Annotated in this window: 52 protein-coding genes, 5 tRNA genes and 1 other annotated feature (1 of these 58 cut by a window edge); of the genes, 12 read left to right on the top strand and 45 right to left on the bottom strand. The window is 53.4% G+C overall.

The annotated features are described in order from the left end of the window. Positions 1-550: 550 nt before the first annotated feature. From clpB to rluD, 3 genes are all read right to left on the bottom strand, one after another. On the bottom strand, positions 551-3,124 hold the full coding sequence (clpB, locus tag CTZ24_RS13225; protein WP_208723750.1) for an ATP-dependent chaperone ClpB: 2,574 nt from the start codon (positions 3,122-3,124) through the stop codon (positions 551-553). A 125-nt stretch (positions 3,125-3,249) separates the two neighbouring features. Next, positions 3,250-3,978, bottom strand: a complete 729-nt coding sequence (gene yfiH / locus CTZ24_RS13220; RefSeq protein ID WP_208723749.1) for a purine nucleoside phosphorylase YfiH — start codon at positions 3,976-3,978, stop codon at positions 3,250-3,252. Further along, positions 3,975-4,955 carry a 23S rRNA pseudouridine(1911/1915/1917) synthase RluD gene (gene rluD, locus CTZ24_RS13215; RefSeq protein WP_021184452.1) on the bottom strand — a complete coding sequence of 327 codons (981 nt, stop codon included), beginning with the start codon at positions 4,953-4,955 and terminating at the stop codon, positions 3,975-3,977. Before rluD ends, yfiH begins: the two co-directional genes overlap by 4 nt. 130 nt (positions 4,956-5,085) lie before the next feature. Here rluD and bamD point away from each other — a divergent pair, with 130 nt between their 5' ends. The 4 genes from bamD (at position 5,086) to pheA (ending at position 7,821) form a co-directional block, all read left to right on the top strand. Then, complete coding sequence (bamD, locus tag CTZ24_RS13210; RefSeq protein ID WP_021184453.1) at positions 5,086-5,817, top strand: outer membrane protein assembly factor BamD; 732 nt, start codon at positions 5,086-5,088, stop codon at positions 5,815-5,817. A 268-nt stretch (positions 5,818-6,085) separates the two neighbouring features. Beyond that, positions 6,086-6,412 carry a ribosome-associated translation inhibitor RaiA gene (raiA, locus tag CTZ24_RS13205; RefSeq protein ID WP_013510195.1) on the top strand — a complete coding sequence of 109 codons (327 nt, stop codon included), beginning with the start codon at positions 6,086-6,088 and terminating at the stop codon, positions 6,410-6,412. A 98-nt stretch (positions 6,413-6,510) separates the two neighbouring features. Then, positions 6,511-6,635 (top strand) — a sequence feature (Phe leader region). After that, complete coding sequence (gene pheL, locus CTZ24_RS13200) at positions 6,512-6,559, top strand: pheA operon leader peptide PheL (RefSeq protein WP_100703679.1); 48 nt, start codon at positions 6,512-6,514, stop codon at positions 6,557-6,559. It overlaps the preceding feature by 48 nt. Positions 6,636-6,657: 22 nt before the next feature. Next, entirely contained in the window at positions 6,658-7,821 is a 1,164-nt protein-coding gene (gene pheA / locus CTZ24_RS13195) for a bifunctional chorismate mutase/prephenate dehydratase (RefSeq protein ID WP_021184455.1), read from the top strand. A gap of 33 nt (positions 7,822-7,854) precedes the next feature. Here pheA and tyrA read toward each other — a convergent pair whose 3' ends face one another. Both tyrA and CTZ24_RS13185 read right to left on the bottom strand, forming a co-directional pair. Further along, positions 7,855-8,976, bottom strand: a complete 1,122-nt coding sequence (tyrA, locus tag CTZ24_RS13190; RefSeq protein WP_021184456.1) for a bifunctional chorismate mutase/prephenate dehydrogenase — start codon at positions 8,974-8,976, stop codon at positions 7,855-7,857. 6 nt (positions 8,977-8,982) lie between these two features. Further along, positions 8,983-10,062: a 3-deoxy-7-phosphoheptulonate synthase gene (locus CTZ24_RS13185; protein WP_021184457.1), complete on the bottom strand. Its 1,080-nt coding sequence runs from the start codon at positions 10,060-10,062 to the stop codon at positions 8,983-8,985. 300 nt (positions 10,063-10,362) lie between these two features. On the opposite strand from CTZ24_RS13185, the gene CTZ24_RS13180 reads away from it, so the two are divergent. Next, positions 10,363-10,884 carry a GNAT family N-acetyltransferase gene (locus tag CTZ24_RS13180; RefSeq protein ID WP_208723748.1) on the top strand — a complete coding sequence of 174 codons (522 nt, stop codon included), beginning with the start codon at positions 10,363-10,365 and terminating at the stop codon, positions 10,882-10,884. Positions 10,885-10,951: 67 nt separating this feature from the next. Here CTZ24_RS13180 and rplS read toward each other — a convergent pair whose 3' ends face one another. From rplS to ffh, 5 genes are all read right to left on the bottom strand, one after another. Next, complete coding sequence (rplS, locus tag CTZ24_RS13175) at positions 10,952-11,299, bottom strand: 50S ribosomal protein L19 (protein WP_013510201.1); 348 nt, start codon at positions 11,297-11,299, stop codon at positions 10,952-10,954. A 42-nt stretch (positions 11,300-11,341) separates the two neighbouring features. Beyond that, complete coding sequence (gene trmD / locus CTZ24_RS13170) at positions 11,342-12,106, bottom strand: tRNA (guanosine(37)-N1)-methyltransferase TrmD (RefSeq protein WP_021184497.1); 765 nt, start codon at positions 12,104-12,106, stop codon at positions 11,342-11,344. Between the two features lie 35 nt (positions 12,107-12,141). Then, the gene (gene rimM / locus CTZ24_RS13165) at positions 12,142-12,690 is read right to left on the bottom strand and encodes a ribosome maturation factor RimM (protein WP_021184498.1); all 549 of its coding nucleotides are present in this window, start codon (positions 12,688-12,690) and stop codon (positions 12,142-12,144) included. 18 nt (positions 12,691-12,708) lie between these two features. Continuing rightward, positions 12,709-12,957, bottom strand: a complete 249-nt coding sequence (gene rpsP / locus CTZ24_RS13160; protein ID WP_013510204.1) for a 30S ribosomal protein S16 — start codon at positions 12,955-12,957, stop codon at positions 12,709-12,711. 142 nt (positions 12,958-13,099) lie between these two features. Next, positions 13,100-14,461: a signal recognition particle protein gene (gene ffh / locus CTZ24_RS13155; RefSeq protein ID WP_208723747.1), complete on the bottom strand. Its 1,362-nt coding sequence runs from the start codon at positions 14,459-14,461 to the stop codon at positions 13,100-13,102. 166 nt (positions 14,462-14,627) lie between these two features. On the opposite strand from ffh, the gene CTZ24_RS13150 reads away from it, so the two are divergent. Beyond that, positions 14,628-15,428, top strand: coding sequence for a cytochrome C assembly family protein (locus CTZ24_RS13150; protein ID WP_013510206.1), 801 nt, complete (start codon positions 14,628-14,630; stop codon positions 15,426-15,428). Between the two features lie 13 nt (positions 15,429-15,441). Continuing rightward, positions 15,442-16,728, top strand: a complete 1,287-nt coding sequence (locus CTZ24_RS13145; protein ID WP_208723746.1) for an HlyC/CorC family transporter — start codon at positions 15,442-15,444, stop codon at positions 16,726-16,728. Positions 16,729-16,779: 51 nt separating this feature from the next. On the opposite strand, the gene luxS is transcribed toward CTZ24_RS13145, so the two are convergent. The 15 genes from luxS to tam all read right to left on the bottom strand — a co-directional run bounded on the left by luxS (position 16,780) and on the right by tam (position 27,513). After that, positions 16,780-17,295: an S-ribosylhomocysteine lyase gene (gene luxS, locus CTZ24_RS13140; RefSeq protein WP_036626543.1), complete on the bottom strand. Its 516-nt coding sequence runs from the start codon at positions 17,293-17,295 to the stop codon at positions 16,780-16,782. 149 nt (positions 17,296-17,444) lie between these two features. Beyond that, positions 17,445-19,049: a glutamate--cysteine ligase gene (gene gshA, locus CTZ24_RS13135; RefSeq protein ID WP_208723745.1), complete on the bottom strand. Its 1,605-nt coding sequence runs from the start codon at positions 19,047-19,049 to the stop codon at positions 17,445-17,447. A 31-nt stretch (positions 19,050-19,080) separates the two neighbouring features. Beyond that, a complete protein-coding gene (locus tag CTZ24_RS13130) occupies positions 19,081-19,509 on the bottom strand; it encodes a YqaA family protein (RefSeq protein ID WP_013510210.1) in 429 nt (142 codons plus the stop codon). Further along, positions 19,506-20,072, bottom strand: a complete 567-nt coding sequence (yqaB, locus tag CTZ24_RS13125) for a fructose-1-phosphate/6-phosphogluconate phosphatase (protein ID WP_208723744.1) — start codon at positions 20,070-20,072, stop codon at positions 19,506-19,508. The genes CTZ24_RS13130 and yqaB overlap by 4 nt, the downstream gene beginning before the upstream one ends. A gap of 195 nt (positions 20,073-20,267) precedes the next feature. Continuing rightward, a tRNA-Arg gene (locus CTZ24_RS13120) sits at positions 20,268-20,344 on the bottom strand. 53 nt (positions 20,345-20,397) lie between these two features. Continuing rightward, a tRNA-Arg gene (locus tag CTZ24_RS13115) sits at positions 20,398-20,474 on the bottom strand. 58 nt (positions 20,475-20,532) lie between these two features. Then, positions 20,533-20,609: transfer RNA gene (locus CTZ24_RS13110), tRNA-Arg, on the bottom strand. Positions 20,610-20,696: 87 nt separating this feature from the next. Continuing rightward, positions 20,697-20,773, bottom strand: a tRNA-Arg gene (locus CTZ24_RS13105). A gap of 9 nt (positions 20,774-20,782) precedes the next feature. Further along, positions 20,783-20,875: transfer RNA gene (locus CTZ24_RS13100), tRNA-Ser, on the bottom strand. A gap of 284 nt (positions 20,876-21,159) precedes the next feature. Next, positions 21,160-21,345, bottom strand: a complete 186-nt coding sequence (csrA, locus tag CTZ24_RS13095; RefSeq protein WP_013510212.1) for a carbon storage regulator CsrA — start codon at positions 21,343-21,345, stop codon at positions 21,160-21,162. 249 nt (positions 21,346-21,594) lie between these two features. Continuing rightward, positions 21,595-24,222 carry an alanine--tRNA ligase gene (gene alaS / locus CTZ24_RS13090; protein ID WP_208723743.1) on the bottom strand — a complete coding sequence of 876 codons (2,628 nt, stop codon included), beginning with the start codon at positions 24,220-24,222 and terminating at the stop codon, positions 21,595-21,597. A gap of 136 nt (positions 24,223-24,358) precedes the next feature. Then, on the bottom strand, positions 24,359-24,868 hold the full coding sequence (locus tag CTZ24_RS13085; RefSeq protein WP_021184506.1) for a regulatory protein RecX: 510 nt from the start codon (positions 24,866-24,868) through the stop codon (positions 24,359-24,361). 106 nt (positions 24,869-24,974) lie between these two features. After that, the gene (gene recA, locus CTZ24_RS13080; RefSeq protein WP_021184507.1) at positions 24,975-26,045 is read right to left on the bottom strand and encodes a recombinase RecA; all 1,071 of its coding nucleotides are present in this window, start codon (positions 26,043-26,045) and stop codon (positions 24,975-24,977) included. A gap of 96 nt (positions 26,046-26,141) precedes the next feature. Then, complete coding sequence (gene pncC, locus CTZ24_RS13075; RefSeq protein ID WP_208723742.1) at positions 26,142-26,636, bottom strand: nicotinamide-nucleotide amidase; 495 nt, start codon at positions 26,634-26,636, stop codon at positions 26,142-26,144. A gap of 100 nt (positions 26,637-26,736) precedes the next feature. Continuing rightward, on the bottom strand, positions 26,737-27,513 hold the full coding sequence (gene tam / locus CTZ24_RS13070; RefSeq protein WP_208723741.1) for a trans-aconitate 2-methyltransferase: 777 nt from the start codon (positions 27,511-27,513) through the stop codon (positions 26,737-26,739). Positions 27,514-27,680: 167 nt separating this feature from the next. Here tam and CTZ24_RS13065 point away from each other — a divergent pair, with 167 nt between their 5' ends. Then, the gene (locus CTZ24_RS13065; RefSeq protein WP_208723740.1) at positions 27,681-28,568 is read left to right on the top strand and encodes a dihydrodipicolinate synthase family protein; all 888 of its coding nucleotides are present in this window, start codon (positions 27,681-27,683) and stop codon (positions 28,566-28,568) included. 34 nt (positions 28,569-28,602) lie between these two features. On the opposite strand, the gene CTZ24_RS13060 is transcribed toward CTZ24_RS13065, so the two are convergent. After that, positions 28,603-28,941, bottom strand: coding sequence for a zinc ribbon domain-containing protein YjdM (locus tag CTZ24_RS13060; RefSeq protein WP_208723739.1), 339 nt, complete (start codon positions 28,939-28,941; stop codon positions 28,603-28,605). An 86-nt stretch (positions 28,942-29,027) separates the two neighbouring features. After that, a complete protein-coding gene (mltB, locus tag CTZ24_RS13055; protein ID WP_021184513.1) occupies positions 29,028-30,110 on the bottom strand; it encodes a lytic murein transglycosylase B in 1,083 nt (360 codons plus the stop codon). Between the two features lie 345 nt (positions 30,111-30,455). Here mltB and mutS point away from each other — a divergent pair, with 345 nt between their 5' ends. Next, complete coding sequence (gene mutS, locus CTZ24_RS13050; protein ID WP_415175588.1) at positions 30,456-33,017, top strand: DNA mismatch repair protein MutS; 2,562 nt, start codon at positions 30,456-30,458, stop codon at positions 33,015-33,017. A 166-nt stretch (positions 33,018-33,183) separates the two neighbouring features. On the opposite strand, the gene rpoS is transcribed toward mutS, so the two are convergent. The 13 genes from rpoS to cysG form a co-directional block, all read right to left on the bottom strand. Next, a complete protein-coding gene (gene rpoS / locus CTZ24_RS13045) occupies positions 33,184-34,176 on the bottom strand; it encodes an RNA polymerase sigma factor RpoS (RefSeq protein ID WP_013510222.1) in 993 nt (330 codons plus the stop codon). 50 nt (positions 34,177-34,226) lie between these two features. Beyond that, on the bottom strand, positions 34,227-35,315 hold the full coding sequence (gene nlpD / locus CTZ24_RS13040; protein ID WP_208723738.1) for a murein hydrolase activator NlpD: 1,089 nt from the start codon (positions 35,313-35,315) through the stop codon (positions 34,227-34,229). 160 nt (positions 35,316-35,475) lie between these two features. Beyond that, positions 35,476-36,102 (bottom strand): protein-L-isoaspartate(D-aspartate) O-methyltransferase, encoded by a 627-nt coding sequence (locus tag CTZ24_RS13035; RefSeq protein WP_021184516.1) that lies wholly within the window; start codon positions 36,100-36,102, stop codon positions 35,476-35,478. Further along, positions 36,096-36,857, bottom strand: coding sequence for a 5'/3'-nucleotidase SurE (surE, locus tag CTZ24_RS13030; protein ID WP_036626555.1), 762 nt, complete (start codon positions 36,855-36,857; stop codon positions 36,096-36,098). The genes CTZ24_RS13035 and surE overlap by 7 nt, the downstream gene beginning before the upstream one ends. Then, a complete protein-coding gene (gene truD / locus CTZ24_RS13025; protein ID WP_208723737.1) occupies positions 36,838-37,881 on the bottom strand; it encodes a tRNA pseudouridine(13) synthase TruD in 1,044 nt (347 codons plus the stop codon). The genes surE and truD overlap by 20 nt, the downstream gene beginning before the upstream one ends. Then, on the bottom strand, positions 37,878-38,360 hold the full coding sequence (gene ispF, locus CTZ24_RS13020) for a 2-C-methyl-D-erythritol 2,4-cyclodiphosphate synthase (protein ID WP_302474912.1): 483 nt from the start codon (positions 38,358-38,360) through the stop codon (positions 37,878-37,880). Before ispF ends, truD begins: the two co-directional genes overlap by 4 nt. Beyond that, the gene (gene ispD / locus CTZ24_RS13015; protein WP_021184520.1) at positions 38,360-39,076 is read right to left on the bottom strand and encodes a 2-C-methyl-D-erythritol 4-phosphate cytidylyltransferase; all 717 of its coding nucleotides are present in this window, start codon (positions 39,074-39,076) and stop codon (positions 38,360-38,362) included. The genes ispF and ispD overlap by 1 nt, the downstream gene beginning before the upstream one ends. Positions 39,077-39,079: 3 nt before the next feature. Beyond that, positions 39,080-39,397: a cell division protein FtsB gene (gene ftsB / locus CTZ24_RS13010; protein WP_036626556.1), complete on the bottom strand. Its 318-nt coding sequence runs from the start codon at positions 39,395-39,397 to the stop codon at positions 39,080-39,082. Between the two features lie 171 nt (positions 39,398-39,568). Further along, positions 39,569-39,889 carry a DUF3561 family protein gene (locus CTZ24_RS13005; RefSeq protein ID WP_021184523.1) on the bottom strand — a complete coding sequence of 107 codons (321 nt, stop codon included), beginning with the start codon at positions 39,887-39,889 and terminating at the stop codon, positions 39,569-39,571. Positions 39,890-39,943: 54 nt separating this feature from the next. After that, complete coding sequence (gene cysC / locus CTZ24_RS13000; RefSeq protein ID WP_021184524.1) at positions 39,944-40,549, bottom strand: adenylyl-sulfate kinase; 606 nt, start codon at positions 40,547-40,549, stop codon at positions 39,944-39,946. Next, the gene (cysN, locus tag CTZ24_RS12995; protein ID WP_208723735.1) at positions 40,549-41,976 is read right to left on the bottom strand and encodes a sulfate adenylyltransferase subunit CysN; all 1,428 of its coding nucleotides are present in this window, start codon (positions 41,974-41,976) and stop codon (positions 40,549-40,551) included. Before cysN ends, cysC begins: the two co-directional genes overlap by 1 nt. A 10-nt stretch (positions 41,977-41,986) precedes the next feature. After that, entirely contained in the window at positions 41,987-42,895 is a 909-nt protein-coding gene (cysD, locus tag CTZ24_RS12990) for a sulfate adenylyltransferase subunit CysD (protein ID WP_021184526.1), read from the bottom strand. A 9-nt stretch (positions 42,896-42,904) separates the two neighbouring features. Continuing rightward, positions 42,905-44,320 (bottom strand): siroheme synthase CysG, encoded by a 1,416-nt coding sequence (gene cysG / locus CTZ24_RS12985; protein ID WP_208723734.1) that lies wholly within the window; start codon positions 44,318-44,320, stop codon positions 42,905-42,907. Positions 44,321-44,566: 246 nt separating this feature from the next. On the opposite strand from cysG, the gene CTZ24_RS12980 reads away from it, so the two are divergent. Together CTZ24_RS12980 and CTZ24_RS12975 are read left to right on the top strand one after the other, a co-directional pair. Then, positions 44,567-45,586: an aminopeptidase gene (locus CTZ24_RS12980; protein WP_208723733.1), complete on the top strand. Its 1,020-nt coding sequence runs from the start codon at positions 44,567-44,569 to the stop codon at positions 45,584-45,586. 9 nt (positions 45,587-45,595) lie between these two features. Continuing rightward, positions 45,596-45,880 (top strand): YciI family protein, encoded by a 285-nt coding sequence (locus tag CTZ24_RS12975; protein ID WP_208723732.1) that lies wholly within the window; start codon positions 45,596-45,598, stop codon positions 45,878-45,880. A gap of 78 nt (positions 45,881-45,958) precedes the next feature. Here CTZ24_RS12975 and CTZ24_RS12970 read toward each other — a convergent pair whose 3' ends face one another. The 3 genes from CTZ24_RS12970 to cysJ are packed head-to-tail and all read right to left on the bottom strand — an operon-like array spanning position 45,959 to position 50,219. After that, complete coding sequence (locus CTZ24_RS12970; RefSeq protein WP_021184530.1) at positions 45,959-46,693, bottom strand: phosphoadenylyl-sulfate reductase; 735 nt, start codon at positions 46,691-46,693, stop codon at positions 45,959-45,961. Beyond that, positions 46,690-48,414, bottom strand: a complete 1,725-nt coding sequence (gene cysI, locus CTZ24_RS12965) for an assimilatory sulfite reductase (NADPH) hemoprotein subunit (RefSeq protein WP_208723731.1) — start codon at positions 48,412-48,414, stop codon at positions 46,690-46,692. The genes CTZ24_RS12970 and cysI overlap by 4 nt, the downstream gene beginning before the upstream one ends. Then, on the bottom strand, positions 48,414-50,219 hold the full coding sequence (gene cysJ / locus CTZ24_RS12960) for an NADPH-dependent assimilatory sulfite reductase flavoprotein subunit (protein ID WP_208723730.1): 1,806 nt from the start codon (positions 50,217-50,219) through the stop codon (positions 48,414-48,416). The genes cysI and cysJ overlap by 1 nt, the downstream gene beginning before the upstream one ends. Before the next feature lie 292 nt (positions 50,220-50,511). On the opposite strand from cysJ, the gene queD reads away from it, so the two are divergent. Then, a complete protein-coding gene (gene queD, locus CTZ24_RS12955; RefSeq protein WP_190274667.1) occupies positions 50,512-50,874 on the top strand; it encodes a 6-carboxytetrahydropterin synthase QueD in 363 nt (120 codons plus the stop codon). A gap of 85 nt (positions 50,875-50,959) precedes the next feature. On the opposite strand, the gene queE is transcribed toward queD, so the two are convergent. Both queE and eno read right to left on the bottom strand, forming a co-directional pair. Beyond that, positions 50,960-51,631 (bottom strand): 7-carboxy-7-deazaguanine synthase QueE, encoded by a 672-nt coding sequence (gene queE / locus CTZ24_RS12950; RefSeq protein ID WP_208723729.1) that lies wholly within the window; start codon positions 51,629-51,631, stop codon positions 50,960-50,962. A gap of 147 nt (positions 51,632-51,778) precedes the next feature. Then, a protein-coding gene (eno, locus tag CTZ24_RS12945; protein ID WP_013510243.1) for a phosphopyruvate hydratase crosses the window boundary here: on the bottom strand, positions 51,779-51,919 show its 3' portion. The gene runs 1,158 nt beyond the window's last position; 141 of the gene's 1,299 nt are visible here — the last part of the coding sequence; its start codon lies off the right edge, out of view; it ends in the stop codon at positions 51,779-51,781.

The raw sequence follows: 51,919 nt of genomic DNA, 5'->3' as shown, positions 1-51,919 counted from the left end.
CACTCGTCACCCAAGGAGCAAGCTCCTCTGTGCTACCGTTCGACTTGCATGTGTTAGGCCTGCCGCCAGCGTTCAATCTGAGCCATGATCAAACTCTTCAATTTAAAGTTTGATGCTCAAAGAATTAAACTTCGTAATGAATTACGTGTTCACTCTTGAGACTTGATATTTTTTAAGTCCGTAGACTTTTGATATCAATCCTGCGAGTGCCCACACAGATTGTCTGATAAATTGTTAAAGAGCAGTGCGANCAGCGGGTTAACCGTCTGTCGCGAGGTGGCGTATATTACGCTTTCCTCCTTCAGAGTCAATCTCTTTTTCGAGATTTTTCTCTGGCGGGATGAATCACTTCGTCCCTCGCTGACCGCCTGCGTTGCCGCTTTGCCGTGTCAGTGGAGGCGCATTATAGGGAGATAATTCTGACTGACAAGCGCTAATTTAAACTTTTTGCGCGACCGCTCACTTTCCAGGCAAGGCGTTGCAAAATGCAGCAAAATCCTGTGCGAAAGGCATAAAAAACGGGCCCGCAGGCCCGTTATCGTCATTTTATCTATTGATGCGCGACAATCGCATCATCTTTCACATCCATCTCGATGGTTTTACCCGGGACCAGCGCACCAGAAAGAATCTGTTGTGCCAGTGGGTTTTCAATCTGCTGTTGGATAGCACGTTTCAGCGGTCGTGCACCGTAAACCGGATCGTAACCATTTTCTCCCAACAAGCGAATTGCTTCGTCCGAAATATGTAGCTGATAGCCACGCTCCTCCAGACGTTTATACAACCGCTGCAACTGAATCTGCGCGATAGATGCAATGTGTTTTTCACCCAACGGATGGAAGACCACCACTTCATCAATACGGTTAATAAACTCCGGACGGAAATGATGACCAACAACCGACATCACCAGATCCTTCATTTCAGGATAATCCAGCGCACCAAACCGTTCCTGAATCAAATCCGATCCCAGGTTCGAAGTCATGATTACTACCGTGTTACGGAAATCGACCGTGCGACCCTGCCCATCGGTTAAGCGGCCATCATCCAGCACCTGCAGCAAAATGTTGAACACATCCGGATGCGCTTTCTCTACCTCATCCAGCAAAATCACTGAATAGGGACGACGACGCACCGCTTCAGTCAGATAACCGCCCTCTTCATAGCCGACATATCCCGGAGGAGCCCCCACCAAACGCGATACCGAATGTTTTTCCATAAATTCGGACATGTCGATACGCACCATGGCGTCGTCGCTGTCGAACAGGAAGTTTGCCAGCGCTTTGCACAGCTCAGTTTTACCCACCCCGGTAGGCCCCAGGAACAGGAAGGAACCAATCGGACGATTCGGATCGGACAACCCTGCACGACTGCGTCGAATGGCATTCGACACCGCTTCAACCGCTTCATCCTGTCCGATAACACGCGCATGCAGCTCCTGCTCCATCCGCAGCAATTTATCGCGCTCCCCTTCCATCATGCGGGCCACCGGAATACCGGTCCAGCGCGCCAGCACATCGGCAATTTCCACATCCGTTACGCGGTTACGTAACAGTTTCATGGTTTTGCCTTCTGACTGGGTTGCCGCTGCCAGTTGTTTCTCCAGCGCCGGGATTTTGCCGTACTGCAATTCAGACATCTGCCCCAAATCACCCACACGACGCGCCTGCTCCAGCGACAATCGCGCCTGCTCCAGTTCAGCCTTGATATTCTGCATCCCGGTCAGAGACGCTTTTTCTGCTTTCCACTCTTCTTCCAGCTCGGCGTATTCACGCTCTTTCTGGTCGAGTTCTGTTTCCAGCATCTCCAGACGTTTAACACTGGCATCATCAGACTCTTTCTTCAGAGCCTGCTGCTCCAGTTTAAGCTGGATAATACGGCGGTCGAGTCGATCCAGCGGTTCGGGTTTCGAATCAATTTGCAGACGAATGCTGGACGCGGCCTCATCGATCAAGTCGATGGCTTTATCCGGCAATTGACGGTCTGCAATATAACGATGCGAAAGCGTTGCCGCTGCCACAATCGCCGGGTCAGTAATCTGCACATGGTGATGCAGTTCATAACGCTCTTTCAGGCCACGCAAAATAGCGATGGTGTCTTCAACACTCGGCTCAGCAACAAAGACTTTCTGGAAACGACGCTCCAGCGCAGCGTCTTTTTCAATGTATTGACGATATTCATCCAGCGTCGTGGCACCGACACAATGAAGCTCACCGCGCGCCAGCGCAGGTTTCAGCATATTACCGGCATCCATGGCGCCATCGGCTTTACCGGCACCCACCATGGTATGCAGCTCATCAATAAACAGGATGACGTTGCCTTCCTGCTTCGCCAGGTCGTTCAACACCCCTTTCAGGCGCTCTTCAAATTCACCACGATATTTCGCGCCAGCCACCAGCGCACCCATGTCGAGTGCCAGTACCCGACGACCTTTCAGCCCTTCCGGTACTTCACCATTGATGATGCGCTGTGCCAGCCCCTCAACGATCGCGGTTTTACCCACCCCTGGCTCACCAATCAGTACCGGGTTATTTTTGGTACGGCGTTGCAACACCTGAATGGTACGACGTATTTCTTCGTCACGACCGATCACCGGATCGAGTTTGCCCATTTCGGCACGCTCGGTCAGATCGATGGTGTATTTTTTTAATGCCTGACGCTGATCTTCAGCCCCCTGGTCGTTCACGTTCTCTCCCCCTCGCAATTGCTCGATGGCCTTAGCGAGTTTTTCTGAGGTTGCGCCGGCAGATTTAAGTAAATCCGCCAACGAACCGCGTGAATCCAGGGCCGCCAGAACAAATAATTCAGATGAAATAAAGTTATCGTTGCGCTTTTGCGCCAGTTTGTCGCACAGGTTGAGCACACGCACCAAATCGGCGGACGGCTGTACATCGCCATCCGTGCCTTCAACTTGTGGTAATCGATTAATAGCCTGATCAATGCCGGTACGTAGGCCAGCCACATCGGCACCCGCGGCACTGAGCAACGGACGCACCGATCCGCCTTCCTGATTGAGCAATGCGCTCATCACATGAAGGGGTTCAATGAATTGATTATCGTGTCCCAGAGCAAGGGACTGTGCATCGGCCAGGGCCAACTGGAATTTGTTGGTAAGACGATCCAGACGCATGATTCCTCCCGTTACAGGTCAAAATGCTACTGGAGATTAAATGAGGTCATCCCTCAAATTTTTCAAGGTTAATGACCTGAGTTGTGAGCAAAAAATACGCTACTGGATCGTCTTGTGGCGTAAGGTTATCTCAGCCAAATCAAAGTTGCCATACGCCCGGTGATACGATCGCGTCGGAAGGAGAAAAAATCGTCGTTTTCATGCCAGGTACAGCGCGATGATCCACTGATGGAGTGCACACCTGCCGCCTGTAGACGCTGACGCGCCAACAGCCAGATGTCGGCAAAATATTTTTCCCCGACCGGACGAAATGCCGCATCGGCACGAATATCATGCGCCATAAATGCCGCTCGAACTTCGGCACCCACTTCAAAAGCCTGTGGGCCAATGGCCGGCCCCAGCCACGCATAAATCTCATTGGGGGGACAGTGAAATTGCGCCAGTGTCTGTTCCAGCACACCATTACACAAGCCACGCCACCCCGCATGGGCTGCGGCGACCTCACTGCCATCACGGGCGCAAAATAACACTGGCAAACAATCCGCCGTCATCACAGCACAAACCACACCTGCTTCACGGGTGATCGCCGCATCCGCATCAGGAATCAAGTTATCATGGGGCAGACGCACCACATCCTGACCGTGCACCTGATTGAGCCATTGTGGCATAGCGGGCAATTGTGCCCGCTCAACCAGACGCTGACGATTAAGCATCACATGATCTTCACTGTCGCCGACATGACCGCCGAGATTCAGTGAGTTCCAGGGCGCCAGGCTCACTCCGCCGTGACGCGTTGTGGAACATGCCCGAACCCGAGCCGGTGCAGGCCAGTCCGGGATGATCAGGTCACTCATAACCAGTCCAGCTGATCGCGGAACATATCGGTGTCGGCTTTCAGGGCGTCGATCAAATCAACCATATCCTGCGGCAGCGGCGCGTGCCACTCCATCTCAATACCTGTGATCGGATGGTAGAGACGCAGCATAGTCGCGTGCAACGCCTGGCGATCGAAGCCACGTAACGTCGCGATAAACTCGTCGGAAGCACCTTTCGGAGGACGAGGACGACCACCATAAAGCGGATCGCCTACCAGCGGATGGTTGATATGGGCCATATGCACACGAATCTGGTGGGTACGCCCCGTTTCCAGCCGCAGACGCAAACGGGTGTGCGCACGGAAATGTTCCATGATGCGATAATGCGTGGTCGCTGGTTTGCCCATCGGATGCACCGCCATATGGGTACGTTTGGTCGAGTGACGCGCCATCGGCTCATTTACCGTACCACCCGCCGTCATGGTGCCAATCGCTACCGCTTCGTACTCACGGGTAATTTCGCGCAGTTGCAGGGTTTCAACCAGATGGGTTTGTGCCGGAACGGTTTTTGCCACCACCATCAACCCGGTGGTGTCTTTATCCAGACGATGGACAATACCCGCACGCGGTACATCAGCGATCGGCGGATAATGGTAAAGCAGCGCATTCAGCACCGTCCCATCCGGATTGCCTGCACCAGGGTGCACCACCAAGTCGCGGGGTTTATTAATGACGATGATATCGTCGTCTTCATAGACGATATTCAACGGGATATTTTGCGCTTCCCAGCGTTGTTCTTCTTCGATTTCAGCGCTGATCGACACCTGCTCGCCGCCCAGAACCTTTTCTTTCGGTTTGTCGACCACGGTGCCATTGACGCTGACGCGACGCTCGAGGATCCATTCTTTTATGCGAGAACGTGAATAATCAGGGAACAATTCCGCCAAAGTCTGATCTAAGCGTTGTCCAAGTTGTGCTTCGGACACCGTTGCGGTGAGTTGAACTTGTTGTGCCATATACAGCTTCTTCGTTAACGTTGGGTTTTCACGGCGATGCCGTTTAATATAATGTGCTATCGTACCTGGTCATTACCGGGAGCTACACGGACAGCTTCCGCCATAACACTTTGAGGATAATCATTTCGTCATGACGCGTATGAAACATCTGGTGGCTGCTGCCACACTGAGCCTGGCACTGGTGGGTTGCTCCGGTTCTAAGGACACAGTACCGGACAGCCCGCCGTCTGAGATTTACGCCACAGCTCAGCAAAAACTGCAGGACGGTAACTTTAAAGCGGCGATTAAGCAACTGGAAGCGTTGGATAACCGCTATCCGTTTGGCCCGTATTCTCAGCAGGTACAGCTGGATTTGATCTACGCGTATTATAAAAATGCCGATCTGCCGCTGGCGCAAGCCGCTATCGCACGCTTTATGCGTCTCAACCCGACTCATCCGAACATCGACTACGTCATTTACATGAAAGGTCTGACGGATATGGCGCTGGATGATTCCGCACTACAGGGCTTCTTCGGTATTGATCGTTCCGATCGCGATCCGACCCATGCCCGTGATGCATTCCGCGACTTCTCCCAGCTGCTGCGCGGTTACCCGAACAGCCAATATGCCGCAGATGCACAGAAACGCCTGGTGTTCCTGAAAGAGCGCCTGGCGAAGTATGAACTTTCAGTGGCGCAATTCTATACCAAGCGCGGTGCTTATGTCGCTGTTGTTAACCGTGTAGAAGGGATGATGAGAGATTATCCGGACGCGCAAGCCACTCATGAGGCGCTGCCGCTGATGGAAAATGCCTATCGCCAGCTCCAACTGACTGCTGAGGCCGATAAAGTGGCGAAAATTATCGCCGCCAATAACGCCTGATTCGCAGCCAACAAAAAAGCAGCCTTCATTGGCTGCTTTTTTTTGGTGAAAAATCAGACAAAAATCGGATTTATCGCCCCGGTTAACTCGTCAATCTTGCCCCGTTCATCCCCGCGCTTCAAGCTTTTTCCGCCACTTTCCCGGCCTTTCTCACAATTTGTTGGCATTGACAAAAAGTGACATTTTTACGTGATCTTGATCACACATTTTCCGTGTTTCCGCGGTATGCTGGACCTACCCAGACGGAAATGACAGAGAGGTTTGAATGATGATTCTGAACATTACCAGTAAACAAATGGAAATCACTGCGGCTATCCGCAACCATGTCGAAGACCGTCTCGCCAAGCTGGAAAAATGGCAAACTCACCTGATAAATCCGCACATTGTGTTATCGAAAGAGCCGAAAGAATTTGTGGCCGACGCCACGATTAACACACCAAACGGCACGCTGGTCGCCAGCGCGAAACATGATGATATGTACACCGCAATCAACGACCTGATTGCCAAGCTGGAGCGACAGCTCAATAAAGCGCAACACAAACCTGAAGCGCGTCGCGCCACCACGAGTGTTAAAGATTTTACTCCGGCGGGATAAACCCCGATTCTCTCAGCAACGCGCCTACGGGCGCGTTTTTTATTGACAGCCTTAAATCAGTGCGGTTAATCTCGGGTCACTTTATTTATGGAAACTACCATGAAACATCTGCCGTTCTTCTTCGCATTCTTTTTTACCTTCCCCTGATTGGGAGGCGATTCGTCATGTGAAAATGAATGCGAAGACGAACAACAAAGCCTCCCAACCGGGAGGCTTTTTTATTGGACAGCTTACAGGTGAGCCTTATGAACCCCGATAATCCACTGCTGGCATTACGCGACAAAATCAGCGCTGTTGATGAGAAGCTACTGACGTTACTGGCTGAGCGCCGCAGCCTGGCAGTTGAAGTGGCGCAAGCCAAACTGGCAACCCATCGCCCGATCCGCGATGTCGAACGTGAACGTGCCCTGCTGGAAAACCTGATTACTCTTGGGAAGAAACACCAGCTTGATGCACACTACATCACACGTCTTTTCCAACTGGTGATTGAGGATTCTGTGCTGACCCAGCAGGCGTTGCTGCAAAAGAATCTCAACCATCCGCATGCTCATGCCCCGCGTATTGCGTTTCTCGGTCCGAAAGGCTCCTATTCACACCTTGCGGCACGCAAATACGCCGCCCGTCACTTCGATTCGATGGTGGAAAGTGGTTGTCTTAAGTTTCAGGATATCATTCAGCAAGTGGAAAGCGGCCAGGCTGACTATGCGGTGATGCCGATTGAGAACACCTCTTCTGGTTCCATCAATGACGTTTATGACCTGCTGCAACAAACCTCGCTGTCGATTGTGGGTGAGCTGACCATTCCTATCGAACATTGCGTGTTAGTCAGTGGCAACACCGATTTACAGCAGATTGAAACCGTCTACAGCCATCCCCAACCGTTCCAACAGTGTAGCCAATTCATCAACCGTTTCCCGCAATGGAAAATTGAGTACACCGAAAGCACTGCCGCCGCGATGGAAAAAGTGGCTGCGATGAATTCACCAAAAGTCGCCGCACTCGGCAGCGAAGCCGGTGGCGAGTTGTATCAATTACAGGTGCTGGAACGTGATCTGGCTAATCAGCAGCAGAACCATACACGTTTTATTGTGCTGGCACGTAAGCCGATTGATGTCTCCGACCAGGTTCCGGCAAAGACAACGTTGATTATGGCGACGGGCCAACAGGCGGGCGCGCTGGTTGAAGCGCTGCTGGTTCTGCGTCAGCACAACCTGATCATGAGCAAGCTGGAATCGCGCCCGATTAACGGCAACCCGTGGGAAGAGATGTTTTACATTGATGTGCAAGGCAATCTGCAATCTGACAGCATGCAGCGCGCGCTGGAAGAGTTACGCGGTCTGACGCGTTCGTTGAAAGTGCTCGGCTGTTACCCGGGTGAGAATGTGGTGCCGGTAGAGCCGCGCATCTAAGCAAAAGGGCATCCTTGCGGATGCCCTTTTCTTTTATTGTCGGCTGTCGTTGGCTGAACGCAACATGCTGCGGCTCTCAACCAGGAAGCGTTTCGCGTAGTCACCAAACCAGTGTTCCACACGCTGGAAGCTCTCAATAAACGCTTGTTTATCACCATGCTCCAGTAAGGTAATCGCCTCACCAAAGCGCTGATAGTAACGCTTAATCAGCGCGATATTGCTTTCTGAAGACATAATGATATCTGCGTAAAGCTGTGGATCCTGAGCAAACAACCGCCCAACCATCGCCAACTCCAACCGATAAATCGGTGAGGACAATGCCAGCAGCTGATCCAGATTGACGTTCTCTTCCGCCAGATGCAGACCATACGCAAAGGTCGCGAAGTGACGCAGCGCCTGGATAAAGGCCATGTTTTGGTCATGTTCAACAGCACTGATGCGGTGGAGCCGTGCACCCCACACCTGAATCTGTTCAAGGAACCACTGATACGCCTCTGGCTGACGCCCGTCGCACCACACCACAACCTGTTTTGCCAGGCTACCACTGTCCGGACCAAACATCGGATGCAGCCCCAACACCGGGCCATTATGAGCCGCCAGCATCGCTTGCAATGGTCGATTCTTCACCGATGCCAGATCGACCAGAATGCAGTCTTCCGGCAACGTTGGCAGTTGCGCGATAATCTGTTCTGTCAGATGGATCGGTACACTGATAATCACCATACCGGCATCTTTCAATAACGCGTCAGCCTGGTCCCAATCCTCTTTATCGAGCAAGCGAACCTGATAACCAGACAAGGTCAGCATCTTCTCAAACAGACGCCCCATCTGACCACGGCCACCGACAATCACCACCGGACGCAGCGTCGGACACAGAGTTTTAAAGCCTTTGTCGTTTTCACTGGTGTAGGATTCCCGCATCAGACGGCGCAGCACATCCTCAATCAGATCCGGTGGTACACCGAGCGCCTCGGCTTCCTGACGACGTGAAGCCAGCATACTGGCTTCGCGTTCTGGCACATAAATCGGTAAGCCATAACGGCTTTTTACTTCACCTACTTCAGCAACCAGCTCGAGTCGCTTCGCCAGCAACCCAAGCAGGGCTTTATCTACTTCATCGATTTGATCGCGTAGCGCGGTCAGTTCAGCCACCATGACTCATTACACCTCGTGTGACAGACGCGCCGACAGCACTCCCTGCAGATCCTGATGGATTTCGCGCAGTAAGGTTTCGGTAGTATCCCAGTTGATGCAGGCATCGGTGACGGACACACCGTATTTCATCTCACTACGCGGCTGCTCAGATGACTGGTTGCCTTCATGAATATGGCTTTCCAGCATCAGGCCAATAATGGAGCGGTTTCCATCTTTAATCTGGGCAATAGCCGATTCGGCTACTCCGGGCTGACGGCGATAGTCTTTGTTAGAATTGCCATGGCTGCAATCTATCATTAAGGCCGGACGCAGTCCCGCTTTGAGCATCTCTTTTTCACACTGCGCAACATCTTCCGGGCCGTAATTGGGTGCTTTACCACCACGCAGGATCACATGACCATCCGGATTGCCCTGGGTCTGCAACAGGCAAACCTGACCGGCCTGGTTGATACCGACAAAACGGTGCGGCATCGCAGCAGCGCGCATGGCGTTAATTGCAGTGCCCAGGCTACCATCAGTACCGTTTTTAAAGCCAACCGGCATGGAAAGACCTGAAGCCATCTCGCGATGGGTCTGAGATTCGGTGGTACGCGCACCAATCGCTGACCAGCTGAACAGATCACCAAGGTATTGTGGGCTATTCGGATCGAGCGCTTCCGTCGCCAGCGGCAGTCCCATCTCCACGAGGTTCACCAGCAGCTGACGCGCAATGTGCAGCCCGGCTTCCATATCAAACGAGTTGTTCATATAGGGATCGTTGATCAACCCTTTCCAGCCGACGGTAGTACGGGGTTTCTCAAAATAGACACGCATAACGATGTACAGCTGATCCTTCAACTGTTCAGAAAGGTTTTTCAACAGACCCGCGTATTCAAGTGCAGCTTCGGTATCGTGGATTGAACAAGGACCACATACCACCAGCAGGCGCGGATCGCGGCCAGCGATGATATCGGAGATAGTCTGACGTGAAGCGGCAATTTGCGCTTCCTGAGCAGCACTCAGCGGGAATTTCGCCTTCAGTTCTCCGGGGGTAATTAAAATTTGTTCATCGGCGATATGCACATTGTTCAGCGCGTCTTTTTGCATGATAGCGATCCTTTTTACTCGTTTATGCGTGTTGGGATCCTCACTGAGGATGGCGCTCACTTTACCATAAGCCGTAAATGATGCAATCCACAGATGTACACTTTTATTACCACATCATTTCATCACCATGATAAATATAAATTTATTATTTTAAAAACATGATGTTAAATTAAAAAACCACTCCACAAGCCAAATAGATAAGTGTAAATAATTGATTACACCAACATTCAAAACAACATAAGATTATTGCGCAGACCTGCGCTAACATTTTGTTATACGTAGCTTTTCAGGATCAGTTTTATGAGTATTCGCCATGTTGGTCTTCGACCTTTTCATTTGCAGGACGCCGCCTCTTTTGCCCAGGCAGTGAATGAATCCCTCACCAGTCTGACGCCCTGGATGGCGTGGGCACACGATAATTATTGCAGCGATGAGGCTAGCAGTTGGATCAACTTTACTCATATCCAGCGCGTCAAAGGAGAAGCCGAAGAGTTCGCGATTGTCGATGAAAACGATCAGTTGCTGGGCGGTGCCGGTATTCGTTTTGCTCAACAGCCTGGAGAATTTTGCGCATTAGGTTATTGGGTCCGATCGACAGCTCAGCGTCAGGGAGTAGCAACACGCGCAGTCGCCCAACTGATTGCGTTAGGCTTCCAGTCACCCGAGGTGAAGTTGCTGGAGATTCTGGCGGCTGCCGATAACCGCGCCAGCCGCGCAGTGGCTGAGCGCAGTGGCTTCAGCTTTGTCGATTACCGCTACGGTTTAATCGTGCTGGAAAGTGGCCCGGTGAATACCGCCATTTATCATTTAAAACGCGGATAAAAAAAGGGGCTGGCAGATGCCAACCCCTTGTTTGCTATTAACTTTGAGATGTCGCTTACGCGAGCTCTTAGTTAAGACGCTCTTTGATACGAGCAGACTTACCAGTACGCTCACGCAGGTAGTACAGTTTGGCTTGACGCACAGCACCACGACGTTTAACAGCGATGCTGTCAATTACCGGAGAGTGAGTCTGGAAGACACGCTCAACGCCTTCGCCGTTAGAAATCTTGCGAACAGTGAATGCAGAGTGCAGACCGCGGTTACGAATAGCGATAACCACGCCCTCGAATGCCTGCAGACGTTTCTTAGAACCTTCAACGACCCATACTTTCACTTCCACGGTATCACCCGGACGGAAGGAAGGTACGTCCTGTTTCATCTGCTCTTGTTCAAGTTGCTTGATAATGTTGCTCATAATTAAATCTCTTATCCTGGGTAAACTGATAGTCAGGGAAGATTACTCTTCCGCCTCATCGTTTTGTTGCTGCTGATGTTCACGCTTGAACTCAGTAAGCAACCTTGCTTGCTCTTCAGTCAGAGCCAGGTTTTCCAGAAGTTCAGGTCTTCTCAGCCAGGTACGGCCTAGCGACTGTTTCAGGCGCCAACGGCGAATATCGGCATGGTTCCCCGACAGTAAAACTGCCGGTACATCCATTCCTTCTAACACTTCAGGTCGGGTATAGTGCGGGCAATCCAGCAAACCATCCGAGAACGAATCCTCATCGGCTGACGCCTGTTTTCCCAGCACGCCAGGAATAAACCGGGCGACCGAGTCAATTAACGTCATGGCTGGCAGCTCACCGCCACTGAGTACGTAATCACCGATTGACCATTCTTCATCAATTTCGGTTTGAATAACGCGCTCATCTATTCCTTCATAGCGACCACAGACCAGAATCAACTTCTGATGTGTCGCCAGTTCGCAAACGCCCTGTTGGTCGAGTTTGCGTCCCTGAGGTGAAAGATAAATCACCTTAGCACCTTCCCCCGCCGCTGCTTTCGCTGCGTGGATGGCGTCCCGCAAGGGTTGCACCATCATCAACATCCCCGGTCCGCCGCCGTAAGGACGATCGTCTACGGTACGGTGCCGGTCGTGCGCGAAGTCACGAGGACTCCAGCTCTCAATGTTGAGCAGGCCATTTTTTACTGCCCGGCCAGTTACCCCGTAATCGGTAATAGCGCGAAACATCTCTGGAAACAGGCTAATAACACCAATCCACATCGCGTTCGCCGTTGCGTTACCGGTTTGTCCGGAGATCAAAAACCAGGATCCCAATCTACTTCAATAGTGCCAGTAGCGAGATCGACTTTCTTGATAACCTGTTCATCAAGAAACGGTATTAACCGTTCCTGTGCACCGAATGCATCTTTCAGGTTTGCCTTAACGACGAGAACGTCGTTCGAGCCGGTCTCCATCAAATCAATGACTTTGCCCATTTCGTAGCCTTCGAGGTTTACTACTTTGCAACCCATCAGGTCTTTCCAGTAGTAATCACCCTCTTCCAGCGGTGGCAGCTGCGCGGAATCAACCGTAATTTCGCAATTGGTTAATTGAGCCGCGGCATCCCGATCGTCAACGCCTTTGACTTTGATGATCAGGTCCTGATTGTGGTGCTTCCAGCCTTCCAGTTCGACCAGCTGCCATTGACCGGCGTGCTGAATAAACCAGGGCTGATAGTCGAAGATACTTTCGGCTTCTTCGGTGGAAGAAAACACTTTGAGCCAGCCCCGAATGCCGTAAGCGGCACCCATCTTCCCCAGTACAACCGGGTTAGCGGGAGGCTGTGCGGCAGGTTTTCTGCTCATGCTCACCACCGTGACAGATTAAGCTGCTTTTTTTGCTTCTTTGATCAGCGCGTTAACGCGATCAGAAAGCGTTGCGCCCTGGCCAACCCAGTGCTCAATACGGTCCAGATCCAGACGCAGACCTTCAGCCTGACCAGCAGCGATCGGGTTGAAGAAACCTACGCGCTCGATGAAGCGACCGTTACGAGCATTGCGGCTGTCAGTAACGACGACCTGATAGAACGGACGCTTTTTAGCGCCGTGACGTGCCAAACGAATGGTTACCATAACATCCTCATTAGTTAATAAAACAACCGGGCCCCATCGAGGAACGGGGCCCGGGTGCAATATAAAAAGCCCGAAAATTTTACTCATTTTGGCGCAAAAAGCAACCTGAGCATCTCACTTTTCCGGCATTTAGCCGGTCACCTTAGCGACCGGGGAATCCTGGCGGCATCATGCCCTTCATACTGCGCATCATTTTCGCCATGCCGCCCTTCTTCATTTTCTTCATCATGCGCTGCATATCATCGAACTGCTTCAGCAGTCGGTTAACATCCTGCACCTGCATGCCTGAACCCAGAGCGATACGGCGTTTGCGGGAACCTTTGATGATTTCCGGCTTCTCGCGCTCTTTGCGCGTCATCGAGTTGATGATCGCTTCCATACGCACCAGCAGCTTATCGTCCATCTGCGATTTCACGTTATCCGGCAACTGTCCCATGCCCGGCAGCTTGCTCATCAAACTTGTCATGCCGCCCATGTTGCGCATCTGCTTCAGCTGATCAAGGAAGTCATTGAGGTCAAAGCCATCGCCGGTTTTCAGTTTCTTCGCCAGCTTCTCAGCCTGATCGCGGTCAACCTTGCTTTCGATATCTTCAATCAGCGACAGCACATCGCCCATGCCGAGGATACGTGAGGCGATACGATCCGGATAGAACGGCTCCAGCGCTTCAGTTTTTTCACCAACACCCATGAATTTGATGGGCTTACCGGTAATGTGACGAATCGACAGCGCCGCACCACCGCGCGCATCACCATCGACTTTGGTCAGGATCACACCGGTTAACGGCAGCGCTTCGTTGAACGCTTTCGCGGTGTTGGCAGCATCCTGGCCGGTCATCGCATCCACAACAAACAGGGTTTCTACCGGATTGATCGCGGCATGAACCTGCTTGATTTCGTCCATCATCGCTTCGTCAACGTGCAGACGACCGGCGGTATCCACTAACAGGACGTCGTAGAATTGCAGGCGCGCTTCTTTCAACGCGTTGTTGACGATATCAACAGGCTTCTGGCTCAGGTCCGACGGACAAAAATCCACGCCAACCTGCTGCGCCAATGTTTCCAGCTGACGGATCGCCGCAGGTCGATACACGTCAGCGGAGACAACCAGCACTTTTTTCTTATGCTTCTCACGCAGGAATTTACCCAGCTTGGCGACACTGGTAGTTTTACCCGCACCTTGCAGGCCAGCCATCAGCACCACAGCCGGCGGCTGCGCGGCCAGGTTGAGTGCATTATTTTCTGCACCCATCGCCTCGACCAGTTCATTGCGAACAATTTTGATGAATTCCTGACCTGGCGTCAGGCTTTTGTTCACATCATTGCCGACCGCGCGCTCTTTAACGCGGTTAATAAATTCACGGACTACCGGCAGCGCGACATCCGCCTCCAGCAACGCCATACGTACTTCACGCAGCGTGTCCTTGATGTTGTCTTCGGTCAGCCTTCCGCGGCCGCTGATATTGCGCAGGGTTTGCGACAAACGATCGGTTAAATTATCAAACATGCTCTCTCACTTAGAAACATAGCGAGGCCGCCTGGGCGACACAATGCGGCGGATTATAACACGAAGCCAGGCCGATCTCTGCAATTGACCTTCAGATCGTTTGGAGCCTGCTGCGGCTGACGTTATACTGCTTTTTTCCTTATCTGACTGACACCTGAAAGGATCTATGTTCGTTTTCGCGATCGTGGCGTTGTTCGCCTACTCTCTCAGCCTTGCTTTGATCATCCCCAGCCTGCTGAAACGCAATGGTGGCTGGCGGCGTTTTGCTGTGCTTTCCGCCTGTGTGGCGTTAATAGCCCACGCAGTGGCGTTACAACAACGCATTTTTGCCGTCGATAACGGGCAAAATCTCAGCCTGTTAAATATTGGCTCGCTGGTCAGCCTGCTGATTTGCGCCATTATGACTATCGTCGCCTCGCGCAATCGCGGTTGGCTGCTGCTGCCGGTTGTCTATAGCTTTGCATTGATCAATCTGGCGTTTGCCACTTTCGTGCCTAACGCTTTTATTACCCATCTGGAAACCACGCCAGGCATGATGATCCACATCGGTCTGTCGCTATTTGCCTACGCGACCCTGATTATTGCCGCGCTGTATGCGCTGCAACTGGCGTGGATCGATTATCAGCTGAAAAATAAAAAGCTGGCCTTCACTCAGGATATGCCGCCGCTGCTCAGCATTGAGCGCAAAATGTTTCACATCACCCAGATTGGCGTCGTGCTGCTGACGCTGGTGCTGGTGACCGGCCTGTTCTATATGCACAATCTGTTCAGCGCCGAGAATGTGGATAAAGCGGTGCTGTCGATCATTGCCTGGTTTGTTTATATCGTTTTGCTCTGGGGACACTACCACGAGGGCTGGCGCGGTCGCCGTGTCGTCTGGTTCAATTGCAGCGGTGCAATTTTGCTGACAATGGCCTACTTTGGCAGCCGCGTACTGCAACACCTGCTCACCCAATCTTCTCACTAAAGGAATTTTTGCGTTGGAACATGTTTCAACCACCACGCTGATCATCACGCTGGTCATCATGGTGCTGGTCTCGGCTTATTTCTCCGGTTCTGAGACCGGCATGATGACGCTCAATCGCTACAAACTGCGCCATCAGGCGAAAAACGGTCAGCGCAGCGCGCGCCGCGTCGAGAAGCTGCTGCGTCGCCCTGATCGTTTGATCAGCCTGGTGTTGATCGGCAACAACCTGGTCAACATCCTGGCATCAGCGTTAGGCACCATCGTGGGTATGCGTTTATACGGCGACGCCGGAGTAGCGATTGCCACCGGTATCCTGACTTTTGTGGTGTTGGTTTTCGCCGAGGTTCTGCCTAAAACGATTGCTGCGCTCTACCCGGAGAAGGTCGCTTATCCCAGCAGTTTTCTCCTCGCCCCCCTGCAATACGTCATGCTACCGCTGGTCTGGCTGTTGAATACCATTACGCGAGTTCTGATGCGGATGGTCGGCATTAAAACCGATGGTTCAATTAGCTCAGCGTTGAGTAAAGAAGAACTACGTACCATTGTGTATGAATCGCGTAGCCTTATGTCGCGTCGCAATCAGGATATGCTGCTGTCCGTGCTGGATCTGGAAAAGGTTGGCGTAGAAGACATCATGGTGCCGCGCAACGAGATTGTCGGCATCAACGTTAACGACGACTGGAAATCGGTGGTGCGTCAGCTCAGCCATTCGCCGCATGGCCGTATTGTTTTGTTTCGCGACTCACTGGACGACTGTGTTGGCATGCTGCGTGTGCGCGAAGCCTGGCGCACGATGACCGAGAAAAAAGAGTTTAACAAAGAGACGCTACTGCGTGCTGCCGACGAAATCTACTATGTGCCTGAAGGGACACCGCTGAACGTTCAACTGGTGAAATTCCAGCGCAATAAGAAGAAGGTCGGACTGGTCGTTGATGAATACGGCGATATCAAAGGTCTGGTAACCATCGAAGATATCCTTGAAGAAATCGTCGGTGATTTCACCACCTCAATGTCTCCCACGCTGGCAGAAGAAGTGATGCCGCAGAATGACGGTTCGGTGCTGATTGAGGGGGGGGCTAACGTGCGCGAAATTAACAAAGCGTTCAACTGGTCACTGCCGGAAGAGGAAGCCCGCACCATCAACGGTATGCTGCTGGAAGTGCTGGAAGAGATTCCGCAGGTGAATACTCAGGTTCAGGTCGGCAAGTATGATATCGATATTCTCGATGTGCAGGACAACATGGTGAAGCAGGTGCGCATTACACCGCACACGCCGCTCAAATCATCAATTGGTTCCTGACATAAAAATGCCGCGATTAACGCGGCATTTTTCTTTCTGCATCAGTAGCAACTAGATGTGCAGTTCGTGCAATTTTTCTTCCGGCAGTTTCAGCTCGTCGTTATAGTTAACGCCAATCTCATGTGCCAGCACGTTGCGCGCAATCTGCTGCGCTTCGTCCAGTGAGTGCAGCTTGTAGCTACCACATTGATACTCGTTCAATTCCGGGATCTGGTTCTGCTCTTTAACTTTCAGAACGTCTTCCATCGCCCCTTTCCACGCTTTTGCCACACGCTGCTCGTCCGGCGCGCCAATCAGGCTCATGTAAAAACCCGTGCGGCAACCCATCGGTGAAATATCGACGATTTCCACGCCTTCACCATTCAGGTGGTTACGCATAAATCCGGCGAAAAGATGCTCCAGCGTATGAATACCGCGCTCGGTCAGAATCTCTTTGTTTGGTCGGCAGAAGCGCAGGTCAAAAACGGTGATGGTATCGCCATGAGGAGTTTTCATGGTTTTCGCAACACGCACTGCGGGCGCCGCCATGATGGTGTGATCTACAGTAAAACTATCCAGCAGTGGCATATTGTCACCTCCTGTTTTGAGAATTTTTTTAAAACGATGAAACTTTTCTGTTCGCCCAACGTCTGAATATATGAAAGACGCGCATTTGTTATCATCATCCCTGACAACAGAGATGTTTATTCGGCCACAGTGATGTGGCCTTTTCTTTTTTACCCTTCCCGGCTGGCGAGATAGCTGGCGAAATCCAGCGTATCACTCTGTTCCAGCGTCTCCTGCGCGAGCACGGAAGCCTGTGCCTGGCGCGTAAAATCATCCTCGCTCAGAACCTCAAGCGGCTCCTCACACAGCAGATGACGATACTGTTCAGCCAATGCCACACCGGTTCCGGTCAAACCATTTTCCTTCATCGCATGAAGGATACGCGCCGAATAGGTTAGCTCAGGATCATCAAACGATGCCACCAGTTGATCGCAAACCTGTTGATATTGCGTGCTGCCCTCGTTGCTGTCGAGCACTTCTGCCACCCGACGCAGATCCGCAAACAACGCCTTGCCCACTTCAACCAGGGTATGCTGCGTCGCGCTGCATCCCACAGCAATCATCTGGCCCGGCTTACGACCTTCCAGCACCACACGATTCCAGTTTTTGCGGCTACAGAGCAACTCATCCGCGCTCATTTCCGGCGCATCCGCCAGCGTACACCAAATCAGGAACAAGTCGAGGAAACGCACCTGATTGGCATCGACACCAATCGCGGAGAACGGATTGATGTCCAGCGAGCGAACTTCAATATATTCAATGCCGCCGCGTTGTAGCGCGTCTGAAGGTGCTTCACCGCTACGTGTCACGCGTTTCGGACGAATCGGCGCATACAACTCGTTCTCAATTTGCAGCACATTCGTGTTCAGCTGCAACCAGTTACCATCGGCATCTTTGGTGCCAATGGCAGCGTATTCTTCAGAAGGTGTTTTGATCGCCGCTTTTAATGCCGCCACATAGCCTTCCAACGAGTTAAAGGTGATACCCAGTCCACTTTGCGATTTGTTGGTATAGCCAAGATCGCTCAAACGCAATGAGGTGGCATACGGCAGCCACAACGTACCTTTATCGTTCGTTTCAAACGGCAGATTGCTTTCCCGACCTTGCAGGAAGCTGGAGCAAATGGCTGGTGATGCGCCAAACAAATACGGGATCACCCAGCCGAAACGGTAGTAGTTACGAATAAGGCGCAGATACCCGGCGGAGATGGTCTCCTTACCGCTTTCCGCGTCTTTAACATCCGCCCACTCACGCCAGAATGACAGCGGCAGTGAGAAATTGTAATGGATGCCTGAAATGGTCTGCATCAGCGCGCCATAACGGTTTTTCAAACCCTGACGATACAACGTCTTCATTTTGCCGATATTGGAGCTGCCATATTGCGCCAGCTCGATTTTATCCGCATCGTCGATGATACAGGGCATGCTAAACGGCCACATGCGCTCCTGACCCAGCTCACGCGCCACATGGCGGTGAATATCGCGCAGGAAACTGAGCATGTGATCAATGTTCTGATCAACAGGCGTGATGAACTCGAGCAGCGTTTCAGCGAAATCGGTGGTAATCCAATCATGCTTCAGCGCTGACCCAAGGGACTCAGGGTGCCCGGTGGTTGCCAGGTGACCATCCGGCTCGACACGCAACGTTTCGCGTTCAATGCCACGGCCGATACCCTTTAACGCGTCGGGATGCGCTTCCAGCCAGGAAAGCGCTTTTGATACGTCCGGGATCACATTAACCTCCCGCTGTGCGAATAATTTATTTTTGTTCAGCATAATGTTAACCGTAGCCTCGAATCTGTGCGAATCAATGCCACCATTGCAAACCTTGCAAAGTGACCGTCGCGATAACGATGTAACGCAGTGTTTTACCGATGGCGAGAAACAACAACGCCGGAAGCCAGCCAACGCGCAACCAGCCTGCGAAGACGCAGAGCAGATCGCCCACCACGGGTAGCCAGCTAAACAACAGGGCTGCAGGTCCGAATCGGTGTAACCACGTCATTGCTGTGTTATGCCATCTCCCCTGCCCTTTTGGTGGCATCAGGCGACCAAGAAAAATGTTCGTCAAGCCGCCCAGCGTGTTTCCCACTGATGCAGCCAATAGCAACCCATAGACCGACCCTTTTTGGGCGATCAGTAGGGCAACCAGCATCGCTTCTGAGCTTCCCGGAAGGAGAGTGGCACTCAGAAAGCTACTGCCAAATAACGAGCCATAAGTCAGAAAGTCATTCACAGTAAACGGACATCAACCACATCCATACCTGCCGCTTTAGCGGCCTGCACGCCAAAATCAGCATCTTCAAATACCACACATCGTGCGGGAGCAACGCCCATCAGCTCGGCGCAGCGCAAAAAGGTATCAGGTTGCGGTTTATGGCGCAGGACATCATCGGCGCCGACGACTGCGGTAAAAAGATGATAAACCCCTAACTGCTTCAGCAACGCTTCCGCCAGGCTATGTTCACTGCCGGTCCCCACCGCCATCGGACGACGGCCATGATAAGCCTTGACCACTTCCATCAACGGCAACGGACGAACGCTATCCAGCAACATCGCTTTGAAGGCCACGGTCTTTTCCGCCGCCAGCTGATGTGGATCATGCGTAGCGTTGTTTTGCTCGATGATAAATTGCGCCAGCTGCCAGGTAGGCGCACCGTTTAAGCTCACCATTTTTTCGTCATCAATGGTGAAACCATAGCGGCTGAGAACCTGATGCCAGGCTTTTCGATGTGTCGGCTCGGAATCGAGAATCGTGCCGTCCATATCGAAAATCAAGGCGTCATATTGGTCGTACATTGTCACTCCGGACATCCTGCAAAGGTGCCCTTACTTTAACGTAATGCGCTCAGGTTGTCGCCAGGTGTGCTTAACAGCAAATGCTTTGAAAGCATTAGCAATTTTGGATTTAAGAAAAAGGTGAGAAAACGGTACCGCGCATAAATGACGGTTAATTCAGTGTTTTTATTTGAACGGCGAGTAAAGACGAGAGAATGGTGCATCCAGGAGGATTCGAACCTCCGACCGCTCGGTTCGTAGCCGAGTACTCTATCCAGCTGAGCTATGGATGCATTGAGAGTTTTTCTTGCGACGGACTGACTGAAGTTGATGATGAGACAAAGAATGGTGCATCCAGGAGGATTCGAACCTCCGACCGCTCGGTTCGTAGCCGAGTACTCTATCCAGCTGAGCTATGGATGCATTGAGAGATTTTCTTGCGATGGACTTACTGAAATCAACCTGGGAATGATACGAAGAATGGTGCATCCAGGAGGATTCGAACCTCCGACCGCTCGGTTCGTAGCCGAGTACTCTATCCAGCTGAGCTATGGATGCATTTCTGAAAATTCTTGTACAACGCAGGGTGCTAACAACTCACCACGAAAGGAACTGCTCGTTCACTCTTTACGACATCTTTTTCGATGGTGCATCCAGGAGGATTCGAACCTCCGACCGCTCGGTTCGTAGCCGAGTACTCTATCCAGCTGAGCTATGGATGCATCGAAAAATGGCGGTGAGGCGGGGATTCGAACCCCGGATGCAGCTTTTGACCGCATACTCCCTTAGCAGGGGAGCGCCTTCAGCCTCTCGGCCACCTCACCTTACGCGTTCTTACGAACTGTGCTGCTGAACTTTGTTTCCGCTCATCGGCACTGCGTGGCGCACATATTACTTTCCCGCACTTATAAGTCAAACAATTTTTCCCACTACAAGTTTGTTTGCACAAATGACAAACAATCCGCGCAATTTGCCGACAAAAAGAGTGATTAATCAACAGTAAAAGGTCGATACAGATAACAAAATGAGAAAGAGGAAAATAACAGGAAAAACAGAAAAGCAGGGGAAAAGCGGTAGCGCCTCGCCGCAAAGCGAGGCGCTGAATCCGTTAGTAACTCGTAGGCTGAGCTTTTTCTGCCTGGATGCGCTGATAGATCTCTTCGCGATGCACTGAAACCTCTTTAGGTGCATTGACGCCAATACGGACCTGGTTACCTTTAACTCCCAGCACCGTTACAGTCACCTCATCGCCAATCATGAGGGTTTCACCAACTCGACGAGTTAGAATAAGCATTCTTTGCTCCTTGAAAGATTAAAAGAGTCGGGCCTGTTCGGGTTCCCGGCCATATCCATCATATACTGCCGAACAATGTCTATGACAAATACACCATTGTGGTTTGTCACGCCAATACATTCTGCTGATAGTTAGTTTAGCCGAAATACACTGCCTCAACCTGACTTTGTCATTACCTGGTGCACATCGCGTTAAAAAGCGCCGGAACATCTGTTCCTGGCGCTCCTCACGATGCTTAGTTTTATTTCGTTACAGTCGATCGCTAACCCAGTCCTGCACACCTGCAAGCGCACCGGCCAGCGCCTGCGGATTAGTACCACCCGCCTGTGCCATATCCGGACGACCACCGCCTTTACCACCGACCTGTGCGGCCAGCTCACCGACCAGTTCACCCGCTTTGACACGGTCAGTCAGGTCTTTGGTTACCCCGGCAATCAATGACACTTTGCCTTCAGCAACGGTTGCCAGCACGATAATCGCGGAACCAAGCTGGTTTTTCAGGTCATCCATCATAGTACGCAACATCTTAGGCTCAACGTTGCTCAGTTCGCTCACCAGCAGCTTGGTGCCTTTCACATCCACGGCTTTACTACTGAGGGATGCGCTCTCTTGCGCAGCCTGCTGGTCACGCAGTTGCTGCAACTCTTTTTCCAGAGCACGTACGTGATCCACCAGACCACGCACTTTTTCGTTCAGATTGCTGCTGTTGGCTTTCACCAGATGCGCGATATCCTGCAACTGATGGCTTTGCGCATTGACTTGCGCCAGAGCGCCTTCACCGGTAACGGCTTCAATACGACGCACGCCTGCTGCGGTACCTGACTCAGACTGAATGCGGAACAGGCCAATATCACCGGTACGTGCTGCGTGCGTACCACCACAAAGCTCGGTGGAGAAATCACCCATGCTCAGCACGCGTACGCGCTGGTCGTATTTCTCGCCAAACAACGCCATTGCGCCCTTCGCTTTGGCTGCTTCCAGGTCCATGATATTGGTTTCAACTGCCAGGTTACGACGAATCTGGGCGTTGACGATATCTTCAACCTGACGGATTTCCTGCGGTTTCATCGCTTCAAAATGGGAGAAGTCGAAACGCAGGTATTTGTCGTTTACCAGCGAGCCTTTCTGCGCTACATGGTCACCGAGAACCTGACGCAACGCGGCATGCAGCAGGTGTGTCGCCGAGTGGTTCAGGCGAATACGTGCGCGACGCTCTTCATCAACCTGTGCATTCAGGCGATCGCCGACACGCAGTTGACCTTGAGTAAGCTTACCGATATGACCAATCGCCTGACCATACTTCTGTGTATCCTGGACGCTAAATTCAGCATTATTCCCAGCCAGTACACCGGTATCACCCACCTGCCCGCCTGACTCACCGTAAAACGGCGTTTCATCCAGTATCACTACCGCGTCCTGCCCTGCGCTGACCTGATCAACCGCTTGACCGTCAACAAACAGCGCCTGCACCGTGGAAGCCAATACCAACTGGTCGTAGCCTTTAAATGCCGAGGCCGAGTCAATACGAATTACGCTGTTATAATCGGCACCAAAGCCACTGGCTTCGCGTGCGCGCTGGCGTTGCTGCTCCATCGCCACTTCGAAACCAGCTTCATCGATCTTCAGATTACGCTCACGGCAGACGTCTGCTGTCAGGTCTACCGGGAAGCCGAAGGTATCATAGAGACGGAAGACGGTTTCACCATCAAGAGTATCACCTTGCAGTTTTGCCAGCTCTTCATCCAGCAATGCCAGACCACGCTCCAGCGTTTTCGCGAACTGCTCTTCTTCTGCTTTCAGGACATTCTCTACCTGAGTCTGCTGGCGTTGCAGATCTTCACCCGCTGAACCCATCACTTCAATTAGCGGTGCAACCAGTTTGTAGAAGAAGGCATCTTTTGCGCCAAGCATATTACCGTGACGTACTGCACGACGAATGATGCGACGCAGCACATAACCACGGTTTTCATTCGAAGGGATCACACCATCAGCAATCAGGAAAGCACAGGAACGGATATGGTCAGCAATAACGCGCAGTGATTTGTTGCTGAGGTCATTCGCACCCGTCACTTCAGCCACTGATTTAATCAGTTTGGCGAACAGGTCGATTTCGTAGTTGGAGTTTACGTGCTGCAATACCGCGGCAATACGCTCCAGGCCCATGCCGGTATCCACCGAAGGTTTTGGCAGCGGCAGCATGGTACCGTCGGCCTGACGGTTGAACTGCATGAACACGATATTCCAGATTTCAATGTAACGGTCGCCATCTTCTTCCGGGCTTCCCGGCGGGCCACCCCAAATATGATCGCCATGATCGAAGAAGATTTCACTGCACGGGCCGCACGGGCCGGTATCACCCATCTGCCAGAAGTTATCAGAAGCGTAAGCGCTACCTTTGTTATCACCGATGCGAATAATACGTTCGCGCGGAATACCAATGTCATTCGCCCAGATGTCATAGGCTTCATCGTCCGTTTCATAGACGGTGACCCAAAGACGTTCTTTCGGCAGCTTAAACCACTGCTCACCCGTCAGCAGTTCCCAGGCGTATGCAATCGCGTCTTTTTTGAAATAGTCGCCAAAGCTGAAGTTGCCCAACATTTCAAAGAAGGTGTGATGGCGTGCAGTGTAGCCCACGTTTTCGAGATCGTTGTGCTTACCACCGGCACGCACACAACGCTGCGCCGTGGTCGCACGCGAGTAATCGCGCTTATCCTGACCGAGGAAAACGTCTTTAAACTGGTTCATCCCGGCGTTGGTAAACAGCAGCGTCGGGTCGTTGTTCGGTACGAGGGAGCTGCTGGCTACAACCTGATGTCCCTTGCTATGAAAAAAGTCGAGAAACGCTTGACGGATCTCAGCAGTGCTCTTGCTCATAAATTTCCTGGAATCACGCTAACGAACGTTCCCTTTCGTCTGGCAAGCCGCATGCGCCCGACCCACCGCTGACTGAGGAACAAAAAGTGGGAATAAGATAAATTTTCTTCAGTGGGAAGTAAAATCCCATCGCCTTTCAGTCATCAAAATTTCTGAAAATGGCCTGAATATCTTCCATCAAAAAGCCTTTTGTCATCAAAAAACGCTGGACCTTGCTCTTCCCTGCCCAGTCTTTTGGTAACGGATCGCCAAACTTGCGCGTTGCCAGGTTAGCGGCGCACGCCACCCAGTTGACCTCAGTATCAAACAGCGCCTGGTCAATTTCATCGCGCGCGATGCCCTTTTGTTGCAGCTCCATACGGATACGTTGTGGGCCATAACCTTTGCGACTGCGGCTCAGGATAAAACGCTCCGTGAAACGTTGATCGTTTAACCAACCGTTTTGCTGACACCAATCAACCACCTGATCCAGCAGTTCATCCGGGATCGGTTCGACCGCTTCCTGCTTCATCCAGGCTGAGCGCTGATTGGAAAGTTGTAGTTTTCCCTTCAGCTCTTCACGGCTGTGATCACGCTGAGACAGGATACGCATCGCACGATCCAGTAAGCGGGAAAACGTTGGCGCGGGTGTCGGTGATGATGACATATGATCTACCTTGTTCAGACAGTGGCGCAGGGTAAAGCAAGAATTCAAAGAGGGAAAGTGCTGGCGGGGAAAAACAAAACGGGAGCAGAACGCTCCCGTTGAGGTATCAAAAATCTTCGTTGGTTTCGCTGGCTTCTTCGTAGTCGTCAGCGGAAACATCCGCAGCAGCACCAGTGGCGGTTGCACCGGTCAGCAGCATATCGCGCAGCTTCTGATCGATTTCATTGGCAATCGCCGGGTTCTCTTTCAGGAAGTTGGTCGCGTTGGCTTTACCCTGACCAATCTTGTCGCCGTTATAGCTGTACCAGGCACCCGCTTTTTCAACCAGCTTGTGCTTCACGCCCAGATCGACCAGTTCACCGAAGGTATTGATGCCTTCACCGTACATAATCTGGAACTCAGCCTGTTTGAACGGTGCCGCAACTTTGTTTTTCACCACTTTCACGCGCGTTTCGCTACCCACGACCTCGTCACCTTCTTTAATGGCACCGATGCGGCGAATATCGAGACGTACGGAAGCATAGAATTTCAGTGCGTTACCACCGGTGGTGGTTTCCGGGTTACCGAACATCACACCAATTTTCATACGAATCTGGTTAATGAAAATCAGCAGCGTGTTGGACTGCTTCAGGTTACCGGCCAGCTTACGCATCGCCTGGCTCATCATTCGTGCAGCCAGACCCATATGGGAGTCACCAATCTCGCCTTCAATTTCGGCTTTCGGCGTCAGCGCAGCAACGGAGTCAACAATGATGACATCGACCGCACCGGAACGCGCCAGCGCGTCACAAATTTCCAGCGCCTGCTCACCGGTATCCGGCTGAGAACACAGCAGGTTATCGATATCAACACCCAGTTTTTTCGCGTAAACCGGATCCAGCGCATGTTCAGCGTCGATAAAGGCACAGGTTTTACCCTTGCGCTGTGCTGCGGCAATCACCTGCAAGGTCAGCGTGGTTTTACCTGAAGATTCCGGGCCATAAATCTCGACGATACGGCCCATTGGCAAGCCACCCGCACCCAGTGCGATATCCAGTGACAGAGAACCGGTGGAGATGGTTTCAACGTCCATCGAGCGGTCTTCACCCAGGCGCATGATGGAGCCTTTACCAAATTGTTTCTCAATCTGGCCCAGCGCGGCAGCTAAAGCCTTCTGTTTGTTTTCGTCAATCGCCATTTCCACTCCTAATCATGCCGGGTAAGCAGGCATTTCTGTATGCCAGCTCGCGTTCTGTTGCCGGTAATTATACTGTACAGTCATACAGTATCAAGTTTAATTTGTCAGAAATTCATCATGCAACGTTTGCAACGCCCAGGCGACGGATTGACGCCGCACTGCATCACGGTCGCCATCAAAGCGTTGGCACTGCGCCACTACGCGCCCTTCCGGTCCGGCAAAGCCAAACCAGACGGTGCCAACCGGCTTATCCGGCGTGCCGCCATCCGGCCCTGCAATACCGCTGACGGCAATGGCATACTCCGCCGCTGCTTCTTTCGCGGCCCCTGCGGCCATCTCGCGCACCGTTTGCTCACTCACCGCACCAAACTGCGCCAGCGTGCTGGCCTGCACGCCAACCATCTGCTGTTTAGCCTCGTTGCTGTAGGTAACGAAACTGCGTTCAAACCAGGCAGAACTGCCGCTGATATCGGTAAATACTTTTGCAATCCAGCCGCCAGTACAGGACTCCGCCGCAGTAATGGTTGCCTTGCGCATTTTCAGCTGTTCGCCAATGTGACGACTCAACTGTTGTAACTGTGCATCGTTCATCGCCTTCTCCTTATCTGGCGCTCACGTTAACAGGAAATGGTGCAGCGAAGGACCCTTTTCAACCCTGATGTCGCGTTTTGCGCGCGGGCTTCCACAAGTTTCAGCGGGTTTTCATCGCCACCATAAAAAGACGCGGGAAAGCCAGCAAAACCTTGCCATTGCTACGGCTCAGATAAGCAGGAATTAATCGCTGATGATATTCCGCTAAAAAGGCCTTTTGCTGGCTTTCATCCAAACCAGCGAGGAAAGGACGCAATCCCGTTGCACGCAACCAGGTAATGATGGCCTGCGCATCGGACATAACGTGGTAATAAGTGGTGCGCCAGATATCAACCTCACAGCCAGCATCGTTCAGCAAATCATAATATTGTTCGGTGGTAAGTAAGCGTTTACGATCGGCAGCCTGGGGCGAAATATGAGTTCGCCAACGCTCAGTCGCCGCCACTTCACGCATCAGGCGATGTGAGGGTTCCTCAAGGTTATCAGGCATCTGAATCGCCAGAGAACCACCGATATCGAGCTGACTGACCAGATGCGGCAGCAAAGTCTGGTGATCGCCCAACCATTGCAATGAGGCGTTGGCGTAAATCACCTGCTGCGGTTGCTCCGCCTGCCAATGACGAATATCAGCCTGCGCAAAACGGCAATCCGGAAGGCGCTCGCGTGCCTGCTCCAACATGGCCTCTGAACTGTCGATGCCGGTGACGATCGCTTCCGGCCATGCCTGTGCCAACAATTCAGTACTGTTACCCGGCCCACACCCCAAATCCGTGGCATAGCGCACATCAGGGGTTGCAATCCGTGTCAGCAACTCGCGGGCTGGCCGAGTCCTTTCTGATTCAAACTGCCGATACAGCTGTGGATTCCAGTCTTGCATTTGAACGCTCCTGTTTTACCCGAAGAACCAAACACTACCCGCTTTTTCCACTTTGCAGGGAGGAAAAGTGCGGTATCTCACCTTTTTTAACATCAGGGTCTGGTCAGTCATGACAATGGGCATTAAGTTAAAACGACGTTTCATTTTTTCATAACAAGGAGTTTGCTATGGCTACACAACCTGCACTGGCTGGTGTCTGGTGTCCGTCGGTAACCCCTTTTGATAGCCACGGTAACGTGGATGTTGATGCCCTGGGTCGCCACTTTTCCCGGCTCAATGATTCAGGAATTGATACAATTTTGTTAATGGGCAGCATTGGCGAATTTGCTTCGCTCACCCAGCAGGAAAGGCTGCGTTTGCTGCGCGAAGCCCGCCAGCTCTCGCCATTAACGATGGTCGCGAACGTGTCCAGTACCTGCGTGCCAGATATGCTGCAACTGGCTGAAAGCGCATGGCAAAACGGTTTTGATGCGGTGATGGTGCTGCCGCCTTATTACTATGGTCAGACGCAAAAACAATTGCTGAGCTACTTTAAAGCTCTCGACCGACAATTGGGTGGCAAATGGTTCGCCTATAATTTCCCAGCGCGCACTGGTTGCGATCTGACACCGACCCTGGTGGCTGAGCTGGCGGCAGAATTGCCCAATTTTATCGGGATTAAAGATACCGTCGATTGCCTGTCACACAATCGTGCGCTGATTGAAGAAACACGAAAAGTCCGTAGCGATTTTGCCGTGCTGTCGGGGTATGACGAATACTTGCTGCCTAATCTGCTGGCAGGGGGAGCTGGCGTGATTTCAGGTCTGAATAATATCGTGCCGGAATTGTTTGCGCAGGCAATGCAGGCGTGGCGCGCAGGAGATTTGCGCCAGTTAACCACCATTCAACAACGCATCGGTCAATTAATGGCGATCTATACCATTGGTGATGATTTTGTCACTACTATCAAAACTGCCGTCGCCCGCCGTTTTGAGTCAATGGCCAGTCATTCGCGCAACTACGGCGGTGAATTGAGTGCAGCGCAGTGCGCGGAAATCGATCGCCTGCTGGCATAAAGAGGAATACGGGCGGCGCTAAGCCGTCCGATCATCAGTTCTTTTTCACGAACTCAGATTTGAGCTTCATCGGCCCAAAACCATCGATTTTACAATCGATATTGTGATCGCCTTCAACCAGACGAATGCTTTTAACTTTCGTGCCGATTTTCAGGGTTGAAGAGCTACCTTTGACTTTCAGATCTTTGATAACGGTGACGCTATCACCATCCACCAGCAGGTTGCCATTTGCATCGCGCACCACCAGTCCACCAGTTGCTGCATCGTCAGCACCCAGAGACCAGATATGGCCGCAAGATGGACAGTTCAGCTTCTCGCCATCCTGCCAGGTATAGTCAGCGTGACATTCAGGACAGGCCGGTAAGGTATTCATAAGCGCTCCTCAGAGAAAAAGTCGCGGCAAAGATGGCGCCGCAAAAGGGGCGCCATCTTATCTCCTTACTAACTGTAAGGACAGCATTAAAATATCGCACCCTGCCGCGCTTTGCTGACAGCTTCACCCAGTTGCCACACCGCCATAGCATAATGCGTGCTGTGATTGTAGCGAGTTATGACATAGAAATTGGGCAGCCCGTACCAGTATTGATAACTGGTGCCGAGATCGAGGCGCAACAAACTGGCCTGCTGGTTACCGTCAAGCGAACCTTGAGGCGTCAAACCACTCGCTGCCAGCATGCTGACCGGGTACATGGTTTTAAAACCATTTTCCAGTGCAGGTGCCTGGCCACTGGCGGGGACGGCAACCGTCTCGCCAGCCCGCCAGCCATGCGCTTTGAAGTAATTAGCGACGCTGCCGATGGCATCAACCGGATCCCACAAATTGATATGTCCGTCGCCGTTGAAGTCGACCGCATACTGCTTATACGAAGAAGGCATAAACTGGCCGTACCCCATCGCCCCGGCAAAAGAACCACGGAGATCCAGCGGGTCATCCTGTTCGGTACGCGCCATCAGCAGGAAGGTTTCCAGCTCACTGCTAAAGTAGGCTGCACGGCGTGGATAGCTGAACGAAAGGGTTGCCAGCGCATCCAGCAAACGGGTTTTACCCATTACCCGGCCCCAGCGCGTCTCTACGCCAATAATGCCGACAATAATTTCCGGCGGCACGCCATATACCTGCTGGGCACGTTGCAGCGCATCCTGGTATTGATTCCAGAAGGCAACGCCGTTTTGCACATTATCAGGGGTGATAAATTTATTGCGATAACGAATCCAGGCACCGTTAGGCCCAGTGGGTGGTGTGTAGCTTGGTGCCTGTTGGTCCATCAAACGCAGCACGTAATCCAACCGCTTTGCCTGACCAATTACCGCATGCAATTGTTGGCGGTCAAAACCATGCTTCGCCACCATCTCGTCAATAAATTTTTCAGCAGCGGGATTACCGGCAAAATCGCCAAACATGGGCTGATTTGCATGGGATGCATCCAGTAAAAAGCCCCCCTGCGGGGCAGAAACAACAGCGGGCTGCTGAGATGTATGAGGCTTACTGCTACAGGCAGCAAGCAGAGCAATAAGCGGGAGAAAAGCAACCTTAAAACGCATCGGATATCCATAAACCAGACGAAACTAAAGCACACATATTAATCGTTCAGATACCCGACTTACAGGGCAATATCTTAAATTTACGTCAGTTATCTCTGCCATCGTACTGTCAGACAAAATTTGCGACCCATCTCCATACTTTACTCTTTTCCCGTTTTTTTATTTTTTCCTGACACAGCAATTTGTTATGGTCGGCAACCGAAAAGCCCGTGGGCGGATGAAGGAGATGCCGTAAAAATGGTAACATCCCCTCTTTCGTTGTTGCCCCATCGTGATGACGACATCTTCCCCTGTGGCAACCATGCGCCGCAGGTCATCAAAGAGTAAATATAAAGTGAGAAAGAGATGAAAGGAGCAGAGCAAATGGACTTCAGCGCCCATACGCCCATGATGCAGCAATACCTGCGTCTGAAGGCCGATCATCCTGACATTCTGTTGTTCTATCGCATGGGCGATTTTTATGAGCTTTTTTACGATGACGCAAAACGCGCCTCGCAGCTGCTGGAAATCTCTCTCACCAAACGTGGTGCGTCAGCAGGCGAACCTATTCCGATGGCAGGTGTCCCCTATCACGCCGTTGAAGGTTATCTGGCGAAACTGGTCCAGTTAGGAGAATCGGTCGCAATTTGCGAGCAAATTGGCGATCCCGCGTTGAGCAAAGGTCCGGTCGAACGCAAAGTCGTACGTATTGTCACCCCAGGAACCATCAGCGATGAAGCGCTGCTACAGGAGCGTCAGGACAACCTGCTGGCCGCCATTTTCCAGAGCCAGCGTGGTTTTGGCTACGCCACGCTGGATATCAGTTCAGGACGTTTTCGCCTGAGCGAACCCGGTGATCAGGAAACGATGGCTGCCGAGTTGCAGCGTACTAACCCGGCCGAATTACTCTATCCCGAAGATTTTCAGGCGATGTCGCTTATCGACCAACGACGCGGCCTGCGTCGTCGCCCACTTTGGGAATATGAAATCGATACTGCACGCCAGCAGTTAAACCTACAATTTGGCACGCGCGACCTCAACGGTTTTGGCGTTGAACAGGCGCATCTGGCGCTGCGCGCGGCGGGATGTCTGCTGCAATATGTCAAAGATACCCAACGCACCTCACTGCCGCATATCCGCTCGCTCAGTATGGAACGCCAGCAGGATAGCGTGATCATGGATGCTGCCACGCGTCGCAATCTGGAAATCACGCAAAATCTCGCCGGTGGCACCGACAATACCCTGGCCGCCGTGCTGGATAAAACCGTCACGCCGATGGGCAGTCGTATGCTGAAACGCTGGTTACATATGCCATTGCGTGATGTCGACACCATCGCACGCCGTCAGGAAGCGATTGCGGAATTACAGGCGCACAGCGAAGAGCTACAACCGGTTTTACGTCAGATTGGTGATCTGGAACGTATCCTTGCCCGTCTGGCGTTGCGCACCGCACGCCCGCGCGACCTGGCGCGTATGCGCCATGCCTTCCAGCAGTTGCCGGAGCTGAATACCCTACTGCAAACAGTGAACGCGCCACAACTCACGCAGTTGCGTAGCCAGATGGGCGAGTTCAGCGAACTGCGCGAATTGCTGGAAAATGCCATTATTGAATCACCGCCAGTTCTGGTGCGTGATGGCGGGGTGATTGCTCCAGGTTATAACGCCGAACTGGATGAGTGGCGCGCGCTGGCCGACGGTGCCAGCGATTACCTTGACCGCCTGGAAATTCGTGAGCGGGAAAAACTGGGGCTGGATACGCTTAAAGTTGGCTTTAACGCAATTCATGGTTACTACATTCAGGTTAGCCGTGGTCAAAGCCATCTGGTGCCCATCCATTATGTGCGCCGCCAGACGCTTAAGAATGCCGAGCGCTATATCATTCCTGAGCTGAAAGAGTACGAAGACAAGGTGCTGACCTCAAAAGGGAAAGCGCTGGCACTGGAAAAAGGCCTGTACGACGAGCTGTTTGACCGTCTGCTGCCACATCTTGAAGCCCTGCAATTAAGCGCGGCGGCGCTGGCCGAACTCGATGTACTGAGTAACCTGGCGGAGCGCGCCTGGACCCTCAACTATTGCCGTCCGGTGCTTCAGGAGAAAGCGGGGATCCGTATCACGGGAGGTCGACACCCGGTGGTGGAGCAGGTTCTGAAAGAACCCTTTATCGCCAACCCGCTTTCGCTGTCGGCACAGCGACGCATGCTGATTATTACCGGCCCCAACATGGGGGGTAAAAGTACTTACATGCGTCAGGCGGCATTGATTGCGCTGATGGCCTGGATCGGCAGCTTCGTGCCTGCTGAAGAGACGGTGATCGGCCCTATCGATCGCATCTTTACCCGCGTGGGGGCGGCTGACGATTTGGCGTCCGGGCGTTCTACCTTTATGGTGGAAATGACCGAAACGGCCAATATTCTGCATAACGCCACCGAGCATAGCCTGGTGTTGATGGATGAAATCGGTCGCGGCACTTCAACCTATGATGGTCTGTCGCTGGCGTGGGCCTGCGCCGAAAGCCTGGCTAACCGTATCAAAGCCATGACGCTATTCGCCACCCACTATTTCGAGCTGACAACGCTACCGGAAAAAATGGAAGGCGTGGTCAACGTGCACCTGGATGCCGTGGAACACGGTGACACCATCGCGTTTATGCACAGCGTGCAGGATGGCGCGGCCAGCAAAAGTTATGGCCTTGCCGTAGCGGCGCTGGCGGGTGTACCGAAAGAAGTGATCAAACGAGCCCGTCACAAGTTGAAGGAGCTGGAAGCGCTGTCGGGGAGCACTGCCGCCTCGACGGTGGAAGGTTCTCAGTTACCATTACTGGTAGCGGACACCTCACCGGCAGTGGAAGCGCTGGAAGCATTGGATCCCGATACCTTGACGCCACGTCAGGCGCTGGAGTGGATATATCGCCTAAAAACGCTGGTATGACAATGAGTTAGAAGTAGCAGTGCGATTTATCGCGCCGCTACTGAATGTACATCAGCACCAGGGTCTACAACCCTGCTTAAGGGATCGTGTGTCAATCACCATCCTGAATCGCAGGCATAAAAAAACGGTGACCAGGTGGTCACCGTTTTTATGTAGCGATTACGGTTTATTCACGAAACAGCGCTTCAATATTCAGGCCCTGAGTCTGCAAAATTTCACGCAGACGACGCAGCCCTTCCACCTGAATCTGACGAACACGCTCACGGGTCAAACCGATTTCGCGGCCCACATCTTCAAGCGTTGCCGCTTCATAGCCCAACAGGCCGAAACGACGCGCCAGCACTTCACGCTGCTTGGCATTCAGTTCAAACAACCACTTAACGATGCTTTGTTTCATATCATCGTCCTGCGTGGTGTCTTCCGGGCCGTTATCTTTTTCATCGGCCAGGATATCCAGCAGCGCTTTTTCGGAATCACCACCCAACGGTGTGTCAACCGAGGTAATACGCTCGTTGAGACGTAGCATACGGCTTACATCATCAACCGGTTTGTCCAGCTGTTCGGCAATCTCTTCGGCACTCGGCTCATGATCGAGTTTGTGCGAAAGTTCACGCGCGGTACGCAGATAGACATTTAACTCTTTAACAATGTGGATAGGCAGACGAATAGTACGGGTTTGGTTCATGATTGCCCGTTCAATGGTCTGACGAATCCACCATGTGGCGTAAGTCGAGAAGCGGAATCCACGTTCCGGATCAAACTTCTCTACAGCACGAATGAGGCCGAGATTACCCTCTTCAATCAGATCCAGCAGCGCCAGACCACGATTGCTGTAACGACGGGCAATTTTCACCACCAGACGTAAGTTACTTTCAATCATGCGGCGACGAGAAGGAATGTCGCCTCGTAATGCGCGGCGGGCAAAGAACACCTCTTCTTCCGCCGTTAACAATGGAGAATAACCAATCTCTCCGAGGTAGAGCTGCGTCGCATCCAAAACGCGTTGCGTCGCACCCTGTGACAACAACTCTTCTTCCGCTACATCGTTATCACCAGGTTCGTTCTCAACGAGAGCCTTCTCATCAAAAACCTCAGCTCCGTTCTCCTCGAATTCCGCATCTTCGTGTAACTCGTTAACTTTCAGCGTATTCTGGCTCATAAGCGGCTCCTACCCGTGATCCAAGGGCAGAACACCTGGGTTCTGCCGGATTATCGTTGCGGTAAGTAACGCAACGGATTTACGGATTTCCCCTTGTAACGAATTTCAAAATGCAATCGTACTGAACTGGTTCCGGTGCTACCCATCGTAGCTATTTTTTGCCCAGCTTTAACTTCCTGTTGTTCCCGGACCAGCATTGTGTCGTTATGGGCGTAGGCACTCAGGTAGTCATCATTGTGTTTGATGATGATTAAATTACCGTACCCACGGAGCGCGTTGCCTGCGTATACCACCCTACCCGAAGCAGTGGCGACAACAGGTTGTCCACGCGAACCGGCGATATCGATCCCTTTGTTTCCGCCTTCCGCAGCGGAGAAGTTATCGATAATCTTCCCATCAGTCGGCCAACGCCAGCTTCCCACCGGGGTTGTGCTATCCGTCGTGCTGCTGACTGTGGGTGGTGCGATAACCGGAGCTGTGGTCGTTGCCACATTATTTGCCCCTTTCGACGGCAACAATTTGCTGCCTGAAGAATTACCCGAATCATCAGAATACGTAATAACAGGTTGCTGTGCAACCGGGGCAGATTTAATTTGCGAAGAACCCGGTGTGACAGGTACGCCACCCTGAGTTGCATCAGCGGCAGTGATAGCGTTACCACCGGTAATTGACTGTCCGGCACCGTTCCCAACCTGCAACGTTTGCCCGGCGTTCAGGCTATACGGGGCGGGGATGTTGTTACGTTGCGCCAGGTCGCGATAATCATTGCCGGTAATCCACGCAATATAGAACAAGGTGTCGCCACGTTTAACGGTGTAAGTTTCGCCACCATAGCTACCTTTCGGAATATTCCCATAATTGCGGTTGTACACAATGCGACCATTTTGCGTCGTCACATTATTATTACCACTAATCATTCCGCCCGATGGCGGTGCAGAAGGTACGCCACCGCTTAACATTCCGCCGTGCGGCATCGTAGGTACGCCGCCACCCGAGGTATCGCTCATACCACCGTTGCCACCGATCTGGCTGATGGGTGCTTGTGTATTATCGCTGGAGCTACAGCCTGTCAGCCAAAATCCGACCAGTGTCAGTGCCGCCAGACGGCGTAATTGAAATGTTGTGCTTCCCGTGCTCATTGATCCCCCGTGATGGCAATCCTGGATATGACTGTGTCTGCGTAACCGCATTTTACACTGCATAATGCAGGTGAAACGGCCTTTAGCATTGATTAACAAGGATAGTAACAAGATCAACTGCGCCGTGCCATGTAACAGTTGTGAACAAGTACGAAGAGCTTCAGGCCAGGTCGCCCTGTACTAAAGGCACAAAGCGGACGGGTTCGATAATCTCTTCGATCATCTCATCCCCCTGACGGCGCAGACGTTTTAACACTTGTTGATCTTCCCCAACCGGCAGCACCATTCTGCCGCCGTCACGCAATTGTGCTATCAGCGCAGTCGGAATTTCAGGAGGTGCCGCCGTAACGATAATGGCATCGAACGGACCGCGTGCGGCCCAGCCCTGCCAGCCGTCACCGTGGCGAGTTGAAACATTATGCAGGTCGAGTTGCTTCAGGCGGCGTTTCGCCTGCCACTGCAACCCTTTGATGCGTTCTACGGAATAAACGTGATTGACCAGATGGGCCAGAATCGCCGTCTGATAGCCTGAACCAGTGCCAATTTCCAGCACGCGCGCGTCAGCATTGAGTTCCAGCAATGCCGTCATGCGCGCCACCATATAGGGCTGTGAAATGGTCTGCCCACTACCGATCGGCAACGCGACATTGTCCCAGGCTTTGTGTTCGAAGGCTTCGTCGATAAAACGCTCACGCGGCACATCGGCGATGGCTTTCAGCAGATGTTCATCATGGATACCCTGGGCGCGCAGTTGCGCCAACAAGGTTTCAACGCGCCGGTTCACCATGCCAAATCCACCTCCGCCTGGGTCAACCAATCGCTTAACACCACCTGCGCCGCCGGGGCGGTCAGGTCAACATGCAACGCGGTGATCGAGACATAACCCGCATCCACCGCGGCAAAATCGGTATCCGGGCCAGCATCCAGTTTCTCTCCCGGCGGCCCAATCCAGTACAGGGTGTTGCCACGCGGATCTTGCTGGCAGATGACCTGGTCGGCAGGATGACGGCTGCCACAACGCGTCACGCGGAAGCCTTTCACTTCCTCCAGCGGGAGATCAGGCACATTGATATTGAGAATACGACCGGTGCGCAGCGGTTCACGCGTTAACGCCCGCAACAACGCGCAGGTAACAGCGGCAGCCGTGGCATAATGTTGATGCCCATTCAGTGATACCGCCAGCGCCGGTAAGCCAAGATGGCGACCTTCCATCGCGGCGGCCACGGTGCCGGAATAAATCACATCATCACCGAGATTGGGACCGGCATTGATACCGGAGACCACAATATCCGGACGCGGTTGCATCAGGGCATTCACCCCCAGAAACACGCAGTCGGTCGGGGTGCCCATCTGCACGGCGATATCACCATTTTCATGGGTAAAGGTACGAAGCGGTGTCTCCAGCGTCAGCGAGTTTGACGCGCCGCTGCGATTGCGATCGGGTGCGACCACCTGGACTTCAGCAAACTGGCGCAGTGCGCGCGCCAGGGTCTGAATGCCCGGAGCATGAATGCCGTCATCATTACTCAGCAATATCCGCATCGTTACCTTCTTGTTGGAGAAGCTCACGCACGACGCTGGTAGCAAAGCTGCCCGCAGGCAGCCAGAACGCCATCTCCAGCGTCACATCATCCCACCAGTTCCAGTGCAAGTCCTTTGGCACCACACGCATCGCGCGGCGTGCCGCATCAACACGTTCACGCTCAAGCAGTGTAATCATTTCTGCCGCACCTGCCAGGCTGTGCTGTTCAAATTCAAGCGCTTCCACCTGGGTGCCCCAGTCGCCACGACCAGGCAACGGCGCAGTGATCCGCAGTTCATCCTGATTCACGCGCTGTTGCAGTTCAGTCAATTCTTCTGTCTGCGCGACGAACCAGCTACCACGCCCGGTCAGTTGCAAGGCATCGCCGCTCATCACCGCGTCGAGATTGCCGTCTCGCTGCAAACGCGCGCTGGTGACCTGATTAAACAGATGACTGCGGGTGGCCGAGAGCAACAAGCCTTTTTTGTTGCGATCGCGTGGGCGGAATCGATCCTGCGCCCACTGCTGTGCCTGGGTCAGATTATTACCCTCACGGCCAAAACGCTGCTCACCAAAATAGTTCGGCACACCGCTTTTCTGAATTTTCTGTAAACGCTGTTCCACCACGGTCTGATCCGAGATTTGACGGATCACCAGACGAAACGCATTCCCCGCCAGCGCACCGGTACGTAGTTTACGCTTGTGGCGCACCACCTGCAGGATTTCTACGCCTTCCAGCTTAAATTCAGACAGATCAGGCATCGCGTTGCCCGGTAAACGGAAACACAGCGTCTGCTCGGTCACCGCATGGCGGTCTTTCATCCCGGCATAGCTGAGATCACGCACATGCACGCCGAGAAATTTCGCCAGCGCTTCGGCGACAAAGCGGGTATTGCAACCGATTTTACGGATGCGTACCAGCAACTGTTCACCTTCGCCGTCATAGGGATAACCAAGATCCTCAATGACAACAAAATCTTCTGGATTGGCTTTAATCACGCCGGTGGCGCGCGGCTTACCGTGCAGGTACAGCAGTTCACTCATGCGCCAGCCACCTTCACCAGCAGTGCCACAGCTTCACAGGCAATACCTTCGCCACGCCCGGTAAAACCCAGTTTTTCCGTGGTGGTCGCTTTAACATTCACCTGATCCATATGACAGCCAAGAACTTCAGCGATATTCACACGCATCTGCGGTACATGCGGCAGCATTTTCGGCGCCTGGGCGATGATGGTGACGTCAACGTTACCGATCTGGTAACCCTTCTGCTGAATACGGCGCCAGGCTTCGCCCAGCAAACCACGGCTATCCGCCCCTTTATAAGCCGGATCGGTATCAGGGAACAGTTTACCGATATCTCCCATCGCCACTGCGCCCAGCAGCGCATCGGTCAACGCGTGCAGTGCCACGTCGCCATCAGAATGAGCAATAAAACCGTGTTCGAAGGGAATACGCACCCCACCAATCACCAGAGGACCCTCGCCTCCAAAGGCGTGGACGTCGAAACCGTGACCGATACGCATCATGCGCTCTCCTTTAACTGAATCTGGGTAAGATAAAAGGCCGCCAGCGCCAGGTCTTCTGGCCGCGTCACCTTAATGTTATCACTGCGGCCGCTCACCAGTTCGGGATGGTAACCGCAGTATTCCAGCGCCGAGGCCTCATCAGTGATGGTCGCGCCCTCATTCAGGGCACGCGTCAGGCAGGCCATCAGCAGCGCATGGGGGAAAAATTGTGGCGTCAGCGCGTGCCATAAATCTTCACGCTCAACGGTGTGCGCAATGGCGGCTTTACCCGGTTCGGCGCGCTTCATGGTATCGCGCACCGGTGCCGCCAGAATCGCGCCCACTTTGCTGTGCTGACGCACCGCCAGCAGACGCGCTAAATCATCAGGATGCAGACACGGCCGCGCCGCATCATGCACCAACACCCACTCCCCGTGCGTCACCGCTTGCAAACCGGCCAGCACCGACTCGGCGCGTGTCTCACCGCCGGTGACGCGCAGCACGCGTGTGTCCTGCGCCAATGGCAGCGAATCAAACCAGCCATCATCGGGACTGATAGCAACAATCACTTGTTTAACCGCAGGATGTGCCAGCAAACGAGCAACGCTATGTTCAAGAAGGGTAAGTTGACCGATGGTCAGATACTGTTTCGGGCAGGCAGCCTGCATGCGGCTGCCAATACCGGCAGCGGGCACTACGGCGATCACATCCGCAGAGGAAGAGTGGTTGTTCATGGTTTATCGTTGTTGATTTTGCGCAGCTTGTTGCGCGTTACGTTTGCTCTGGTCTGGCACCAGACGATAGAAGGTTTCACCAGGCTTGATCATGCCCAGCTCATTACGTGCGCGCTCCTCAATAGCCTCAGAGCCGCCGTTGAGATCGTCAATTTCGGCGAACAGCTGATCGTTACGCGCTTTTAGTTTGGCGTTATTCGCCTGTTGTGACGCAACATCATCATTGACGCGCGTATAGTCATGGATCCCGTTTTTGCCCAGCCACAACGAATACTGAAGCCAGCCGAGCAAAACGAGTAGTAATAGCGTCAGTTTTCCCATCCCAGCCCCCTGAAAAACGGCTCAATCATCCCATAACTTCGCGCCGGACTCCACTCCAGCAGCGAAAATGCCGTTTACGGACGATTGTCCGTACAAATATTGATTCACTGGTGCGGCGATTGGCAGGTAAAGTTTTGTAACCTGCCGACGCGTTTGCACATCAGGCACGGCCTACCAGCCGGAGAGAAATGAGAAGAGTAGCCAGAACAGGCATACCACCACGATCGCCGTCACCACCCCACTCCAGAACAGATGACCACGCATCATCAGGCTGAGGACAATACCAATCAGCACCGATACTGGCAGCAGAGCAAGGAAGAACGGCCAGGTATAGAGGAAGAAAAACAACGTATTGGAACCGTAGAGCAGGAACGGAATTGCCAGCGCACACCAATACGAGAGAAAACCAATCACACCACCCGGTAGCGACGAGCGAGGCTCATCCTGGGTGCGTTCATCTTTGCGTGCCAGCATAGGGGTAACGTTCTGCATAGAGTTCCTGTTGACGCTAATCGCGGCAAATCGTGGTGATTTGCCGCTGTCTATTCAGGATCTGATGATATCGCGGTGACGCAGCAGGTCTAACAATTGGGCGGTGAGTTTTGTAACCAATTGTTCACCATCGAGGTGGATTTCCGGCGCCTCTGGCGCCTCATAAACACTGTCGATACCGGTGAAATTGCGCAGTTCTCCGGCTCGCGCTTTTTTATACAATCCTTTCGGATCGCGCGCTTCACACACCGATAGCGGCGTGTCGACAAACACTTCCACAAACTGCCCATCCGCCAGCAGGTCACGCACCATCTGACGTTCAGCGCGATGCGGCGAAATAAAGGCCGTCAGCACCACCAGCCCGGCATCCACCATCAGTTTGGCCACTTCACCGACGCGACGAATGTTCTCTTTACGATCGTCATCACTGAAGCCGAGGTCACGGCACAGGCCGTGACGCACGTTGTCACCATCCAGCAGATAGGTACTGACGCCAAGCCGATGCAGCGCCTGCTCCAGCGCCCCGGCCACCGTGGATTTGCCCGAGCCAGACAGCCCGGTAAACCACAGCACCACACCCTGATGGCCGTGCTGCTGCTCACGCTCAGCACGGGTCACTGGATGATCGTGCCACACCACGTTTTCATCGTGTTGCGCCATTACTGACCACCCAACAGGTCGCGTGCATTCCAGTGCGGGAAATGACGACGAATCAACGCATTCAGCTCCAGCTCGAATTCGCTGAACTGGCTTGCCTGGGCGTGGTTAGCGCTCTGCGGTTCTTCAATCAATCCGGCACCCACGGTAACGTTGCTCAGGCGATCGATAAAAATCATGCCGCCCGTTACCGGGTTGTCGCGATATTTGTCCAGCACCATCGGCTCATCAAAAGTGACTTCCACCAGACCAATGCCGTTAAGCGGCAGACTGTCGGCGCTGCGTTTTTCCAGCGTGTTGATGTCGAACTGATGGATCACTTTTTCCACCCGGCCACGCGCTTTCTTACCGGCGATCTTCACGTCATAGCTCTGGCCCGGCTGTAGCGGCTGCTCGGCCATCCACACCACGTTAACGGTGGCGGATTGCACCGATTTCAGCTCGGCTCCCGCATCAACCAGCAGGTCACCACGGCTGATGTCGATCTCGTCTTCCAGCACCAGGGTAATGGCTTCTCCGGCAGCAGCTTCCTGCAAATCGCCATCAAAGGTCACGATGCGCGCAATCGTCGATTCCACGCCCGATGGCAGCACCTTCACGCGTTGGCCGACCTTGACCACACCCGACGCCAGCGTACCGGCATAGCCACGGAAATCGAGGTTTGGACGATTCACGTACTGCACCGGGAAACGCATCGGCTGATGATCCACCACGCGCTTCAGTTCCACCGTTTCCAGCACGTCGAGCAGGGTCGGGCCGCTGTACCACGGCATGGTTTCGCTCGGCGATGCCACGTTATCCCCTTCCAGCGCCGACATCGGTACAAAGCGAATATCGAGGTCTTCAGGCAACTGCGCGGCGAAATCGAGGTAGTCCTGCTTGATCTGTTCAAACACGTCCTGTTTGTACGCCACCAGATCCATTTTGTTGATCGCCACCACCAGATGCTTGATGCCGAGCAGTGTGGAGATAAAGCTGTGACGGCGGGTCTGATCCAGCACGCCTTTACGCGCATCGATCAACAGGATCGCCAGATCACAGGTGGACGCACCGGTCGCCATATTACGGGTGTACTGCTCATGTCCCGGCGTGTCGGCGATGATAAATTTGCGCTTCTCGGTCGAGAAATAACGATAGGCCACATCAATGGTGATGCCCTGCTCGCGCTCGGCCTGCAAACCATCCACCAGCAGCGCCAGATCGAGTTTCTCGCCCTGGGTGCCATGACGCTTGCTGTCATTGTGCAGCGAAGAGAGCTGATCTTCATAAATCTGGCGGGTATCGTGCAGCAGACGGCCAATCAGCGTACTTTTGCCATCGTCAACGCTACCGCAAGTCAGGAAACGCAGCAGGCTTTTATGTTGTTGCGCGGTCAGCCAGGCTTCCACGCCGCCCTGATCGGCAATCTGTTGTGCAATAACGGTATTCATCTGCGTCTCCTTAGAAATAACCCTGACGTTTCTTCAGTTCCATCGAACCGGCCTGGTCGCGGTCAATCACACGGCCCTGGCGTTCGCTGGTAGTGGAGACCAGCATCTCTTCAATAATTTCCGGCAACGTTTGTGCTTCGGACTCCACCGCACCGGTCAGCGGCCAGCAGCCGAGGGTACGGAAACGCACCATACGCTGTTTGATTACTTCGCCCGGTTGCAGGTCGATGCGGTCATCATCCACCATCATCAACATGCCATCGCGCTCCAGTACCGGACGTGGTGCCGCGAGATACAGTGGCACAATCTCGATGTTTTCGAGGAAGATGTACTGCCAGATATCCAGTTCGGTCCAGTTGGAAAGCGGGAACACGCGGATGCTCTCACCTTTGTTAATCTGGCCGTTGTAGTTGTGCCACAGCTCCGGGCGCTGGTTTTTCGGATCCCAACGGTGGAAGCGGTCGCGAAACGAATAGATACGTTCTTTGGCGCGGGATTTCTCCTCATCGCGACGCGCGCCACCAAAGGCCGCATCGAAGCCATATTTATTCAGCGCCTGCTTCAGGCCCTCGGTTTTCATGATGTCGGTGTGCTTAGCGCTGCCATGCACAAACGGGTTGATGCCCATAGCGACCCCTTCCGGGTTACGGTGCACCAGCAGTTCTGCACCCATCGCCTTGACGGTGCGATCGCGAAACTCGTACATTTCGCGAAATTTCCAGCCGGTATCAACATGCAGCAGCGGAAATGGCAGCGTACCCGGATAGAAGGCTTTACGCGCCAGATGCAGCATCACCGAGGAGTCTTTGCCGATGGAGTACATCATCACCGGATTACTGAACTCGGCCGCCACCTCGCGGATGATATGGATACTCTCTGCCTCCAGTTGGCGCAGATGAGTGAGTCGGTTTTGGTCCATAATTTTTCCTCAAGCCAAATTGACAACGGCGGACTCGCGAGTCCCCTGCTGTGCTGAATGTTGAAACCAGGCGAGTTGCCCGTGCAAATTCACAACTTCACCAATCACCAGCAAGGCTGGCGTCGGCGCGACGGCGGCCAGCGCCTCCAACTGGTCTAAGGTGCCGGTCAGCACCTGTTGATCCTGACGCGTACCGCGACCAATCACCGCGACAGGTGTCGCCGGATCGCGCCCATGTTCTATCAGTCCGGTGGCTATTTCCGCCGCCTTCACCGTGCCCATATAGATCGCCAGCGTCTGACGTGCGCGTGCCAGTGACGGCCAGTCGATGCCGTTGCTGTCTGCGCGGCACTGACCGGTAATAAACATCACGCTTTGCGCATGGTCACGGTGAGTTAAAGGGATACCGGCATAGGCAGTTGCGCCTGCGGCTGCGGTAATACCCGGCACCACCTGAAACGGGATACCGGCAGCTTTGGCGGCCTGTAACTCTTCGCCGCCACGGCCAAAAATAAAGGGATCGCCACCTTTCAGGCGCACCACGCGTTTACCTTGCTGCGCCAGTTGCACCAGCAGGCGATTCGTCTCTTCCTGTGGGACAGAATGAGCACCGGCGCGTTTGCCAACACAAATCCGGTCAGCATCACGACGCACCAGTTCCAGCACCTCGTCACTGACCAGATGGTCATACAGCACCACATCGGCCAGTTGCATGACCTGCAAGCCACGCAGCGTCAGCAAACCACTGTCGCCAGGGCCTGCACCCACCAGGGTAATTTCGCCCTGATTGTCACTGTCGTTTTCCAGCTCGCGATCCAGGGTGCGACGCGCTTCATTGACGTTACCCGCTGCCATCTGGCTGGCAAACAGGCCGTTAAAGGCTCGTTCCCAGAAACGGCGGCGTTCTGACATCTGACGGTAACGCTGTTTCACTTTGTCACGCCATTGCCCGGCAACCTCGGCCATTTGCCCAAGGTTGGCCGGCAGCAGCGCTTCAATTTTTTCGCGCAGCAGGCGAGCCAACACCGGCGCGGTGCCACTGGAGGAGATCGCCACCACCAGCGGCGAACGATCGACAATCGAGGGAAAGATAAAGCTGCATTTCGGCTGGTCGTCCACCACGTTCACCAGCTTGTGACGCGCATTGGCTGCTTCAAATACCTGGCTGTTGAGGGCGTTGTCATCGGTGGCGGCAATCACCAGAAACACGCCATCCAACTGCGCCTCATCAAAGGTCTGTGCAATCCACTCAATCGCCGCAATCTCATGCAGCGCCTGCAACTCATGGCCCAGCTCACGCGCAGCGACCAGCACGCGTGCCCCGGTGCGTCGCAGCAGCTCGATTTTGCGCGCAGCAATGTCGCCACCGCCGACAACCAGCACCGGACGGTTTTTGAGATCGGCAAAAAGAGGCAGATAATCCACGTTAACCTTGTCAGTTTTACAATAAGTTAACGCGACTATACGTCCCTGCCTTCTGGCAGATGAAATTACGAATTGGAATGAGTAGTTACCGAATGGAATAACGGGCCGGGATTGTTGAGAACATTTTGTGCTTAGCAAATGATATTGCTGGCGTTTCGGAGCAATTCAAATTGTGTAATACCGGTCACAGTTTCATACTAAAGCAGATTTTTTTTAGCATGACGGGATGTCAGAAAAGGACACATTATGTTTGTCACCCTCCGCCGCGCCCTGCTGGCAGCAGTGATAGCGGGCGGTTTTCCTCTCCTTGCTCAGGCCACAGACAGCGTACCCGGGCAGTTTGCCGAACAACAATTGCGCCATATCGCAACCTATTTTCCAGGCCGGATGAGTGGTAGCCCGGCAGAGCTGATGACGGCGGATTACCTGCGTCAGCAGTTCACTCAGCTAGGTTATCAGAGCAATACCCGTCAGTTTAATACCGGTTATAACTGGCGCGAAAAACAGGGTCAGATGCGCTGGCACAAAGTCACTGCCACTTCAGTGATCGCCGCGCGTGCCGGTAGCGCGCCACAGGAGATCCTGATCGTGGCGCATCTTGATACCTGGACGCCACTCAGCAGCCGTGAAACCGACAACAACCTTGGCGGTCTGCGTTTACAGGGCGTGGATGACAACGCCTCCGGCCTTGGCGTAATGCTGGAGCTGGCGCAACAGTTAAGCAAAACGCCGTTGCATTATGGCGTGCGCTTTGTGGCGCTGAGTGCCGGTGAAACCGGGCTGCACGGGATGGATGATTATCTGTCGCGTATGGATGCCAAAGAGAAGAAAAACACCCTGTTGGTGATTGATCTGAACAGTTTGATCGTGGGTGATCATCTCTACTTTAATAGCGGGATCAATACCCCCTCCGCCGTGCGTAAGCAAACCAGCGGCCGTGCCGTGCAACTGGCGCACCGTCTGGGGATATCTGCTGTGACCCATACCTTAACCGCACGGGATTATCCGGGTGTGAATCCCTTCGATAAAGCCGGGTTGCCGCTGCTGGACGTGACGGCCAGCAACTGGGCGCTGGGTAATAAAGATGGCCAACAGCAGCGCGCACGCAGCCGCCACTTCCCGGATGGCAGCGTACGCCACCAAACCGAACGTGATAGTTTGAACTATCTCGACCACTGGCTACCGGGGCGTATCACGCAACGCACGCGTGATAGCGTGAAAATTCTGTTGCCACTGCTCACCGAGCTGGCGAATCCAACAACCTGAGGATCTGATATGTACGTGGTTTATCTGAACTATTTCCGCCCGGTGGCCGAAGTGGAAACGCTGCTCGCGCCACATATTGAGTGGCTGGATCGCTATTTCGCCAGCGGCGCGTTTATTGCGGCTGGACGTAAAGATCCGCGTACCGGCGGCATGGTGCTGGTGAAGGATATGGAACGTGCTGAGTTGGATGCGATCCTGGCGGAAGACCCCTTTGTCGCGGTGGCGAATTACGACGTAACCAAGGTGAATGTGACGCGTGCCAGTGAGGCATTTGCGGCATTAACTGGAATTTAATCACTGAACCGTAGCGGCGCGATAAATCGCGCGTCTTTTAAACACCGCGCGATAAATCGCGCCGCTACGGTGAGAAGATTAACCTTCGTGAAGGCCGCACTCGCGCTTCAGCCCAAAGAAACGTGTTTCCTCTTCCGCCATCCCCGGCTCCCACTTCTTGGTGGTATGCGTATCTCCGACAGACAGATAGCCTTCGTCCCACAATGGATGGTATTTCAGGCCATGCTGTTTCAGGTACTGATGTACCTGGCGGTTATCCCAGTCGATAATCGGCAGCACTTTAAATACGCCACGCTGAATCGCCAGCACCGGCAAATGCGCGCGGCTGCCGGACTGATCGCGCCGCAGACCCGCAAACCAGGTTTGCGCTCCTAACGTTTCCAGCGCGCGGTTCATCGGTTCCACTTTGTTGATTTGGTTGTATTTCTCGATCCCTTCGACGCCCTGCTCCCACAACTTGCCGTAACGTGCTTCCTGCCAGGCCGGTGAGGTTTCCGCACGGAACACCTGGAGATTCAGGTTGAGCTTATCGGTCAGCTCATCGATAAAGCGATAGGTTTCCGGGAACAGATAACCGGTATCCGTGAGGATCACCGGAATATCCGGCTGTTGTTGCGTCACCATATGCAGCAACACCGCCGCCTGAATACCAAAGCTGGAGGACAGCACAAACGCGCCAGGCAACTGCTTCAGTGCCCAGCCCAGACGCTCTTCTGCCGATTGTTTTTCCAGCTGCGCGTTGGTTTCCGCCAGCGCCATCACACGATCAATTTTGGGTAAATCATTCAGTGCTGCGAGATCGAGTACCGTCATACTGCCTCCGGGTCCCAAAAATCACGGGCGGGGTCAACCACTGGCTTCACGATGCCCGCGCGAATCACGAAGTCGCCAAAACCTTCTTCACCGTTACGCTCTTTCGCCCAGCGTCCAACCAGCTCATCAATGCTGGCGAGGATCTCCCCTTCGGTGATGTTCTCTCGATACATGCGCGGAATACGGGTGCCGATGCGGTTGCCGCCAATATGCAGGTTGTAACGACCTGGTGCTTTACCCACCAGACCGATTTCGGCCAGCATGGCACGGCCACAGCCGTTAGGACAACCGGTAACGCGTAACACTATGTGCTCATCACCCACGCCGTGGCCGTGCATGATCTCTTCGACCCTGGTCACAAATGAAGGCAGGAAACGCTCGGCTTCAGCCATCGCCAGCGGACAAGTTGGGAAAGATACACAGGCCATCGAGTTTTCACGCTGCGGCGTCACCTGCTCCATCAAACCGTGTTCACGAGCAATGGCTTCAATCTGCGCTTTCTGTTTCTCCGGCACGCCCGCCACAATCAGGTTTTGGTTAGCGGTGAGGCGGAAATCGCCCTGATGTACTTTGGCGATTTCGGCAATGCCGCGCTTCAGTGGACGGCCCGGATAATCCAGCAGACGGCCGTTTTCAATAAACAGCGTCAGGTGCCACTTCTTATCGACGCCTTTGATCCAGCCAATACGATCGCCACGGCTAGTGAATTCGTACGGACGCGTCGGACCGAAAGTGATACCGGCACGTTTTTCCACTTCAGCTTTAAAGGTTTCCACGCCCACGCGCTCCAGCGTGTATTTGGTTTTGGCGTTTTTACGATCGGTACGATTGCCCCAGTCACGCTGGGTGGTCACCACCGCCGCCGCGACATCAAGGATCTTCTCCACCGGCAGGAAACCAAACTCGCTGGCGGTGCGCGCATAGGTGGCTTTGTTACCGTGATCGATCGACAGGCCACCGCCCACCAGCAGGTTAAAGCCCACCAGTTTGCCCTTCTCGGCGATGGCGATGAAGTTGAGATCGTTAGCGTGCAGATCCACGTCGTTATGCGGCGGGATCACCACCGTGGTTTTGAACTTACGTGGTAGGTAAGTTTCACCGAGGATCGGCTCCTCATCGGTGGTGGCAACCTTCTCCTGATCCCACCAGATCTCAGCATAGGCGCGCGTTTTCGGCAGCAGATGCTCCGACAGTTTTTTCGCCCACTCGTAAGCTTCCTGATGCAGCGCCGACTCCACCGGGTTCGAGGTACAGAGCACGTTACGGTTTACGTCGTTGGCCGTTGCTAACGCATCGAGACCCACTTCATGCAGCATCTGATGCGTCGGTTTCACGTTCTTCTTCAGAATGCCGTGGAACTGGAACGTCTGGCGGTTGGTCAGGCGGATGCTGCCATAAATGGTTTTTTCGGTGGCAAACTTATCAATCGCCAGCCACTGGGTTGGCGTGATGATGCCGCCCGGCAGGCGGCAGCGCAGCATCATGGCATGACGCGGTTCGAGTTTCTGCGCCGCACGTTCCGCACGGATATCACGATCATCCTGCTGGTACATGCCGTGGAAACGGATCAGCAGGAAGTTATCGCCGTTAAAGCCACCGGTCAGGCCATCGTCGAGATCTTCGAGAATGGTGCCGCGCAGATAGTTGCTTTGTTTTTTCAGACGCTCGGCGTCAACAAGCTTGCCTTCAACGACCAGCGGTCCAGGGTGTTTTTCACTCATTAGTAAACGTCTCGCTGATAACGGCGCTCAATGCGCAGCTCACTTAAAAACTCGTCAGCCGTTTCACGATCCATTGCACCGTGCTCGACCACCACATCCAGTAATGCCTGCTCAACGTCTTTCGCCATGCGATTGGCGTCGCCGCAGACGTAAAGGTGTGCGCCCTCTTCGATCCAGCGCCACACTTCCGCACCTTTAGCGCGGATCTTATCTTGTACGTAAATCTTCTCCGCCTGATCGCGCGACCAGGCAAGGTCGATATTGGTCAGCAAGCCGTCTTTGACATACTTCTGCCATTCAACCTGATACAGGAAATCGTCGGTGAAGTGTGGGTTGCCGAAGAACAACCAGTTTTTACCGCCTGCACCCTCATTATCGCGCTGCTGCATAAAAGCGCGGAACGGCGCAATACCGGTGCCCGGACCGATCATAATCACCGGGGTTTCCGGGTTGGCAGGCAGACGGAAGTTATCGTTATGTTCGATAAATACCCGGATGTCACTGTCTTCTTCCAGACGATCCGCCAGCCAGGTGGAAGCACCGCCACCACGCTGACGCCCCTCAATCTCGTAGCGCACCGCACCCACCGTGATATGCACTTCAGTCTCGTTCTCTGCCTGCGAAGAGGCGATGGAGTAGAGGCGTGGCGTCAAAGGACGTAACAGGCTGGTCAACTGTTCTGCATTCAATTCAGTCGGAGCCTGACGCACCATATCGACAATCGGCAGGCTCTGTGCGTAGTGCTGGAGTTTCGGCTTATCACCAACCAGCGCCAGCAGCGCGTCGTTACGTGACAACGCGGCGTAGTGTTCAACGATCTGCGGTGTATTAACCGTCAGCTCAAAATGACGTTGCAGTGCCTCCGCCAGCGGCAAGGTCTCACCGTGGATCGTCACCGGCTCATCGCCTTTCAGCCATAACAATTCCAGCAACTCTTTAACCAGCGCCGGATCGTTTTCAAACCAGACACCGAGGGCATCGCCCGGCTGGTAACGCAGACCGGAATCACCGAGATCGATTTCGATATGACGTACATCTTTATCGGAATCACGGCCAGTAATTTTCTGGTTTACGGCAAAGCTGGCAGTCAGCGGAGCTTCTTTGCTGTAGGGGCTGCTGTGGATTTCATTAATGCTACCCGCAGCGGTTACTGCTGCCACGGCTGGCGCTTCGCTCGGCACTCGCGCTTTGAGGATGTCGGTGAGCTGCTTACGCCAGGCGCTTGCCTGCTCCGCATATTCCACATCGGCATCGACGCGATCCAGCAAACGTTCTGCGCCCAGTTCAGCCAGACGGCTGTCGAAATCCTTACCGGCTTTGCTGAAGAATTCGTAGGAGGTGTCGCCCAGGCCGAATACGGCAAAGGCGGCGCCGTTCAGGGTCGGCGCTTTTTTCGACATCAGGAATTTATGTAACGCCACTGCTTCTTCAGGTGGCTCACCTTCGCCCTGGGTGGAGGTCACCACCACCAGCAGTTTTTCCTGGCCGATTTGTTTAAATTTGTAGTCACCGGCATTGACCAGATTGACGTTCAGTTTTGCCGCCAGCAGGTCATCACGCAGATGTTCCGCCAGGCGACGGGCATTGCCGGTTTGCGATGCGGAGATCAACAGGATGGTCGGCGCCTCGGCCTGCACCGGTGCCGGTGTGGCAACGGCACCAGGCGTCTGGTTGACCATGCCCCAGAAATAACCCGAAAGCCATGCCATTTGGGTGGTAGAGAAATCGGTAGTCGCTGCCTGTAAGCGCGCGAGTTGCTCCGGGGTTAGCGGCAGCAGTGAACCTGGGGGTGCCTGAGTCGTCATCGCGTTAAAAATTCCAGTATCAGAAGTCCGGACCGTAAAATGGCGGAAGAGTGAATAGGTTACCGGCCCGTATATTAACGATTAAATAAAGCTTCGACATAATAAATAACCAAAATGACTAAGTGGTTTTTCGGGTAATGCTAACCAGCAAAAGTGGTAAATAAAGCAATTTATATTCAACGAGTTAATTTATCGTTTCATCAGGCTGAGTGCGTAAAATGCCCTGTTCAGCGGTAACGGGTGCTAAAAATCTGTATTTCAGGTAGACTTCAGCGGATTTTATGTTGAGGCCATTATGTCTACCACGTTGTTTAAAGAGTTCCAGTTTGAAGCGGCGCACCGCTTACCTCATGTACCTGAGGGGCATAAATGCGGTCGTTTGCACGGCCACTCCTTTCTGGTGCGGCTGGAAATTACCGGGGAAGTGGATGCTTATACCGGTTGGGTTATGGATTTTGCAGAATTGAAAGCGGCCTTTGCACCGCTCTATGATCGCCTCGATCATCACTATCTGAATGACATTCCCGGTCTGGAGAATCCCACCAGTGAAGTGCTGGCAAAATGGATTTGGGATGAGATGAAACCGATTCTGCCAGAATTGAGCGCTGTGATGATCAAAGAAACCTGCACCGCAGGTTGTGTCTATCGCGGCTAGAAATCGTAGCGGCGCGATTTATCGCGCTTTTGCATTGGCGCTGCGGCCCAAAGATGCGCGATAAATCGCGCCGCTACGGGTGTCATCAGGCAATATTGAGATATTTGTGAGTCTGCATCGACAAACGCCAGTTACGGGCGATGCAGGTTTCAATGCACAGTTTGGTCGCCGCATCACCCCGGCTGATCGGCTGTAACGCGATAATACGCGGTTTCTCGTCATGCAATCCCGCCAGCAGCGCATCCAGCGCTTCAATATCCCGCACGCGCGCCACCGGATGTTTAATTTCATCAGCCCGCTGCATCGCCTGCGGCAGCACATCATAGCCCCCGCGCATATTCACCTTAGGTGAAACCGTCACCCAGGTAGCGTCGGAACAACGAATTTCATGGGTACCACTGGTTTCAATCTGGCAGGCAAAGCCCGCTGCTTCCAGTGCGCTGGTCAGTGGGCGTAAATCGTAGATGGCCGGTTCACCACCGGTGATCACAATGTGGCGTGCCGTCCAACCCTGGCGCTGAATCGTCTCCAGCAGCATCGCCGGGTCAGCGTTGCCCCAGGCGTCGCTTTCCACTGTTTTGACCAGAATGTCACCAAGCGAGGTCTCCCGATCTGCCAGCTTATCCCAGGTATGTTTGGTATCACACCAGCTACAGCCGACCGGACATCCCTGCAAACGGATGAACAGCGCCGGAACGCCCGTGTAAAAACCTTCGCCCTGTAGTGTCTGGAACATTTCGTTAATCGGGTAGTACATTTTTTACTCACTTCACTCATTCAAGGCGCAGATTATGGCAGATCTGTCACCGGTAACAACAGCGGCTTTACGTCAAAAATGCAAAAGCCCCGCCGAAGCGGGGCTTAGCAACAGGCGACACTGCCTTACGGCAGCATCAGCAGGCGATTACGCCTGGCCTTTAACTTCTTTCAGACCGTTGAAAGGTGCTTTAGCACCCAGCGCTTCTTCGATACGAATCAGCTGGTTGTATTTAGCAACGCGGTCAGAACGGCTCATTGAACCGGTTTTGATCTGGCCAGCCGCAGT

The sequence above is a fragment of the Pantoea phytobeneficialis genome, assembly GCF_009728735.1.
GTDB lineage: Bacteria > Pseudomonadota > Gammaproteobacteria > Enterobacterales > Enterobacteriaceae > Pantoea > Pantoea phytobeneficialis.
Note: the sequence above shows the minus strand (reverse complement) of the source record. Positions and strands in the feature narration are given on the sequence as shown.

Coding starts and splice junctions, on each gene's coding strand:
- clpB (WP_208723750.1), bottom strand. CDS start 3,124: ATGCGTCTGGATCGTCTTACCAACAAATTCCAGTTGGCCCTGGCCGAT.
- yfiH (WP_208723749.1), bottom strand. CDS start 3,978: ATGAGTGACCTGATCATCCCGGACTGGCCTGCACCGGCTCGGGTTCGG.
- rluD (WP_021184452.1), bottom strand. CDS start 4,955: ATGGCACAACAAGTTCAACTCACCGCAACGGTGTCCGAAGCACAACTT.
- bamD (WP_021184453.1), top strand. CDS start 5,086: ATGACGCGTATGAAACATCTGGTGGCTGCTGCCACACTGAGCCTGGCA.
- raiA (WP_013510195.1), top strand. CDS start 6,086: ATGATTCTGAACATTACCAGTAAACAAATGGAAATCACTGCGGCTATC.
- pheA (WP_021184455.1), top strand. CDS start 6,658: ATGAACCCCGATAATCCACTGCTGGCATTACGCGACAAAATCAGCGCT.
- tyrA (WP_021184456.1), bottom strand. CDS start 8,976: ATGGTGGCTGAACTGACCGCGCTACGCGATCAAATCGATGAAGTAGAT.
- CTZ24_RS13185 (WP_021184457.1), bottom strand. CDS start 10,062: ATGCAAAAAGACGCGCTGAACAATGTGCATATCGCCGATGAACAAATT.
- CTZ24_RS13180 (WP_208723748.1), top strand. CDS start 10,363: ATGAGTATTCGCCATGTTGGTCTTCGACCTTTTCATTTGCAGGACGCC.
- rplS (WP_013510201.1), bottom strand. CDS start 11,299: ATGAGCAACATTATCAAGCAACTTGAACAAGAGCAGATGAAACAGGAC.
- trmD (WP_021184497.1), bottom strand. CDS start 12,106: ATGTGGATTGGTGTTATTAGCCTGTTTCCAGAGATGTTTCGCGCTATT.
- rimM (WP_021184498.1), bottom strand. CDS start 12,690: ATGAGCAGAAAACCTGCCGCACAGCCTCCCGCTAACCCGGTTGTACTG.
- rpsP (WP_013510204.1), bottom strand. CDS start 12,957: ATGGTAACCATTCGTTTGGCACGTCACGGCGCTAAAAAGCGTCCGTTC.
- ffh (WP_208723747.1), bottom strand. CDS start 14,461: ATGTTTGATAATTTAACCGATCGTTTGTCGCAAACCCTGCGCAATATC.
- CTZ24_RS13150 (WP_013510206.1), top strand. CDS start 14,628: ATGTTCGTTTTCGCGATCGTGGCGTTGTTCGCCTACTCTCTCAGCCTT.
- luxS (WP_036626543.1), bottom strand. CDS start 17,295: ATGCCACTGCTGGATAGTTTTACTGTAGATCACACCATCATGGCGGCG.
- gshA (WP_208723745.1), bottom strand. CDS start 19,049: ATGCTGAACAAAAATAAATTATTCGCACAGCGGGAGGTTAATGTGATC.
- yqaB (WP_208723744.1), bottom strand. CDS start 20,072: ATGTACGACCAATATGACGCCTTGATTTTCGATATGGACGGCACGATT.
- csrA (WP_013510212.1), bottom strand. CDS start 21,345: ATGCTTATTCTAACTCGTCGAGTTGGTGAAACCCTCATGATTGGCGAT.
- alaS (WP_208723743.1), bottom strand. CDS start 24,222: ATGAGCAAGAGCACTGCTGAGATCCGTCAAGCGTTTCTCGACTTTTTT.
- CTZ24_RS13085 (WP_021184506.1), bottom strand. CDS start 24,868: ATGTCATCATCACCGACACCCGCGCCAACGTTTTCCCGCTTACTGGAT.
- recA (WP_021184507.1), bottom strand. CDS start 26,045: ATGGCGATTGACGAAAACAAACAGAAGGCTTTAGCTGCCGCGCTGGGC.
- pncC (WP_208723742.1), bottom strand. CDS start 26,636: ATGAACGATGCACAGTTACAACAGTTGAGTCGTCACATTGGCGAACAG.
- tam (WP_208723741.1), bottom strand. CDS start 27,513: ATGCAAGACTGGAATCCACAGCTGTATCGGCAGTTTGAATCAGAAAGG.
- CTZ24_RS13065 (WP_208723740.1), top strand. CDS start 27,681: ATGGCTACACAACCTGCACTGGCTGGTGTCTGGTGTCCGTCGGTAACC.
- CTZ24_RS13060 (WP_208723739.1), bottom strand. CDS start 28,941: ATGAATACCTTACCGGCCTGTCCTGAATGTCACGCTGACTATACCTGG.
- mltB (WP_021184513.1), bottom strand. CDS start 30,110: ATGCGTTTTAAGGTTGCTTTTCTCCCGCTTATTGCTCTGCTTGCTGCC.
- mutS (WP_415175588.1), top strand. CDS start 30,456: ATGAAAGGAGCAGAGCAAATGGACTTCAGCGCCCATACGCCCATGATG.
- rpoS (WP_013510222.1), bottom strand. CDS start 34,176: ATGAGCCAGAATACGCTGAAAGTTAACGAGTTACACGAAGATGCGGAA.
- nlpD (WP_208723738.1), bottom strand. CDS start 35,315: ATGAGCACGGGAAGCACAACATTTCAATTACGCCGTCTGGCGGCACTG.
- CTZ24_RS13035 (WP_021184516.1), bottom strand. CDS start 36,102: ATGGTGAACCGGCGCGTTGAAACCTTGTTGGCGCAACTGCGCGCCCAG.
- surE (WP_036626555.1), bottom strand. CDS start 36,857: ATGCGGATATTGCTGAGTAATGATGACGGCATTCATGCTCCGGGCATT.
- truD (WP_208723737.1), bottom strand. CDS start 37,881: ATGAGTGAACTGCTGTACCTGCACGGTAAGCCGCGCGCCACCGGCGTG.
- ispF (WP_302474912.1), bottom strand. CDS start 38,360: ATGCGTATCGGTCACGGTTTCGACGTCCACGCCTTTGGAGGCGAGGGT.
- ispD (WP_021184520.1), bottom strand. CDS start 39,076: ATGAACAACCACTCTTCCTCTGCGGATGTGATCGCCGTAGTGCCCGCT.
- ftsB (WP_036626556.1), bottom strand. CDS start 39,397: ATGGGAAAACTGACGCTATTACTACTCGTTTTGCTCGGCTGGCTTCAG.
- CTZ24_RS13005 (WP_021184523.1), bottom strand. CDS start 39,889: ATGCAGAACGTTACCCCTATGCTGGCACGCAAAGATGAACGCACCCAG.
- cysC (WP_021184524.1), bottom strand. CDS start 40,549: ATGGCGCAACACGATGAAAACGTGGTGTGGCACGATCATCCAGTGACC.
- cysN (WP_208723735.1), bottom strand. CDS start 41,976: ATGAATACCGTTATTGCACAACAGATTGCCGATCAGGGCGGCGTGGAA.
- cysD (WP_021184526.1), bottom strand. CDS start 42,895: ATGGACCAAAACCGACTCACTCATCTGCGCCAACTGGAGGCAGAGAGT.
- CTZ24_RS12980 (WP_208723733.1), top strand. CDS start 44,567: ATGTTTGTCACCCTCCGCCGCGCCCTGCTGGCAGCAGTGATAGCGGGC.
- CTZ24_RS12975 (WP_208723732.1), top strand. CDS start 45,596: ATGTACGTGGTTTATCTGAACTATTTCCGCCCGGTGGCCGAAGTGGAA.
- CTZ24_RS12970 (WP_021184530.1), bottom strand. CDS start 46,693: ATGACGGTACTCGATCTCGCAGCACTGAATGATTTACCCAAAATTGAT.
- cysI (WP_208723731.1), bottom strand. CDS start 48,414: ATGAGTGAAAAACACCCTGGACCGCTGGTCGTTGAAGGCAAGCTTGTT.
- cysJ (WP_208723730.1), bottom strand. CDS start 50,219: ATGACGACTCAGGCACCCCCAGGTTCACTGCTGCCGCTAACCCCGGAG.
- queE (WP_208723729.1), bottom strand. CDS start 51,631: ATGTACTACCCGATTAACGAAATGTTCCAGACACTACAGGGCGAAGGT.